The 57,671-nt window shown below is 46.0% G+C and carries 48 protein-coding genes and 3 tRNA genes (1 of these 51 running past the window's edge); 12 read left to right on the plus strand and 39 right to left on the minus strand.

Features of this window, described 5'->3' with window-relative positions; translation table 11 throughout:
• Nucleotides 1–447 precede the first annotated feature (447 nt).
• From B5F77_RS10610 to B5F77_RS10640, 7 genes are all read right to left on the minus strand, one after another.
• On the minus strand, nt 448–1,248 hold the full coding sequence (locus tag B5F77_RS10610) for an alpha/beta hydrolase family protein (protein WP_087330585.1): 801 nt from the start codon (nt 1,246–1,248) through the stop codon (nt 448–450).
• Nucleotides 1,245–1,940 carry a 16S rRNA (uracil(1498)-N(3))-methyltransferase gene (locus B5F77_RS10615; RefSeq protein WP_087330587.1) on the minus strand — a complete coding sequence of 232 codons (696 nt, stop codon included), beginning with the start codon at nt 1,938–1,940 and terminating at the stop codon, nt 1,245–1,247. Before B5F77_RS10615 ends, B5F77_RS10610 begins: the two co-directional genes overlap by 4 nt.
• 22 nt (nt 1,941–1,962) lie before the next feature.
• A complete protein-coding gene (locus B5F77_RS10620) occupies nt 1,963–3,276 on the minus strand; it encodes a nucleoside transporter C-terminal domain-containing protein (RefSeq protein ID WP_087330589.1) in 1,314 nt (437 codons plus the stop codon).
• A 2-nt stretch (nt 3,277–3,278) separates the two neighbouring features.
• Entirely contained in the window at nt 3,279–3,938 is a 660-nt protein-coding gene (locus B5F77_RS10625; protein ID WP_087330591.1) for a bifunctional nuclease family protein, read from the minus strand.
• A 65-nt stretch (nt 3,939–4,003) separates the two neighbouring features.
• Nucleotides 4,004–4,444: a DUF695 domain-containing protein gene (locus tag B5F77_RS10630; protein ID WP_087330593.1), complete on the minus strand. Its 441-nt coding sequence runs from the start codon at nt 4,442–4,444 to the stop codon at nt 4,004–4,006.
• Between the two features lie 188 nt (nt 4,445–4,632).
• Nucleotides 4,633–5,034: a hypothetical protein gene (locus tag B5F77_RS10635; RefSeq protein WP_087330595.1), complete on the minus strand. Its 402-nt coding sequence runs from the start codon at nt 5,032–5,034 to the stop codon at nt 4,633–4,635.
• An 85-nt stretch (nt 5,035–5,119) separates the two neighbouring features.
• Nucleotides 5,120–7,276, minus strand: a complete 2,157-nt coding sequence (locus B5F77_RS10640; RefSeq protein WP_087330597.1) for an elongation factor G — start codon at nt 7,274–7,276, stop codon at nt 5,120–5,122.
• Between the two features lie 457 nt (nt 7,277–7,733).
• Here B5F77_RS10640 and B5F77_RS10645 point away from each other — a divergent pair, with 457 nt between their 5' ends.
• A complete protein-coding gene (locus B5F77_RS10645) occupies nt 7,734–8,474 on the plus strand; it encodes a helix-hairpin-helix domain-containing protein (protein WP_162607984.1) in 741 nt (246 codons plus the stop codon).
• Here B5F77_RS10645 and B5F77_RS10650 read toward each other — a convergent pair.
• The 7 genes from B5F77_RS10650 to B5F77_RS10680 form a co-directional block, all read right to left on the minus strand.
• Nucleotides 8,450–11,713, minus strand: a complete 3,264-nt coding sequence (locus tag B5F77_RS10650; protein ID WP_087330672.1) for an efflux RND transporter permease subunit — start codon at nt 11,711–11,713, stop codon at nt 8,450–8,452. The two genes, B5F77_RS10645 and B5F77_RS10650, sit on opposite strands and share 25 nt — an antisense overlap.
• Nucleotides 11,703–13,175 carry a TolC family protein gene (locus tag B5F77_RS10655; protein WP_204244969.1) on the minus strand — a complete coding sequence of 491 codons (1,473 nt, stop codon included), beginning with the start codon at nt 13,173–13,175 and terminating at the stop codon, nt 11,703–11,705. Before B5F77_RS10655 ends, B5F77_RS10650 begins: the two co-directional genes overlap by 11 nt.
• A gap of 263 nt (nt 13,176–13,438) precedes the next feature.
• Nucleotides 13,439–16,540 carry an efflux RND transporter permease subunit gene (locus tag B5F77_RS10660; protein ID WP_087330674.1) on the minus strand — a complete coding sequence of 1,034 codons (3,102 nt, stop codon included), beginning with the start codon at nt 16,538–16,540 and terminating at the stop codon, nt 13,439–13,441.
• A 1-nt stretch (nt 16,541) separates the two neighbouring features.
• Nucleotides 16,542–17,606 carry an efflux RND transporter periplasmic adaptor subunit gene (locus B5F77_RS10665; protein WP_087330601.1) on the minus strand — a complete coding sequence of 355 codons (1,065 nt, stop codon included), beginning with the start codon at nt 17,604–17,606 and terminating at the stop codon, nt 16,542–16,544.
• A gap of 124 nt (nt 17,607–17,730) precedes the next feature.
• Nucleotides 17,731–18,381 carry a CatA-like O-acetyltransferase gene (locus B5F77_RS10670; RefSeq protein ID WP_087330603.1) on the minus strand — a complete coding sequence of 217 codons (651 nt, stop codon included), beginning with the start codon at nt 18,379–18,381 and terminating at the stop codon, nt 17,731–17,733.
• Between the two features lie 37 nt (nt 18,382–18,418).
• Nucleotides 18,419–18,883, minus strand: coding sequence for a GNAT family N-acetyltransferase (locus B5F77_RS10675; RefSeq protein WP_204244967.1), 465 nt, complete (start codon nt 18,881–18,883; stop codon nt 18,419–18,421).
• A 330-nt stretch (nt 18,884–19,213) separates the two neighbouring features.
• Nucleotides 19,214–19,286, minus strand: a tRNA-Glu gene (locus B5F77_RS10680).
• Between the two features lie 143 nt (nt 19,287–19,429).
• On the opposite strand from B5F77_RS10680, the gene mutA reads away from it, so the two are divergent.
• The 3 genes from mutA to B5F77_RS10695 all read left to right on the plus strand — a co-directional run bounded on the left by mutA (nt 19,430) and on the right by B5F77_RS10695 (nt 25,222).
• Nucleotides 19,430–21,298: a methylmalonyl-CoA mutase small subunit gene (gene mutA / locus B5F77_RS10685; RefSeq protein WP_087330605.1), complete on the plus strand. Its 1,869-nt coding sequence runs from the start codon at nt 19,430–19,432 to the stop codon at nt 21,296–21,298.
• A 15-nt stretch (nt 21,299–21,313) separates the two neighbouring features.
• Nucleotides 21,314–23,461, plus strand: a complete 2,148-nt coding sequence (gene scpA, locus B5F77_RS10690; protein ID WP_087330607.1) for a methylmalonyl-CoA mutase — start codon at nt 21,314–21,316, stop codon at nt 23,459–23,461.
• A gap of 285 nt (nt 23,462–23,746) precedes the next feature.
• The gene (locus B5F77_RS10695; protein WP_087330608.1) at nt 23,747–25,222 is read left to right on the plus strand and encodes a family 10 glycosylhydrolase; all 1,476 of its coding nucleotides are present in this window, start codon (nt 23,747–23,749) and stop codon (nt 25,220–25,222) included.
• Nucleotides 25,223–25,314: 92 nt separating this feature from the next.
• Here the strand turns inward: B5F77_RS10695 and B5F77_RS10700 are convergent, their stop codons facing one another.
• The 15 genes from B5F77_RS10700 to B5F77_RS10775 all read right to left on the minus strand — a co-directional run bounded on the left by B5F77_RS10700 (nt 25,315) and on the right by B5F77_RS10775 (nt 38,080).
• Complete coding sequence (locus B5F77_RS10700) at nt 25,315–25,629, minus strand: DUF4491 family protein (protein ID WP_087330610.1); 315 nt, start codon at nt 25,627–25,629, stop codon at nt 25,315–25,317.
• An 83-nt stretch (nt 25,630–25,712) separates the two neighbouring features.
• Entirely contained in the window at nt 25,713–26,099 is a 387-nt protein-coding gene (gene secG, locus B5F77_RS10705; RefSeq protein WP_087330612.1) for a preprotein translocase subunit SecG, read from the minus strand.
• 9 nt (nt 26,100–26,108) lie between these two features.
• Nucleotides 26,109–26,879, minus strand: coding sequence for a hypothetical protein (locus B5F77_RS10710; RefSeq protein WP_087330613.1), 771 nt, complete (start codon nt 26,877–26,879; stop codon nt 26,109–26,111).
• A 27-nt stretch (nt 26,880–26,906) separates the two neighbouring features.
• On the minus strand, nt 26,907–27,419 hold the full coding sequence (locus tag B5F77_RS10715) for an LptE family protein (RefSeq protein ID WP_087330615.1): 513 nt from the start codon (nt 27,417–27,419) through the stop codon (nt 26,907–26,909).
• 3 nt (nt 27,420–27,422) lie between these two features.
• Nucleotides 27,423–28,607 (minus strand): sigma-54 dependent transcriptional regulator, encoded by a 1,185-nt coding sequence (locus tag B5F77_RS10720; protein WP_087330617.1) that lies wholly within the window; start codon nt 28,605–28,607, stop codon nt 27,423–27,425.
• Nucleotides 28,608–28,660: 53 nt separating this feature from the next.
• A complete protein-coding gene (locus B5F77_RS10725; protein ID WP_087330620.1) occupies nt 28,661–29,497 on the minus strand; it encodes a lysophospholipid acyltransferase family protein in 837 nt (278 codons plus the stop codon).
• 381 nt (nt 29,498–29,878) lie between these two features.
• The gene (locus tag B5F77_RS10735) at nt 29,879–30,769 is read right to left on the minus strand and encodes a CDP-alcohol phosphatidyltransferase family protein (protein ID WP_087330624.1); all 891 of its coding nucleotides are present in this window, start codon (nt 30,767–30,769) and stop codon (nt 29,879–29,881) included.
• 8 nt (nt 30,770–30,777) lie between these two features.
• Entirely contained in the window at nt 30,778–31,509 is a 732-nt protein-coding gene (locus B5F77_RS10740) for an SDR family oxidoreductase (protein ID WP_087330627.1), read from the minus strand.
• Between the two features lie 5 nt (nt 31,510–31,514).
• On the minus strand, nt 31,515–31,985 hold the full coding sequence (locus B5F77_RS10745; protein ID WP_087330630.1) for an adenylyltransferase/cytidyltransferase family protein: 471 nt from the start codon (nt 31,983–31,985) through the stop codon (nt 31,515–31,517).
• 134 nt (nt 31,986–32,119) lie between these two features.
• Nucleotides 32,120–32,707, minus strand: coding sequence for an RNA polymerase sigma-70 factor (locus B5F77_RS10750; protein ID WP_087330632.1), 588 nt, complete (start codon nt 32,705–32,707; stop codon nt 32,120–32,122).
• A 145-nt stretch (nt 32,708–32,852) separates the two neighbouring features.
• Nucleotides 32,853–33,803, minus strand: a complete 951-nt coding sequence (locus B5F77_RS10755; protein ID WP_087330634.1) for an alkaline phosphatase — start codon at nt 33,801–33,803, stop codon at nt 32,853–32,855.
• A gap of 25 nt (nt 33,804–33,828) precedes the next feature.
• Nucleotides 33,829–34,761, minus strand: coding sequence for a metallophosphoesterase (locus B5F77_RS10760; protein WP_162607986.1), 933 nt, complete (start codon nt 34,759–34,761; stop codon nt 33,829–33,831).
• An 81-nt stretch (nt 34,762–34,842) separates the two neighbouring features.
• Entirely contained in the window at nt 34,843–35,805 is a 963-nt protein-coding gene (locus B5F77_RS10765; RefSeq protein WP_239446294.1) for an endonuclease/exonuclease/phosphatase family protein, read from the minus strand.
• Between the two features lie 221 nt (nt 35,806–36,026).
• Complete coding sequence (locus B5F77_RS10770; protein ID WP_087330641.1) at nt 36,027–36,983, minus strand: metallophosphoesterase; 957 nt, start codon at nt 36,981–36,983, stop codon at nt 36,027–36,029.
• A gap of 2 nt (nt 36,984–36,985) precedes the next feature.
• Nucleotides 36,986–38,080, minus strand: coding sequence for an SGNH/GDSL hydrolase family protein (locus tag B5F77_RS10775; RefSeq protein WP_162607987.1), 1,095 nt, complete (start codon nt 38,078–38,080; stop codon nt 36,986–36,988).
• Nucleotides 38,081–38,644: 564 nt separating this feature from the next.
• Between B5F77_RS10775 and B5F77_RS10780 the strand changes: the two genes are divergently transcribed.
• Both B5F77_RS10780 and B5F77_RS10785 read left to right on the plus strand, forming a co-directional pair.
• On the plus strand, nt 38,645–39,646 hold the full coding sequence (locus B5F77_RS10780; protein WP_087330678.1) for an alpha/beta hydrolase: 1,002 nt from the start codon (nt 38,645–38,647) through the stop codon (nt 39,644–39,646).
• Nucleotides 39,647–39,683: 37 nt separating this feature from the next.
• Nucleotides 39,684–41,171 (plus strand): capsule assembly Wzi family protein, encoded by a 1,488-nt coding sequence (locus B5F77_RS10785; RefSeq protein WP_087330645.1) that lies wholly within the window; start codon nt 39,684–39,686, stop codon nt 41,169–41,171.
• A 285-nt stretch (nt 41,172–41,456) separates the two neighbouring features.
• On the opposite strand, the gene B5F77_RS10790 is transcribed toward B5F77_RS10785, so the two are convergent.
• Nucleotides 41,457–42,197, minus strand: a complete 741-nt coding sequence (locus B5F77_RS10790; RefSeq protein ID WP_087330647.1) for a lysophospholipid acyltransferase family protein — start codon at nt 42,195–42,197, stop codon at nt 41,457–41,459.
• A gap of 142 nt (nt 42,198–42,339) precedes the next feature.
• Between B5F77_RS10790 and B5F77_RS15860 the strand changes: the two genes are divergently transcribed.
• Entirely contained in the window at nt 42,340–42,513 is a 174-nt protein-coding gene (locus B5F77_RS15860; RefSeq protein ID WP_204244968.1) for a hypothetical protein, read from the plus strand.
• A gap of 66 nt (nt 42,514–42,579) precedes the next feature.
• Here the strand turns inward: B5F77_RS15860 and B5F77_RS10795 are convergent, their stop codons facing one another.
• Genes B5F77_RS10795 through B5F77_RS10805 form a run of 3 tightly spaced genes read right to left on the minus strand, consistent with a single transcriptional unit; the run spans nt 42,580 to nt 47,413 of the window.
• Entirely contained in the window at nt 42,580–43,617 is a 1,038-nt protein-coding gene (locus tag B5F77_RS10795; protein ID WP_087330648.1) for an aminotransferase class I/II-fold pyridoxal phosphate-dependent enzyme, read from the minus strand.
• Nucleotides 43,618–43,645: 28 nt separating this feature from the next.
• Nucleotides 43,646–46,537: a glycoside hydrolase family 3 N-terminal domain-containing protein gene (locus B5F77_RS10800; RefSeq protein ID WP_087330650.1), complete on the minus strand. Its 2,892-nt coding sequence runs from the start codon at nt 46,535–46,537 to the stop codon at nt 43,646–43,648.
• Nucleotides 46,538–46,552: 15 nt separating this feature from the next.
• On the minus strand, nt 46,553–47,413 hold the full coding sequence (locus B5F77_RS10805; protein WP_087330652.1) for a DUF6261 family protein: 861 nt from the start codon (nt 47,411–47,413) through the stop codon (nt 46,553–46,555).
• 572 nt (nt 47,414–47,985) lie between these two features.
• Between B5F77_RS10805 and B5F77_RS10810 the strand changes: the two genes are divergently transcribed.
• Nucleotides 47,986–50,799 (plus strand): TonB-dependent receptor, encoded by a 2,814-nt coding sequence (locus B5F77_RS10810; RefSeq protein WP_087330680.1) that lies wholly within the window; start codon nt 47,986–47,988, stop codon nt 50,797–50,799.
• Between the two features lie 101 nt (nt 50,800–50,900).
• On the opposite strand, the gene map is transcribed toward B5F77_RS10810, so the two are convergent.
• The 3 genes from map to B5F77_RS10825 form a co-directional block, all read right to left on the minus strand.
• Complete coding sequence (map, locus tag B5F77_RS10815) at nt 50,901–51,761, minus strand: type I methionyl aminopeptidase (RefSeq protein WP_087330654.1); 861 nt, start codon at nt 51,759–51,761, stop codon at nt 50,901–50,903.
• 61 nt (nt 51,762–51,822) lie between these two features.
• Nucleotides 51,823–51,893 (minus strand) — tRNA-Gln (locus B5F77_RS10820).
• A gap of 30 nt (nt 51,894–51,923) precedes the next feature.
• A tRNA-Gln gene (locus B5F77_RS10825) sits at nt 51,924–51,994 on the minus strand.
• Nucleotides 51,995–52,497: 503 nt separating this feature from the next.
• On the opposite strand from B5F77_RS10825, the gene rsfS reads away from it, so the two are divergent.
• Genes rsfS through B5F77_RS10840 form a run of 3 tightly spaced genes read left to right on the plus strand, consistent with a single transcriptional unit; the run spans nt 52,498 to nt 55,738 of the window.
• Nucleotides 52,498–52,857: a ribosome silencing factor gene (gene rsfS / locus B5F77_RS10830; RefSeq protein WP_087330656.1), complete on the plus strand. Its 360-nt coding sequence runs from the start codon at nt 52,498–52,500 to the stop codon at nt 52,855–52,857.
• Nucleotides 52,858–52,890: 33 nt separating this feature from the next.
• Nucleotides 52,891–54,909: an ATP-dependent zinc metalloprotease FtsH gene (gene ftsH / locus B5F77_RS10835; RefSeq protein WP_087330658.1), complete on the plus strand. Its 2,019-nt coding sequence runs from the start codon at nt 52,891–52,893 to the stop codon at nt 54,907–54,909.
• Nucleotides 54,902–55,738, plus strand: coding sequence for a phosphatidate cytidylyltransferase (locus tag B5F77_RS10840; RefSeq protein ID WP_087330681.1), 837 nt, complete (start codon nt 54,902–54,904; stop codon nt 55,736–55,738). The genes ftsH and B5F77_RS10840 overlap by 8 nt, the downstream gene beginning before the upstream one ends.
• 118 nt (nt 55,739–55,856) lie before the next feature.
• Here the strand turns inward: B5F77_RS10840 and B5F77_RS10845 are convergent, their stop codons facing one another.
• Nucleotides 55,857–56,561, minus strand: coding sequence for a porin family protein (locus B5F77_RS10845; protein WP_087330660.1), 705 nt, complete (start codon nt 56,559–56,561; stop codon nt 55,857–55,859).
• A gap of 152 nt (nt 56,562–56,713) precedes the next feature.
• Between B5F77_RS10845 and B5F77_RS10850 the strand changes: the two genes are divergently transcribed.
• Complete coding sequence (locus B5F77_RS10850; protein ID WP_087330662.1) at nt 56,714–56,884, plus strand: 4Fe-4S binding protein; 171 nt, start codon at nt 56,714–56,716, stop codon at nt 56,882–56,884.
• A 97-nt stretch (nt 56,885–56,981) separates the two neighbouring features.
• On the opposite strand, the gene B5F77_RS10855 is transcribed toward B5F77_RS10850, so the two are convergent.
• Nucleotides 56,982–57,356, minus strand: coding sequence for a DUF3276 family protein (locus B5F77_RS10855; RefSeq protein ID WP_087330664.1), 375 nt, complete (start codon nt 57,354–57,356; stop codon nt 56,982–56,984).
• 127 nt (nt 57,357–57,483) lie between these two features.
• Nucleotides 57,484–57,671, minus strand: partial view of a cation:proton antiporter gene (locus B5F77_RS10860; protein ID WP_087330666.1) — the 3' portion only. 2,104 nt of this gene lie beyond the right edge of the window; the window shows 188 of its 2,292 coding nt (coding positions 2,105–2,292); the start codon falls outside the window, past its right edge — the gene reads right to left on this strand; its stop codon occupies nt 57,484–57,486.

Here is a 57,671-nt window from a genome sequence, read left to right on the forward strand (position 1 = left end):
TGTTCGACCCCGCTGGGGTCGGGATTGTGGGTATCGTTCTTACCGAAGGTGACGCTTCGCATCACCCTCGGTTAAGCATGGTTGAACCTCTTCGAGGTTCGACCGCAACCTCCTGAGATGCTTTGGTTTTGTTCAGCATGACGCAAAAAAGTGCGTCAGCCCACAATAAAAATCTGCGGTTGTCTACGCTTCAGTCCGCGTCCTCTGCGTGCCCTTATATTATAATATAGGTATAAATCGGCGGCGTGGATGGCGGAAACGGCGGCGTGGATAGCGGGATTTATAATTGGATTCGGCAGGGTTTAGAAGGGTAAAAACACGGAAACGCAGCACAATTAAAAGTGCTGTGTCTCTGCGCCTCCGTGTTCAAAAATATATTATTACAGCAACTGCTTTATTCGTTCAAATTCCGCATCACGCGGCAAGATTAGTTAATTTTTTAGTCTTTCATTTCCTAAAATATTTCTGGAAGAAGAGCAGGTGGTAGTCGATGGAATTGTTCCAATAAGTATTATTGTGCGCGCCGGGGCGGACAATAAAGTCGTGCGGAATGCCCTTTTCCAACAACGCGGCGTGGAACTGGCGATTCACCTCGAGGAAGAAATCCTCTGTGCCGCAATCGAAGATGAGCGCCAGGCGACCCGGCTCCAGCTGCGGGACGAGGTTCGCCACCGTGTGGGCGTCCCAGACTTCCGGATGCGCGTCGCGCTCGCCCAGTTGCTTGTACATATTCCAACTCTTGGGGAAAGGACGGATATCGACTCCGCCGCTCATGCTGCCCGCCGCCCCAAAAACGTCAGGATGGCGGATGGCGTTCCAAAGCGCGCCATGCCCGCCCATGCTGAGACCCGAAATGGCACGCCGTTCGCGCCGGGCGTCGGTCGGGTAATGCGCGTCGATGTACTGCACCAATTCGGAGGAAATGAAGGTCTCGTATTGCACATCGGCGTGCAGCGGGCTGTCCCAATACCAGCTCTCCTCGCCATCGGGGCAGACAAAGATAAACCCTTTCTCGTCTGCCAGCTCCGGCAAATTTGGTTTGATAATGAGCCACGTTTTGTAATAACCGCCATGGCCATGCAAGAGATACACAACGGGGCAACGCTTCGTCTGCGCCACGTCTGGGACAATCGTAACGACTTTAATCTCCTTTTGCATCTTCGTACTTCGAACAAGAATCGTATCCACCGTGGAAGCCTTTGCGAAGCTGCTCAGCCAAAGAATCAGGAGGAAAAATAACTGTTTCATTGCAATACGTGTAAAGTCAAACAGGAGGCAAGTGCTGCCGTTTCAGTACGCAGCCGGCTCTTCCCTAACGAGATGGGTTGGAAACCCTGTTCTTCCGCCCAGCGAATCTCTTCCGGACTGAAATCCCCTTCCGGACCAATCAGCACCAAGGCATTCGAGCCCGGCCGATAAACGTCTTTCAACAAAGGTTTTTCGCCTTCTTCGCAATGCGCAATGAATTTCTGTCCGTCGAACGGACGCTTCACGAAGTCGCGGAAATCCGTCATGTCGTTGAGTTTCGGCAGCACAGCCTTCTGGGATTGCTTCATGGCGCTCACCAGGATTTTCTCCAACCGAGCCGTCTTGATTTCTTTCCGTTCCGAGAAGCGGCAGCGGAGGCAAGTAATCTCATCGATACCGATTTCTGTCGCCTTTTCGGCAAACCATTCCATACGGTCCATGTTCTTCGTAGGCGCCACAGCGATATGGATATAGGCATTCCAAGGTTTCGCTGGATTCCACGTCTCTAAGATATTCACGGCGCAGTGCTTGGGATGAGCCGCAGTAATGACCACCCGATAAAAAGCACCCTTCCCATCCGTCAATTCGATTTCCGCACCTTCCGTCAAACGGAGCACCCGTGTACAATGTCCTGATTCCTCTTCGGGAAGAATCGGATTCGAAGCGATATCAGGTGCATAAAACAATTGCATAACTTATTCTCTCTATAATTATTTATCCTAAAATCATTCCAATAATAGTGGCCGAAAGAACCGAGACCAGCGCGCCGCCAATCATCGACTTCACACCCGTCCGGGCAATTAACTCTTTCTTTCCAGGCGCCAAGACGCCCAGTCCACCCAAAAGTATCCCGATTGAAGAGATATTGGCAAAACCGCACAATAAATAGGTAGACATAATAACCGACTTCTGCGAAAGGAAGATGCCCGCATCTTTCCATTGTTGCAACTGGAAATAGGCCACAAACTCATTCAAAATAGTCTTTTGCCCTAACAAAGAACCGACCGCAATCATATCGCCACCCGGCACGCCAATCAACCACATAAAGGGCGACATCACCATGCCGAGCATGAACTGGAACGTCAAGCCTTCCGCCCGGCCATCAGATACTTTCACAATCCAATCGTTCAATCCCGTATAATGCCCTATCAAATCGCAAGTGATGAAATTCACCATCGCCACCAGCGAGATAAAGACAAGCAACATTGCAGCGATATTGGTCATGAGCTTCACGCCCGTCACCGTCCCGGAAGAGATGGCGCCCAACACATTCGTATGTCCCTCTTCACCCCATTCCGGCACCGCTTTATCTACTACAGGCTCGGTCTGCGGACAGATAATCTTCGCAATCACAATCGAACCCGGCACGGCCATCACTGACGCCGACAGCAGATGTGTGGCAAAAAGCTGTTGTGCCGCAGGGTCCGTTCCGCCTAACATACCGACATAACTTCCCATAACGGAACCGGCAATGGTTCCCATGCCCGAGACCATAACCAAGAACAACTCCGAACGATTCATGACAGGAAGATAGTTCTTGATTAACACAGGCGACTCTGTCATGCCAAGGAAAATATTCCCGCACGCCACAAGTCCCTCTGTCCCGGAGATATTCATCACCTTGCGGAGCAACCACGACAATGCCCCGACGACACGCTGGATAATGCCCCAATAATAAAACAAGGAAACCAAAGCAGAAAAGAAAATCACGATAGGCAAAGAATGAAGCAGGAAGCTGAATCCTGCCGCCTTCGACGCGTACGGCCCCAACAAGAAATTCAAACCCGCACCGGTAAAATCCATCAGCTTCACAAACACCTTGCCTAACGCCTCAAACAATGCCCCCACCGGAGGAATATATAAAATGGAAAGCGCCAGCCCCACCTGAATGAGCAAACCGCCTCCCACTAATTTCCAATCAATCCGTTTCCGATCATAACTTAACAAATAAGAAACCGCCAGTACGCTGGCGATACCGACCAGTCCTCTTACCAACGAAATGAACCCAAAACCTGCCGCAACCTCCATATTTATTCTGTATTAGTTCCTTCCCGCCGTTTTAATTCATCCTTATATATTTTGGCGAACTCGTACTGTTCGTCTTCGATGGCATCGGCCAGTTTCTCTTTCAAAAGAGTCTCCGAGAGGTTGGCAAGCCAATCATCCAACGACGCTTTGTCTTGAAAATCAGCTGGAGTCAAATCCGAATCGTAAGCGAAAGGCATGTCGGCCGATGCGATATCATCCTCCTCATCCTCTTCCTCCGTGGCATTGGGTTCTTCTAATATCAAACCACACTCACGCACAATTTCATCGGTCGTAAAAACGGGTGCTTTCAAGCGCAAGGCAACCGCAATGGCATCCGAAGTCCGCGAATCAATGCGTACTTGCCGTTCCCCATCAAATAAAACCATTTCTGAATAAAACACGCCATCCTCGAATTTATAAATAAAGACCTCTTGAAGCAATATCCCGAACGAATGCGTGAAACTCACAAACAAATCGTGCGTCAACGGACGAGGCGGCACTAAACGCTCCAACGCGATAGCAATAGACTGTGCTTCAGCTGTCCCTACAATAATAGGAATGCGATATGGCCCTTCTGCTTCAGCCAATATCAAGGCATACGCTCCTGATTGCACCTGACTGCTGGTCAGTCCTTGTACGATAAGTTTTACTTTCTTTGCCATATTTTCTAATGAACGAAGACAAAGGTAGTTTTTTTCTACAAAAATAACAACACCTCTGCACGCTTTTATTTATCAACCGCCCATTCACGCATTTCGTACATATCCAGATATTCTTCCCAACCGGCATCGGCCTCCACGTAAAGCGAAATAGGAAGCATTTCCAAATGCGCCAAAGCTTGATTCAGATATTCACCAAAGACACGCGCCGAACGGGTATAATAAACCCATGTCTTTTCGCCTCCGCCTGTATACACCGCCGTTTGAATAGCCAACTTATCCTTTTCCATTTCCCGGCGAAGCGCTTCTTCCATCTCTTCCATGCGCGCAGCCACTTCGTCTGAAGGCATCCCATGTGCGTCCGGTTCATACTTCCATGTGATTTCCACCCGCTCTTTGAATTTTCCGGATGTCCGAAAAGCATCCAAATCCTCTCGCCCATAAACCGTGATGATATCGCCTCGTTCATTCTCCGACAAAGCCGTAAACCAATTGTCGCTCAATTTCATATTCTTCCTTTCTTCTATAAATTAACATTCCGGTGCTTATCTTCTTTTCGTTTCATAACTATCATCCCATTTAATTCCAACGAGAATCCTTTTCGATTATAACGATAATCCCATCCGATGATAAGCATAAATTCAAGCATCATTCAGACAAAGGTACGAAAATTCCCCGCATAAAGAAAATCACTTCCTTAAAAGCCCCGCCAACGACTCGATAACTTATTCACAAAGAGAGGCGTCCATCCTGTAGTCAGCAAGACAAGTATCCACCAATTACCCGTTAAAGGATTGTAAGCAGCCCAAAGTTGTTCCCAACTACTTCCCGTCAATAATCCAAACGAAAATTCAAACAAGCAGGTTAAAACAACCCACAACATTCCGATTTTAAAGTAAGTCCTTGCTTCCAATCGCCCTAAACGAGGAAGCAAAAGCCATGCCAACAAAAAGATAAAAAGACTCAACGTAATGCTACTCAAGGGTAAAAGCCAAAAGGCTGCGTCCCATTTCATCGCAAGATACTCGCGCAAACCACCATTAAGGATAGCTATCGGTATAAAACAAATCCAAATAAGAATCGATTTAAACCATATCATCGCCTGAAATATATTCAAAGAGGGGACGCTCTTGCGAGACATTCCCCTCTTTCATACAACAATCATTTATTTAACTAAGCACTTATCAATCATCGGCTTGAGTAGCTTCATATTCTTTCAGCAATTTCTCTTGTACATCGGAAGGCACTAATTCATACGAAGCAAACTTCATAGTAAACGATGCACGCCCACCCGTAATGGAGCTAAGCGAAGTCGAATAATTAGACAACTCTTTCAAAGGAACTTTAGCTTGCAACTTCTCGAAGCCTTTCTCACTATTCATGCCCATAATCATAGCACGACGTCCTTGCAAATCGCTCATTACATCGCCTAAGAAATCGGCCGGGACAGAGACTTCTACATCATATACAGGTTCCAAAATCTTCGGTCCTGCCTCTTTAAATGCCATGCTAAACGCATTTCGACCTGCCAACATGAACGAGATTTCGTTGCTGTCTACCGGATGCATCTTTCCATCATATACACAAATACGGACATCGCGAGCGTATGACCCCGTCAACGGTCCTTGTTCCATACGAGACATGATTCCCTTTAGGATAGCCGGCAAGAAGCGCGCATCAATAGCGCCACCCACGATACAATTGACAAATACCAACTTGCCACCCCATTCCAAATCGATAGTCTGCGTATCCCGGACATTCATCTTATATTCTTGTCCGCCGAAACGATACGTATCAGGAGCAGGCATACCTTCGTAATAAGGTTCAATAATCAAATGTACTTCACCGAACTGGCCTGCACCTCCGGATTGCTTCTTATGCCGATAATCCGCACGTGCCGCTTTTGTGATAGTCTCACGATACGGAATCTTCGGTTCTAAGAACTCAATCGGCAATTTATCATTGTTTTCAATTCGCCATTTTAACGTACGAAGATGGAATTCGCCTTGTCCTGAGACGATAGTCTGTTTTAATTCCTTCGACTGCTCTATTACCCAAGTAGGGTCTTCCTCGCGCATCCGGGTCAATATTTCCATCATCTTTTCGGCATCCGCTTCGTTCACAGGTTTAATAGCTCGACGATACTTCGGATCCGGATATTTAATAAAGTCGAAACGATAATCACATCCTTTGCCATTCAACGTATTTCCTCGGCGCACATCTTTCAATTTCACCGTAGCGCCTATATCACCCGCTACCATTTCAGGTACTTCCGTACGTGTTTGCCCGTCAGTCACAAATAATTGTGCAATACGTTCCTTCGAACCACGGTCGGCATTCACCAAGTCATCGCCCGACTTTACTTTACCTGAAATAACTTTAAAATAAGAAACCTGCCCGATATGCGGTTCAACGGTTGTCTTGAAGAAGAAGAGGCTGGTCGGACCCTCCGAATCAGGTGTTACTTCCACGCCTTCCGTCGTAACCAAACGCGGCATCTTGTCTGTACATGGAACTACATTTCCTAAGAATTCCAAGGTACGACGTACACACATATCGCGGCCTGCACATACACAGAATACCGGGAACATATCACGCGTAACCAAGCCTGCACGGATACCGGCACGCATATCATCTTCACTCAGCGTTCCTTCCTCGAAGAAACGTTCCATCAATACATCATCATGTTCGGCCGCTGCTTCTACCAATGCTTTATGTAATTCCATGGCTTTTTCCATCTCTTCAGCCGGAATTTCAAGCACGTCAGGCACACCTCCTTCGGGTTTCCAACGGTACATTTTCATTTTCAACACATCGACTACGGCATTGAATGAAGGTCCGCAAACTACAGGATATTGTATTTGTACCACTTTGCTACCCCAACGGTCTTTCAACTGGGCAACTGTTCCTTCGAAATCAGCCTTATCGTTATCCAATTGGTTCACTACGAAGATAACCGGTTTATGGAATTGCTCCGTATAGCGGAATTGATTGATTGTCCCGACTTCCACACCATATTGCGCGTTCAAGACCATCAAAGCCGTATCCGTCACATTCAACGCAGAAACAGCTCCACCAATAAAATCATCCGAACCCGGACAATCGATGAAATTCAGCTTCCGGTCTTGCCATTCCACGCTAAAAACCGTTGAGAATACCGAATAACCATATTCCTTTTCCACAGGGAAATAGTCGCAAACCGTATTTTTGTTCTCTACACTACCACGACGTTTTATAACACCACCCTCGTAAAGCATCGCTTCCGCGAGAGTGGTTTTCCCTGCACCTGAACTACCTAAAATAGATATGTTCTTAATCTCATTTGTTTGATATACTTTCATTTGATATCAGGCATTAATAAGTTTAACAATAAAGATGGGTTCTAAATCCTTTTTAGAACGAGCGCAAATTAGAAAGACTTTGCGAGATAGACAACTTTTTACGCCCTGTTTGAGAATTATGTTGTACAACACAATGGCGTTATTCTCTATTTATCAAGGCATAAACATTACTTAAAGGATAAAAAATTTTTTACTTCCGAAAAACATTTCCTGCCTGGAACAAAACAGATGGATGCCTGTCTTAAAAGTAAAAACATACGAGACATTCTCTATCTTTAGCCTGAAGATATATATCTTTAGGTTGAAGATATGTATCTTTAAGCTGCAGATAGGCATCTTTAGCCTAAAGATAGAGAATATCCCGTATACTTTCAAGTTTTTCGTCCCGGGCAAAGGATTATTTGGCAAATATTTCGTACCTTTGAATCCGGTAAAACAACATAAAAACAAAACAGCTATGAATAATTTACGTGATTGGTTCTATTTCTCGGCGGGCGAACGACGGGCGCTCACGGTTCTTTCTTTATTAATAATAGGTATATGGGTGGCCTTATGGTGGACAGAACCGGAGCCGATCCCCGAACCGATGGACGAAAACATCCCTGGAGATACCATTCGGACGGTGCTCCAGACGGAGACAGACGATAGCCTCGCGCACCCGGTTCCCAAGCCTCAGCCTCCGAAAAAACAGGAAAAGAGGACAAAAACTTATCGGGAAGCACGCCAATTCCAGCCCTCCCATGCCGCCCGAAAGCAATCCAAACGTTATGTATCGAATAAGTTTCCGCGCGGAACGGTGGTCGAACTGAATAGCGCCGATAGCCTTACGCTCCGGAAAGTACCGGGTATTGGCGAAGCCTTTTCGCACCGAATCGTAAAATACCGCGATTTGTTGGGAGGTTTCTATTCCGTAACGCAATTGGCCGAAGTGTATGGCATCGACGAAGAACGGTATGCCGCGCTGGCTCCTTGGTTTTGTGTGGATACGACGCTTATTCGCCCTATTCTTGTCAATCAAGCTGATTTCCGAACCCTTATCCGCCATCCGTATATAGACAAACCGCAGACGATTGCCTTGCTTTCCGTCATTCGCCGGAAAGGACAGATTACAGGATGGGACGACCTTCGGTTGCTCGAAGAATTCACACCCGAAGACCGGCGCCGACTCCGTCCTTACCTCTCGTTTGGGACGGATTGAACCTTTCCTTTCCGAGACTTAGGTACCGTAAAGATAGGTAAATAGAGGAAAATCCCCACGATGGACATAACCAATCCTCCGATGGTACCCGCAGCCATAGGAAACCAAAAAGCCTCTTTCTCTTCGCCTATCATAAAAGGAACAAAACCCAAGATAGTCGAAATAACCGTCAGGGAAATCGGGATGATTTTTGCATTCCAGGCTTTCAAGTAGGCTCGGAGCGGAGGCATAAGGGGAAAACGTTCTTTGATTTGATTGTACTCATTGAGAATATAAATACTGGCATTCACGGTGATGCCACAAAGCAGGACGAATGCCGCAAAGCCTCCTTGGTCGAAGTTGAGCTTAAACCCATAAAATGTCAAGAAAACGCCGATATAAGAAATCGGAATGACAAAAATAACGGCCAACGGCTGCCTCAACGAATTGAACAGGATGCTGGTCATAAAGAAGATAATGACGATGATAAGCGCAAGAAGCAGGTATTGCGCGTCATCATCCTCGCCCCATCCATAGTAATAATTGTTGTCTACCTTGGCAGTATATCCCATAGGCAACAGACGTTGAAAATCTTTGACCAGTTGTTTTTGTATTTTCGCCCCTTGGTTTGTCGAACCAATGTATTCATACTGGAGACAAAGTTTGTATTGTTGGTCGACTTTAGCGATTTCTTGCGGCATCTGTCCCTTCTCGACCGAAGTCAAATCAGAGAGCTTATAATACTTCTCGCCTATCCGGGCCGGGAAATATTGCATATTCCATATATCATAAGTTTTTGATTGGAGGGAAGAGAGTTTCAATTTCTCCATTTCATTATCGACAAGGATATTTCCGGCGTAGATATCTTGCCCGAAAATAGGACTGACCGAGGCAAAAAGTTCCATCGGCTGAATGCCTGCTTGCGCCATGCGCGCTTTGTCAAGATTAAAATAAAACTCTTGATAGTCATCTTTCCACCACGAGAATTGGGAATTGATGAACACCTCTTTAATACGCCGGTATGTAAGCAGCTTTGCCTTTAGTTTTTCCGCCCATTTATAAAGCTCATCGTAATTATAACCATACATTTCGATGCGATAAGAGCCAGCACCCTCCCGCACATCGTTACTAAATCCTTGATCCATCAATCCCCAGACGCCCCAACTTCCGCCTCCCAATTCGAGCGCTTTACTGATGACCTGGCTTTTGAGCGTATACGGAAAGCCGCTTCGTTCGGCCTCCCGTGTGAAATACACATCAATGCCTGCTTGCCGGGCATTATAAATATGGGTTTGGAATTGACGTATCTCTTTATACGTACTGAGGAAAGCCTCCATCCGATTGATAAGTGTATTCATTTGCGCAAGCGTAGTCCCATTGGGCATCGAGGCTGTAATGTTCAGTACAGTTTCATCATTACGCGTAAAATAACTTCCCTCATATACTTTCTCTACAAACAAACGCAAAGTACCACCCAAGGCTTTATCCACAATCGGTTTGATATCCTCTTTCCATACCTCGTTCTTCATGCCCTTATTATACATATCTATGCATAAAGAGTCGGTAGACGAATAGTGTTTTTTATCGTCATATTCAATTTTTTCAGGCAAAAGAAAGATAGGCAAACCGAAAGCCAAGACCAACACAATGCAAGCTATCTTCTTCCATTGGCAAAGAAAACGAATCTGAGCTCGATAATAACGCATAAAATAAATCTTGGCTCGGAAGCATAAGGTTCGCAGATTTTTACTCCATTTCGTAAGGACTCCGTGCCTCCACACCTCCGTATTCCCCCTTTTCTTCTTCTCCCCTAACTTTAACTTCTCTATCAAAGCCGGCACAAGAAAAAGGGCGATAAAGAGTGAAACGGCCAAGTTAATTATCACTACCGCAGCAAAATCCTGCAAATTAAGGCGAATACGTTCATCGAGAAAGAAAATGATTACCAAAGCTCCAATAGTCGTAAGCGTAGCCGCCAGAATCGACAGGAATGCTTTTAAGTCGTGACGCCTACGAATGTGGTCAGTCATAACGATGGTATTATCGATGACTAAGCTCAACGATATAGTGATACCTGCCAACGAATATAATTGTATTTCCAAGCCAAATAAGTAATAAAAGATAACGGCTATGCATAAGTTTATACTTAGACTAATAACGATTAGAAGCATATACCGCACGTTCCACGTAATCAGAAGGATGAAGAGCAGGAGGATGAGGATGGTCAGCCCCGTACGGACATATATTTTATCCAGTTCTTCTTGGATATACTCAGTTGCATCGTAACTGGTATGTATCTCGTATCCGGCAGGAAGGATCGTTTGGATATGTGCCATTTCTTCTTTTACTTCTTGAGCCAACTTCAATTGGTTGGCGGTCTCGTCGGCCCATATAGATAGATAGATGGAATTCAATCCATTGATTCGATAATAACTTTGCGGTTCCTCTTCCTGGCGAGTCACTTTCAATAGTTGGTCAAGACGTATCAATTGCCCGTTAGCCGCCCGTACACTTATCCGGTTTGCTTCGAATCCATGTGATTCTCTTTCCGGTAAAAGAGCGAGGCGCATCCATTTGCGTACGTCTGTTTGATGGGAAATATCTGCTATCCCCAAAAATTCCTTTTGGTAATAATGAATAATGGCGGTCTGAATATCCGATACAGTAATACCCAATTCAGTAAGTTGCTCGCTATCATACTCTAAATGCCATTCCATAGGTGTGGCACCACTCACTTGAATCTGGTAGATACCTTGTATCGTACTAAGTCGAGGCTTGATTTGATTTTCGGCAAAACGTTGGATAAAAATAGGTGTTGCCGCAGCATTCAGCGTATAACTCAAGAAAGGACGCGAGGCTCGATCATCAGGACGGCTCATTTCCAAGACAGGATAAGTTACGCCATCAGGCAGGTCGGGCCATGTTTGGCGTACAATCGTAGAAGCCTCAAAACGGGCTGCATCTATATTGGTATGTTTATCCAATTCGAGGGTGATGCGTCCCCAACCATTGCCAGATGTCGATGTAATTTCCTTAACGCCTTTGATGCGAGAAAGCATAGACTCCAACCTTGAAGTAACTTCCATCTCGATGACACGAGAAGAGTTTCCTGCCATATTATAGCTAATGCTCAATTGTGGCAAAGTCCGTGAGGGCGAAAGTTTCACGGGAAGCAAAGGAATAAGCGCCAACCCCGCCAGCGCCGCACAGAGAAAAGCTACAATCCAAGTAAATGCTGATATATTCCGTTTAAAGCCCATGCTCATAGTCAAATTCATTCGAAAGCGAAATGCCTACCTCAAAATCATGCAATGTCAACTTCCGTATCTTATAGTAACTTAGCCAATAGTTTTGTAAAGCATTGATATAATTTCGCTGGGCTTCTTGCTGACGATTGAGCGAAAGCGTCATGCTATTCAGGTCTGCCTTGCCAATCAGAAAACGTTGCTTGGTTTTCTGGTAAGCCATCAAAGCGATATCCAAAGCTTCCTCCGCGCTCTGGATAAGGTGCTGCTGGATATGAAAGTCTCCTACCGTCATGATAACCTCCTCTTCAACACTAATAGCCGTCTGCTCTGCCGTTGTCTGGGCAATACGGAGGTTACTTTTCGCTATGTTATGTTTTCCTTTACGTACACCCCAATCAATCAAAGGTATTGATACAGAAACAGACACCACGTCTTGCTGCAAAGGATCCCTATAGGCTTCTTTAAAGGAAGAGGCTACTTGATTGAAGCCAATGCTCGCATTCACTGAGGCATTGAAAAGCGACTCTTTCTTGGTTCTATCTACTTCCTGCTCGGCTTCTAAGATGCTTTGCTTTGAGGCCAAGAGTTCCGGATTATTTTCACGTGCCATGCGTAGCGCTTCGCTGACAGGTATTTCCAATTTTCGCGGGCGAGAAGGCAATCGCAGGCGTATCGTACGATTCTTGTCGAAGTTTAAATAAGATGCCAAACTAAACATCGCGCGTTGAAGCGATATTTCAGCGTTCTGCAAGGTGTTTCGCGCATTAATGGCATCCAATTTAAGTGTTAATAAATCTTCTTGGCTAATAGCTGCTATCTTATGTCGTTCCTGACCCGTACGATAGAGTGTATCCGTATTGGCTACATTCTCCTTAGCCATATCGTATTCTACTTGCGCCATCGCCAAAGCAAAAAAATAGGTAGTTGCCTGCTCGCTGATAGATTCCATATTATAGAGGAATTCCTTTTTCACCTTCTCATATTTCAAAGGTTCAATCTTCCGTGCCCACCGAAATGCATTGTATCCAATCAAATCCTGGCTATACCCAATGCGTATCGGAACCGTCGTGAACTGATTGTAATCGTTTTCGCCAAACGAACGCATGTAGCCCAAATCGGTATCGAGGTAGAAACTGCCGCCCAGGAGGTCGAAATTCTGCGTCACGTTCAGATTTCCGCTCGCGTAGAAGGACTGTTGCTTACGGTAGACATCCAAATCGGCTTCAGAGTCGTACCTTCGGGTAATATCGCGGTAGTATTGCGCCGGGGTGAGGTTCAACGTGAGGCTGGGTAACCGCTCCGCCTTATAATTACGGTATTCCCAATAGCCGGACAAATACAAATTCTTGCTTCGGAAAGCCTCCAGCGAACTATCCGCCGCCAACTGAATCGTTTTCTCGAGCGAAAGTTCAATCGTCTGTCCCGCTACGAAGGGAGCGAAGCAAAGAAGTATCGCTATCAACTGCATTTTCATTATTTCTTTTCTATTCATATTTTATTCTTCATTCATTATCCTTATGAAACACAACTTCTTGTCTTGCTACAACCTGAGCGACGCAAGAAGTGTTACATCTAGCCCTGCTACGACCGAAGCGACACAAGAAGTGTTACATCTAGCCCTGCTATGACCGGAGCGACGCAAGAAGTGTTACATCTAGCCCTGCTACGACCGGAGCGACGCAAGAAGTGTTACATCTAGCCCTGCTACGACCGAAGCGACGCAAGAAAAAGCCTTTCTTATGTAGCAGTCCTTGTTGCATCCTTCTTTTTATAAATAGTCCAATACACAAGCGGCACGACAAACAAACTAACGGCCGTTCCAATAAGCATTGCAGATATCATCGCTATCGAAAGCGGCTTTTGCAACTCGCTCCCCAAATCGAACGAAAAAAGCAATGGAACCATGCCGAATATCGTGGTGAGCGAGGTCATCATAATCGGACGAAGTCGCCTACGCCCTGCCTCGTGTATAGCTTCGAGGAGCGGATACCCTTCCCGTCGCAGTTCATTGATAGCATCCAGCTTCAAAATCGAGTCATTAATAATAATACCGCACGTAACTACAATCCCAATCGCACTCATCAGATTCAGCGTGTGCCCGAAAATCCAAAGCGTCAAAAGTGCGGCAGCGATATCGATGGGTATTTCTGTCAACACAATAAGCGGTTGGAGAAAACTCTCGAATTGAGCTGCTAAAATAAAATACATCAACAAAATAGAGATAAAAAGAATCACGACCAACTCATTCAACATCTCTTGGTTTGAAAAGAAACTACCTCTAAAATCCACATCCCAGGTATCCCGATAATGGTCGTCTGTACGAATAACGGTTCGGATTTCCTCCACAAGTGCCTTGGCATCCCTTACATGATGAAAACTGAAAGGGATAAACTCGCCATTCTTTCCTGCCGTCAGAGTCTTCAAATCCTGCCCAGGCGAAACTTTCACCAACGCACGGAGCGGAACGAAACGGACTTCTTCCTTTCCGTCTGTTTCGGAAACCGATACCACACGAAGAAGTGTTTGTTGTAAAATATCTTGAATTGTCTGTTCTTTGCCGGCTAATGTAATGGGTAAATATTGTTGGTAAGAACGGAGTGTAGCGATCTCATTTTCTTTAAAGGCTGTCCGAAGTGTGCGGTAGACCTCTTCGTAGGAAATGCCATAAAGCAGAAGTTTCTGGTAATCTATTGAAAGGTTCAATTGGTTGTCGAATGCAACACCCACAGGCCTTTCCCCGGAAACTTCTTCGATGTCTTGCTCTATATGTTGGATTTCAACCGCATCCGGTGTTACCTCTTTATTTCGAGCATAGAGTTCGGCCACGATATCCGCCTCGCCCGTATCAAACAGTTTCTCGAAAACAGTTTCAGGTGGAGCAAAGGAAACAACGGCCGAAGGATAATGTGCCCGAATCCAGGTTACAATCGTTTGCTGAAGCGGAGCAATCTGGCTTGCCTCGGCTGTTTTAAAATAAAGTTCCGCTTCCGATATGGAAAGTTCACGATCTCGATTCAACAAAAATTGTTGTTGGCCGATATAGGCCGTATGCTGCGCCCCTTGCTTATCTGCTTCTTGCATCAAAAGAGCTATGCGGGTCCGATTTTCATCCAGATGTATATTTTCGTTCCATTCCAAATGAACTATTAATTCATTCTGGTCTATTTCTGGCATCCGCGATTTCGGTACAGCCAAAAACAAATAGACGCAAAAGGGTATCGTGAGGCCAGAAAGAATCCAAGTCGTCCGTTTGTGACGAAATACAAAGTCCACACCACGGTCATAAAAATGATCTAATGTATGTTCTTTAATCAAATTGTTCACATTCACTTGCAACCAACGAAAGCGAGATTTCGGGATACTATATACTAACTTATATAACACAGGCAACAACATAATACCTGTAAAATACGAAACCAATAACCCGACCGTCACCGCAAAAGCTTGGTCAAAAAAAATCGCTCCTGCAATTCCACTCATGAACACCAAAGGGAAAAAGACAGCAATCGTAGTAAGCGTAGAGCTGAGCATCGGCGTAATGACTTCAGCTGTTCCTTTCGTACATGCCTCTTCCAACGAATCGCCCCGAGCACGATATTGGGTAATGTTTTCTGTCACGATAATAGAGCTATCAATCATCATACCCAAAGCGAGAATCAAACCGGAAAGCGAAATGATATTCAGCGACATGTGAAACATGTAAAAAAACAAGAAACTGGTGATAAGGCTCACCACCATACTCAACCCAATGACCAACGGACTCTTCACATCACCCAAAAACAAGACCGCTACAATGCAAATAAAGAAGAAACCTAACGATAGGTTCTGCTTCAGGTTCGAAATGGTATAATCCAGCAACTCCGTTTGGTTTCGAGTAATCGTAAATTCGATATCTGGATAAATCGAAGCGAAATAATCTGTCACTTCTCCCAACGATTCTTTCATACGATCCATACTCTCGTCGGATTGCTTGATAATCGCCAATGTCACGGCACGCTTTCCTCCCGACATGGATATTCCCGTCTCTTTCTCAGGCACAATCGATATATGCGCCAAATCTTTCAATTGGAACAGACGCCCTTCTTTACGGATATAAATCTGTTTTACATCGTCGACGGTACGGAGGAGCGTAGAAAATTTGATATTGTATTCATAATAACCATCGCGAACGGTCATGCTCCCCGGTTCCACATTATTATTAGCTAATGCCGTTTCGATGTCTTCCAAGGTAATGCCGGAAGTTTCCATCCGGTTTCGGTCCGGAATGATTTGCAATTGTCTCCCGACCAACCCCGTTACATCCACCATTGCCACCTCCGGCAATTGCTCGATACGACGTTTGATGACTGTCTCTGCAAATTGGCACAAATCAAGGAACGCCTCTTCCTCATCTACCTTTCCTGCCTCTTTCAGCGTAAGATTCAAGCAAAAAACCGGAATATCCGTTGCGCTCGCCTTAACTACACGCGGACGTTCTATTTCACGAGATAAATGGCTCATGGCAGCATCTATTTTCTCGTTCACTTCTATAAAGGCCAAGTCGGTATTGGTCCCAAATTCGAAACTTAAACGGACCACTCCATTTCCGTCACGCGTTTCGCTTTGGATATCCTTCAAACCCGCTACTTGCATTAATTGCTGGCGGATAGGTTTGACAATCGTATTCTCCAGTTCGCGAGCCGACGTGTTCTGACCTGTAATTTGAACCGTAATTTCCGGAATGGCAATATCGGGCAATAAAGACACCGGAATGGAAAAATAGGTCACCATTCCTATAATAAAGCAGGCCGTAAAAGCCATCAAGACGGCAATAGGCCGTTGTATCAGGAAACGAATCATCTTATTTTTCAATTAGTCGGACCGGTGCTTCATGTGCCAAATTAATATTTCCACTCGTAATAACGACATCACCCGCCTTCAAACCTTCGGTAATCGTATAGCTCGTCGCATTCTCCAATCCTGTATGTACATAAACCCAATTCGCCTTATTATCCACTAACGTGAATACCACTTGTTTACCCGACCGCAACACCACGGCCTCTTTGGGTACTACTAATTGTTTTCCTAACGAACGATGCACGCTCACCTGTACATTCATACCATCGAAGAGACGGTTCGTCCCTTCGATAGCAGCTTTTACTTGTATCATGCCGTTCTCGTCCACCCTTGGATTAATTTCCGTAATGTGTCCGTTTACCTTCTCTTCGGATGCCGCGAAAGGATAAACGACAACACGGTCTCCCTCCCGAATAAGGGGCAATTCATTCTCCAAAATAGTAAAACGCGCCTCCATGCTTTGCGGGTCGATAAGAGTGCAAAAAGCCTCCGACGTAGAAGCTACGTTATATTCTTTCTGCGTAAGATTGGCGATGATACCTTCGAAAGGTGCCGTCAATGTCGCCCGCCTCCATTCATAATCGGCCAATTCATAAGTTGTTCGCGCTTGTTCATATCCACTCTGTATCTGAGCTAATCTAAGGACATCCGCCGGGACGCGTGCCGAATCTTTCAACATATAACCTTGCCCAATAAGTACATCCTGCAACTCCAGCTTTGCTTTTTCGAGCGCATCCAAAGCACTTGCCCGTTGATTCTCGAGCCGAAACGAAGCCAACGAAGCAATCCGTTCGCCTTTTCGAACCCGTTCGCCATTCTTTACATAAATATGTGCGATGGGTTCTGCTGTCTCAAACCGCATATCGGCCTGCCGACGCGCTTCCAACTTTCCATTGCTAATCAATTCATGATGGAAATCTGTTTCTTCCAACTTCATAACCGTTACCTCGTTTGTCTCAGCAGGCAACACTGCATTCACCGTCTCTTCTTTCATGGCTTTTTCCTCCTTGCCGCAAGCTACACAAACGAACAAAAGCGCAATCATCTCCACCAAACAATACTTTCTCATGGTTGATTTCATTTTTTACCGTAACTATACATTTATTATTCTTGTCAGCAAAAATACATATTTAAGCAAGTTAGGCAAAAAGAAAAAGGATGACATTTTCACTTCCTCATCCCATAACAAGGTATCAAAAAACGCATTCCGCAATCTCTTGCATATCATTCATCAGTTTGCACGTATGATACCCATCAGCTACAGCATGGCTCACGAAAACAGAGACGGGAATCTGTATCCGTCCGTTTGTCTTAAAATATTTCCCGAACTTGATAAGCGGAAAAAGGAGACTGTTCTCCGAATAGGTATCTTGGGCAAAAGAGGTGAAACTAAGCCAAGGAAGGCAAGAAACAGGACAATAATTGGCAGGCTGTCCGGGTCGTGCCTTAATGACGCCAGTTACATCTCGGTATTGAGCCATATCGGAAACTACCGTCTGGTAGAACGTCTCGAAATCCGCGCTATATTCGCTCCAGATATCGGTAAAAGTCTTATTCTCTGGATGGAAAAGCGTATAGCAAGGCACAACCTCTTCCCAATATCCCAATTGTCCCTCTTCATTAAAACTCATTCGAAACTCCTTATGCTGGTTTACGGCTTTCAGGATGACATAGAGCATGATGGGAAAGAAACGCAACCCGCATGCCTTTTGAGCCTCTACTAAATGCGTAATATCCAGATTCGCATTCAAATTGTACTTACACTTGATTTGTGTGTAATAATAATCGAAGTAAATGCTCCGTTCCCAAGTTGATTTGTCGATGATATGGAATTGTGTGTTCATATCCTTAGTTATTTAGTATTTGCCAATAAAAGAAGAATCATCTGCCTAAACGATTCTCATAATTCCCTTTCACGCTAAAATCAAGCGAAAATTTATAATGGAAATTATGCATTCCTTGCTTTTCATAAAAATGATGCGTCCTTTGCCGTAACTGATTACAACATACTTCAATCTGAAGGCAACCTGCAGACTGGGCAATATGACAAGCCTCGAAGAAAAGCCTCTGCCCTATTTTCTGATTTTGATACTCCTTACCGACAGACAACTCCATGATTTCACATATCTTTCCGGCATGATGTAATTGGTTTTCCATCCGCAGATTGATGCAACCTATTACCTTGTCTTGCCGCTCATAAACCAAGCAAGCATACATCTCGTTTTCTATCTGTGCGTTATATATCTTTTGAAAGTCAGCAAAAGAAAGCCTCCTTTCCTCCATTTCGCAAATCAACGAATACACGACCGGGCAATCAGCCCATTCCGCCATTCTAATCCTTTCCATACCTTTGTCCTTATATTCAATCGTACAAAGGTAAACATAAAAGCAAAACAAGCGTAACAAAATATTGAAAGTAGGCATCCATTCTCTATCTTTAGGCTAAAGACATATATCTGCAGCCTGAAGATATGTATCTTTAACTTGAAGATATGTATCTTTAGCCTAAAGATAGAGAATTATTCGTATTTTTACTAAGAAGAAATAAGGAGAAAGGGAAGTTTCTCCGGCTATATAATAAAGTAGGGAAAAGGGAGGAATGCAGAAAAAAGGGTATAAAAAAAGGAAAATGAAAAGAAGAAATACCCGATTTCAACTTTCCATTTTCCTGTTTCGTAGCGCATCCGGGAATCGAACCCGGGTTTCAGCCGTGAGAGGGCCGCGTCCTAGGCCACTAGACGAATGCGCCGTTGTGCCTTATCTTCTTGTTTGACGCTGCAAAGGTAAATAATAATTTTAATCCGCCAAATACTTTTGCTAAAAAAATTATTTCATTTACCTTTGTAGGCGATATACAAACTAGTAAGAAAAACATTACTAACAACTAATATTATGGCAGAAACGAAAGAAAAACTTTTCTCCGAATTCGCTCCTATCTCTACAGAAGAATGGATGGCGAAAATCACGGCCGACCTGAAAGGGGTGCCGTTCGAGAAAAAGCTTGTTTGGAAAACAGGCGAAGGATTTAATGCGAATCCTTTTTATCGATTGGAAGATTTGGAAGGTCTGAAAACAACGGATTCGCTTCCCGGTGAGTTTCCCTTTGTGCGGGGTACGAAAAAAGACAACGATTGGCTGGTACGCCAAAACATCGAAGTCTCGTGCCCGAAAGAGGCAAACGCGAAAGCGCTCGACGTGCTGAACAAGGGCGTCACCGCGCTGGGCTTCATTATCAAAGGAGATGATGTAACTCCTGAAAACATCGCTACATTACTAGACGGCATCTGCCCGGCATGTGTCGAATTGAACTTCAACACCTGCTTATGCAAGGCGGAGAAGCTGATTACCATCTTGGGCGAATATTTCGCTTCGAAAGGTGTCGACTTGGCCAAGTGCCAAGGTTCGGTCAATTATGACCCGTTCAAGAAACCACTCATCAAAGGACACAAGAATGAGAATTGGGTGGAAATGGCAACGGCTGTATTAAACGCAGGAAAAGTGTTACCTCATTACCGTGTTTTGGCGGTCAATGCGTTCGAATTGAACAATGCCGGAGCTTATATCGCGCAGGAATTGGGATATGCGTTGGCTTGGGGTAATGAATTGTTGGCTAAACTGACCGACGCCAGTTTCTCGGTAGATGAAGTGGCTAAGAAGATTAAGTTCAATTTCGGAATTAGTTCAAACTACTTCATGGAGATTGCTAAGTTCCGTGCAGCTCGTTGGTTGTGGGCTGAAATCGTGAAGGCTTATAATCCGGCTTGTGATTGCGCTTGCAAGATGGCGGTTCATGCGCAAACGTCTCAATGGAATACGACGATATTCGACGCACATGTTAATTTGCTCCGTACACAGACGGAAGCGATGTCGGCTGCTATTGCCGGGGTGGATTCAATTACGGTTCGCCCGTTCAACGAAGCTTACGAAACACCGGACGACTTCTCTGAACGCATTGCTCGTAACCAGCAGCTTTTGTTGAAGGAAGAATCACACTTCGACAAGGTTGTGGATCCGGGAGCAGGTTCATACACCATCGAAGTCTTCACGAACTCCATCGCTGATGTAGCTTGGAAGCTCTTCCTCGAAACAGAAGAAAAAGGCGGATTCGGTGCTTTGGCAAATGCCGGCGAAATCCAGGCTGCTGTAAACGCATCCAACGAAGCTCGCCACAAAGCCGTAGCTACTCGAAAGGAAACATTGCTCGGTACGAACCAATTCCCGAACTTTACCGAAGTGGCAGGTGACAAGGTCAAGAAGACTGAAGGTGCTTGCTGCTGCAAAGGCCAGGCTCACAACCATTGCGAAAACGAAGGAGTGACGAAGCTCAACTTCGCCCGCGGTGCATCTGAATTTGAAGCCCTGAGAATGGCTACTGAAAAGAGTGGCAAGACTCCGAAAGCCTTCATGCTGACGATTGGCAACCTGGCTATGCGTCTGGCACGCTCTCAATTCTCATGCAACTTCTTTGCTTGTGCAGGTTACAAGACGATAGACAACCTCGGCTTTGATACCGTAGAAGAAGGTGTAGAGGCAGCCGTTAAGGCAGGGGCTGATGTAGTGGTTCTCTGCTCAAGCGACGATGAATACGCTGATTACGCACCGGCAGCTTACAAGGCATTGGCTGGTCGCGCACAATTCGTAGTTGCAGGAGCTCCGGCTTGTATGGAAGACCTCAAAGCTCAAGGAATAGACCAGTTCATCCACGTTAAGAGCAACGTTCTGGAAACATTGCAAGCATTCAATGCGAAGTTAGGAATCTAAAATCGAAGAAAAACAATGAGACCAAATTTTAAAGACATAGATATAAAGAATGCCGGTTTCGCTGCCACGAATGCAGCCGAATGGGCAAAATCCAATGGCATCGAGGCTGATTGGAAAACTCCGGAACATATTAATGTGAAACCGGTATATACGAAAGAGGATTTGGAAGGCATGGAGCATCTGAACTTCGTGTCTGGTATTCCTCCTTACTTGCGCGGGCCGTATAGCGCGATGTATCCGATGCGTCCGTGGACAATTCGTCAGTATGCAGGATTCTCTACTGCCGAAGAGTCTAACGCTTTTTATCGTCGTAACTTGGCATCCGGACAAAAGGGTCTGTCTGTTGCTTTTGACCTCCCGACACACCGCGGTTACGATGCCGACAACGAACGTGTCGTAGGCGACGTTGGTAAAGCCGGTGTTTCTATCTGTTCATTGGAAAACATGAAGGTTTTGTTCGAAGGTATTCCTTTGAATAAGATGTCTGTCTCCATGACGATGAACGGCGCCGTCCTTCCCGTCATGGCGTTCTATATCAACGCCGGTCTGGAGCAGGGTGCTAAGTTGGAAGAGATGGCCGGTACCATTCAGAATGATATCTTGAAGGAATTCATGGTGCGTAACACTTATATCTACCCGCCTGAATTCTCTATGCGTATCATCGCCGACATCTTCGAATACACTTCTCAGAAGATGCCGAAGTTCAACTCCATCTCTATCTCCGGATACCATATGCAGGAAGCAGGTGCTACCGCCGACATCGAAATGGCCTACACGCTCTGCGACGGTTTGGAATATCTCCGTGCCGGCGTAAACGCAGGTATCGATATCGACGCCTTTGCTCCGCGTCTGTCCTTCTTCTGGGCTATTGGCATGAACCATTTCATGGAAATTGCCAAGATGCGTGCAGCTCGTATGTTGTGGGCAAAGATCGTGAAGAGCTTCGGCGCGAAGAATCCGAAGTCTCTGGCTTTGCGTACACACTGCCAGACTTCAGGTTGGTCGCTCACCGAGCAGGATCCGTTCAACAACGTGGGTCGTACTTGTATCGAAGCGATGGCGGCTGCCCTTGGCCACACGCAGTCTTTGCATACCAATGCGCTGGATGAGGCTATCGCCCTGCCGACGGACTTCTCTGCCCGCATCGCCCGTAACACCCAGATATATATTCAGGAAGAAACGAAAGTCTGCAAGCAGATTGACCCGTGGGGCGGTTCTTACTACGTAGAATCCTTAACGAACGAGCTCGTTCACAAGGGCTGGGCTTTAATCCAGGAAATCGAAAGCATGGGTGGTATGGCGAAGGCTATCGAAACCGGTCTGCCGAAGATGCGTATCGAAGAGGCTGCTGCCCGTACGCAGGCTCGCATCGACTCTGGCGTCCAGACGATTGTCGGTGTGAACAAGTATCGCTTGCCGAAGGAAGCTCCGATTGATATCCTTGAAATTGATAACACGGCTGTCCGCAACGAACAAATCGAGCTGTTGAAGCAACTCCGCGCAAACCGCGACGAAGCTGCCGTTCAAAAAGCGCTGGACGACATCACCGAATGCGTCCGCACGAAGAAGGGCAACCTCCTCGAATTAGCAGTCAAGGCTGCTGCCGTTCGTGCATCGTTGGGCGAAATCTCCGATGCTTGCGAGAAAGTTGTTGGTCGTTATAAAGCAATTATTAGAACTATTTCAGGCGTGTACTCATCAGAAACTAAAAAAGATGCGGACTTCCAGCGGGCTTGCGAGCTTACGGCTGAGTTCGCGAAGAAAGAGGGTCGTCAGCCACGTATCATGATTGCCAAAATGGGTCAGGACGGGCACGACCGTGGTGCGAAAGTGGTGGCAACCGGTTATGCCGACTGCGGCTTCGACGTGGACATGGGCCCGTTGTTCCAGACTCCGGCAGAGGCTGCGCGTCAGGCTGTCGAGAACGACGTTCACGTGATGGGCGTTTCATCCTTGGCTGCCGGTCACAAAACGTTGATACCTCAGGTTATCGACGAGTTGAAGAAGCTGGGTCGTCCGGACATCATCGTGATTGCCGGTGGTGTTATCCCGGCTCAGGACTACGACTTCCTCTACAAGGCAGGCGTAGCTGCCATCTTCGGTCCGGGTACTAACGTATCGAAGGCGGCGTGTCAGATTATGGAAATTCTTTTAGAAGAATAAATTAGCACAGTGTAAACAATGAATCCGGGTAGCTTGCTACTCGGATTTTTTATGGGGTAACGGTTTGTCTTAAGAGGACCGGACGACAACTCCTTAGAGTCATCGGTTATAACTCTTAAGAGTTACTGGCTACAACTCTTAAGAGTTTCCGGATACAACTCTTAAGAGTCACCGGTTATAACTCTTAAGAGTTTCCAGCTGCAACTCTTAAGAGTTATAGACACCCCTTCCTGGAAGTCGTTCTCTTCTTAGTTATATACCTATATTATAAATGAATACATACAGATGAAACTATATGCTCTGATACTGCTGGCTTGCTCTTGCCTGTCCCTCTTCGCCGTCCAGCCACCCAAGCGGGAGGTGCGGGCGGTATGGCTTACGACGATATACGGATTGGATTGGCCTCATCGTCCGGCCTCTTCTCCAGCAGCACAAAAAGCACAACGGGAAGCATTGTGCGAACGCCTCGACCGGTTGCAAGAGGCAAACTTTAATACCGTCTTCTTCCAAGTCCGATTGCGAGGAGACGTAGCATATCGTTCGCAAATAGAACCGATATCGTCTGTATTTACAGGTGTTTGCGGGAAGATGCCAGACTATGATCCTTTGGCGTTTGCCATCGAAGCGTGCCACCAACGAGGGATGGAATGCCATGCTTGGTTCGTGACGTTCCCACTCGGAACAGATAAGCAGGTACGAGAATTGGGGAAACGCTCGGTAGTGAAGCGACAACCTAAACTGGTCAAACGACATCAGGGCGAATGGTTTCTGGACCCCGGACAACCCGGTACGACAGCGTATATCCTCTCGCTCGTTCGGGAAATCGTAGAGGGGTACGACATCGACGGTATCCATTTCGACTACATTCGCTATCCGGAGAAAGCAAAGTCCTTCCCCGACCAAACCTCCTATCGACAATATGGCAAGAAAGAGAAACGGGAAACTTGGCGGCGCGAGAACATCAACCAGCTGGTAACGAGGATATACGACTACGTGAAATCCGTCAAACCCTGGGTACAAGTCAGCAGTGCGCCTCTGGGGAAATACAGTCGCATACCGCGCGTTCCTCAGGCAGGCTGGACCGCTTTCGAGAGCGTATACCAAGACCCAGCTGAATGGTTTCGCCGCGGGAAGCAGGATATGATTGTGCCTATGATGTACTACAAGCACCAAAACTTCTTTCCCTTTGTGGATAATTGGGTGGAAAACAGCCAAGGGAGACTCATCGTCCCCGGATTGGGTGCTTATCGACTCCGGCCGGAAGAGGGGGATTGGACACTGAACGACTTGACAGACCAAATCGACTACAGCCGCTATTTTGGCGGTGCGGGCACGGCTTTCTTCCGGTGTGAGAATATCTTGGAGAATGAAAAAGGCATTTACAACGAACTGAAAGAACGTTACTATCCTTACCCTGCCCAGCTTCCTCCGCTAACGTGGTTAAACGATTCCATCCCGCAAGCCCCTCAAGAGATACGGGTAGAATACCGCGATGGCGAGATGAAACTCTCGTGGGATAAACCTACGGGTGAAGCGCAAGACCTTACCTACACCGTCTATTATTCAACTACCGACACCATTGATACCAACAACCCGCGCCATATCCTCGCGACGCTCGTGCACGGTACCGAACTCTACCTGCCCATCACCTGCGACCGCGAGCGCGGATTCCTCTTTTCCGTTACCGCCTCCACGCGCTACCATATCGAGAGCCGTCCCTCGCGCGAGACCTATTATTACCTCAGTCAATATCCCAAATAAAAATCTTGCGTTTCGCAATATGATATATTGATACGCTCAAAATGATATATCGACGTTGTCAATATATCATTTTGAGCGTATCAAAGTAGCACTTACACCGAATTTCCTTTCCCTTTTTCCGGATACGTACGCTTCGGATTCTTAGGGAACCAACCCTTCAAGACACGCTCCTCTTGCTCAAAAACCTCCTTAATCGACCAAAAAGAAGAGAAAGCAAATACACCACAAATCGTAGAGAGTAAGATATTCTCTATCAGGAGCGAAAGGCCAGCCGCTACGATTCCTGCCAAGAGGAAAAGCCACCAACTGCGCGTACCCCAATAATATTCCGCTTTAACCACCAAGGGATGAAACAACCCAATGACGAGAAAAGTCACCACGCCAATCAATAATCCATGTCCATTCATAATTCATTTTTTCATTTTTAAACAACAAAGGCCATCCCAACCGTGTTGAAATGGCCTTCGTCATACATTCATTTAAACTCTTCTTATGGCTGTTCTGTAGCCGGAGCTGGAGTTTCCGCAGCAGGTTCTTCCACCGGAGCTTCTGCTTGTTGCGCCGTACCAAAATCCGGAGATACTAAGTTCGGATCAATCGTAACCGCCTCGTTCACTTGCTCTTTAATCTCAGATTGATTCGTAGAATGATCTCCACGCGGGATAAACGCCGTGATAATGATACTCAATACGACCACCGTCCCAGCCAACGTCCACGTAGCTTTTTCCAAGAAGCTGGTCGTCTTGCGCACGCCCATAATCTGGTTCGAAGAAGAGAATCCTGCAGCTAATCCTCCACCTTTCGAATTCTGAATCAATACAATCAGAATAAGCAATATGGCAGCCAACAGGATTAATACTGAAATAAATACGTACATTTTACAAACTTATTTTTTAGTGTTAATAATCAACTTTTCCAAGAATCTAATTTGGTCTGCAAAGTAAATATTTTTTTCTGGATATTTCAAATTTAAGTTCCGAATTATTTGCAAAGCTTTGTCATAACGCTTTTGTTTGATGTAAATACGGGCTAGTGTTTCCGTAAAATAGGTATCGTCGAGTGCCTGAATCGAAACTTTTTCTTCTGCTTCTGGTTCTTTCTCCGGCGAATCCGTTGTCTTTTCCGACGTTTCTAACGGGAAACTCGGTCGATGTTCACCCTCTTGTTTGATAAACGAATCAATCAAATCTTGATGCTTTAGCTTCACCTCTTCGCGCGAGGTACTTTCCGGAGAAGATTCTTGAGATTGCGTTTCCGACCAATGCAGGTAATCAGAGGCCGCCAAGGGTTCGGGCAGGAGCTTCTCGTCTGCCCCTTTTCCTTCAGATTTATCCGATGCCAAGAAAGCATCAATCAAATCGAACGCATGCTCCGTGTTGGAAGCCGGAGCCTGTTTCTTCTTCTCTTGCGATTCGTCTACCCATTCCTTTCCTTTCAAGAGGTAATAAAGCACACGCCTATCTACCACGCCAATAGCCAAACGTTCCAACTCCTGCGCGAAGTCAGGATGTTTCAGTAAATAAAGATTCTTCAGATACAACATCTTCAACGTCTGGAAATAAGGATAAGCTGCCAATACCTGCCTGATTTCTTCCAACGAAGAGGCCGTGAGGGCATCGGGCTGTTGGATGTATTGATGTAGCTCCGTCGCGTTCATGCTTGCTTATACATTATATATTATATACTACCAATTGGCAACGGTTGCGTTGTAAATCTGGTCGGCCAACTCTTCGATAATCTCCGTGCAAAGTTCATCTTGCACATCTTGCAGCATCCGGCTACTGTCAAATTCGCGATAGGCCGAAAATGATTGCTCGAAGTCCTCTTCCGAATTGGTGCGGTTCGTATAACGTACTTTGACTGTGATGGTCAGCTTTGTGCGCGATGACAACGCATCCTCTTGTACCGCCAAAGCCGCCAAGTCGTATCCCGTAATCTCGCCTTCTATTTCCAAATCGCCATTATCGCGTACCATCGAGAGGCGTGTCTGTCGTACATAAATATCCTTCAAACCTTCCGTGAATTGCTGCGCGAGCGGAGGATATACCATCGGAGCCTGATTGGGGAAATCCTTAATGGTTATCGTCTTCACCTTCGTATAATCAATCGAAGCGCCGTTAAACGTATAGGAAATGGAACACGCTGCGAGACACATCAGCCCCACCAACAACATATACGTCCGTATTCTTGCTTTCATCTTTTATTCTAAATTATATTCTTTAATCTTCCGGTAAAGGGTGCGTTCAGATATCTTCAAATCGGCCGCCGCCTTCTTACGCTTGCCATTATGGCGTTCGAGGGCCTTGCGAATCATATCCTTTTCAACCTCTTCGAGCGACATCGATTCCTCTTCGACCGTTTCGGCCTTTTGCACCACAGGCATTTGAATCGTTTGGACGGGATGAATCGTAGGCGCATAGGTTTCGTTCTTTTGCATTTCAACGGGGATATTTCCGCCCATGATATCATGTACCAACTTTTTTAAATCATTTACATCCTTCCGCATGTCGAAGAGGATGTGGTACAAGATTTCACGCTCGTTGGCAAATGATTTCTGTTCTTCTTCTTTCTTGACCAACACGGGATATTTCTCTACGCTTACGTTTGGCAAATAAATCCGGAGAATATCGGCGGTAATTTCGCGGCTCTCTTCAATGACGGAGATGCGTTCGGTGACGTTCTTCAACTCTCGGATATTACCCGGCCAACGATAGGAAAGAAGCAACTGGCGCGCGTCGTCGTCCAGACGGACAGCCGGCATCCGATATTTCTCCGCACAATCGGCTGCAAACTTCCGGAAGAGAAGGAGGATGTCCTCCGCCCGGTCGCGCAAGGGCGGTATCTGAATAGGTACCGTGTTCAGGCGATAATACAAATCCTCGCGAAATTTCCCGTCGGCCACCGCTTGCACGAGGTTCACGTTCGTAGCCGCCACGATGCGCACGTTCGTCTTCTGTACCTTCGAAGAGCCAACCTTGATAAATTCACCTGTCTCCAAGACACGCAAAAGGCGGGCCTGCGTAGGGAGCGGCAACTCGCCCGCTTCGTCGAGAAAGATTGTCCCGCCATCGGCCACTTCGAAATAGCCTTTGCGGTCGGCCAACGCGCCGGTAAACGATCCCTTCTCGTGCCCGAAAAGTTCCGAATCGATGGTTCCTTCAGGGATGGCACCACAGTTTACGGCAATGTATTGCCCATGTTTCCGTGCGCTATTTTGGTGGATAATCTGCGGGAAAACCTCTTTACCCACGCCGCTTTCTCCCGTAATGAGCACCGACAAATCGGTTGGTGCCACTTGGAGGGCGACGTCAATGGCGCGGTTCAGCCCCACATGATTCCCAATAATTCCAAAACGCTGTTTTATCTGTTGAATATCTGCTTTCATTTTTTCTGTTCTCTCTGTTCACCTCGTCTGTCGTGGGGTCAAAGATACGAAATTTATCCGTTGCTTTTACAAGCATAAGTCTGTTCGTACAAATATTTTCCCAAGGCATCGTCGCTGTCGAAGGAGGCAATTTCCGCAGCTGAAATGGGATGGCCCACGTAAACATCTACCGTCCGTCCTCGTTTGTTGAAGATTTCGTGGACAACGCGCAACGTCCGGAGCTGCCAGCTCACATTTCCCAGCCAATAGAAAAAGGGCGTATTCAGGAAATCAAAATAGATGGGATATACCGGCACGCCCGCCCGATGGATGAGCCGCACGACGCTCCGCGTCCACGGCAAGTCGCGCACCGCTTTCGCCTCTTTATTATAAAAAGACATCGCCCCGGCGGGGAAAAAGCCCATCGGATGCCCCGCCTGCAGATGTTGCAAGCAGAGACGCACGCCGCCCATATTGGCCCGGTTGCCGCGCCCTTCGTGCTTCGTATCGGGCTGCACGGAGATGAAATTGTCTGTCATTGCGCCGATTTTCGACAGGATACCGTTCACCATCACCTTGAAGTCCGGACGGCGCGACGCCACGATGTCAATCAGCATAATCCCGTCGAGCGAGCCGATGGGATGGTTCGAAACGGTGATGAACGCCCCTTCGGGCAACGAGTCGAGCCGCTCGGCATGGTGGAGGTTGTATTTCAAATCGATGAGCGGGTCGGCAAGGAGCGCGCGGGTAAACGCCGCTCCGCGCTGGTGGCAACTGTTCGCGTGCGCCCGGTTCACTTTGTCTATCTCCAAGAAATGCAATAACGCCTTTCCCACGGCGCGGCCCGCCGCCGTCCCGAAGAAAGGAGCCATGGCTTTCAAATCGTTTAGGTCTACTACCGTTTCTTTCATGTTTTCTTTCTATTTTCCTATTTATAAACGACGTTTTAGAAGTTTCTCGCCGCGAGAAAACGCCTAATCTTTGTTTTGTCGGATTCCCGCTCCGAGAAAGCACCCAATCCTTGTTTTGCCGGATTCCCGCTCCGAGAAAGCATCCAATCTTTGTTTTTCCGGATTCTCGCCGCGAGAAAGCACCCAATCTTTGTTTTTCCGGATTCTCGCTCCGAGAAAGTGCCTAATCTTCGCGTCTTCTGTTTCTCGCTCCGAGAAAGCTCCAAATCTTCCTTTTGTATAGCTCTCGCAGCGAGAAACGTCATAATGCTTTATTTGGTGATTTCTCGCTAAATTTTGACATCAAAACACCGCTTTTGCTTACACTTTGCTTTTTTAGCTTTATCGATTCAAGAACGAACGGCAAATCTGCTCATGCTTCTTCATGCAGTAAGCGAGGACGATGTTCAGTACGATGATTTCATACAAATAATACGCCCAGACGTGTCCGGAGAGCATGATGACGAACATGACGAGCGTGCGGCCGTTGAAGGTCATGAGGTCGATGTAACGCATCAAATGCTTACTCTGGCGGCGGAAATCGGTGCGAACCTCCTGCGGGAAGTCGTCGCCATAACGCCCGTGCAGGTTATGTAGCATTTGTTGGAGAACAGGCGTCGCCTTCACCTGAATGAGCGTGTACCAGCGGTACAGCAGGTAGAAGAACTTCGTGATGCCATATTTCGTCTGCTTATGCTGCGCCACAACCTGCTCGAGGCTCTGGAACTCCGCCCCCTTCTCTTTCGAGATGAAATAGAGGTGGAGTGTTTTGTAATAATCGGTGATGTTGGCCTGCAGGAGATGGGACATCGCCGAAAGCACCGCGAGGGCGAAAAACCAGTGCGAACCGGTCTCGTGCGCCAAACGGGCGGCGAGGCAGAGGTAAATCGTCGCAAACCAGATATCGCCGGCAAAGCCATCCAAAATGCGGCCTATCTTCGACTTAATCCCCGTGAGGCGCGCCAATTGCCCGTCTACGCAATCCAAGATATTGGCCAACACGAGGCACAGGATGCCATACACCGTATATTTCAAATCCGAATGATAAAAGAAAAAGCCCGTAGCCGCCCCCACGAAAATCGAGAGGATGGTAATCATGTTTGGCGTGACGCCCGTGTGCCGCAAAAGACGCGCGATTTGGAAACCAATCGGACGATAAAACACCCGGTCGATGAGGTTTTCCGTCTCAATAGACTTCAACGACGCTTCATATTCCTTGTTCAAATTACTCATTTTATTCCTTATTTATACGAATAACCGCCATCCACGACGACGATTTCCCCATTAAAGTATCTATTTTCTATCAACATTTTATACACTTCCGCCACCTCTTCTGGCTCGCAAAAACGACCGAGGGAGACCTTCCGCTCGATATTCCGACGGATTTCGGCCGGCTTCGTCTTCTGCCATTCTGTATCGACAAAGCCCGGCGCGACGCCATTGACGCGCACCTCGTAAGGGACAAGGAATTTCACTAAATTGCGCACCAGACTATGTACCGCGCTTTTCGTCACACCATACGCCAACGAGACGGAATGCGGCTCGATTCCCATCAACGAACCAGTAAAGACCACACTCCCGCCTTTCCGAATCCGCCCGACGATGCGCTGCAACAAAAAGACCGGGAAATGAACGTTCGCCTTGAACACCCGTTCCCAGTCTTCCCATCGTATCTCCTCGAACGCCTCGCGGCACGTCTGTCCGGCATTCAGGATAATAGCATCCAAATATAACTGATTTTCTTCCAAAAAACGGTTGATTTTCTCGACGCTATTCGTTATATCTACATTATCCGCCTGTAACGTATAGACCTCTACGCCATAACGCGAAGTCAACTCCTCGCGCGTCCGTGCTGCCGCCTCCGCATCAGAAGCAAACGTCAATACCACATGATAACCGGACTTTGCCAAGCATTCGGCTACCGCCCGGCCGATACCTTTCGTACCTCCGGTTATAAATACCACCTTCTCCATCTTATTTATTCTTTTTCTGAGAAGCCCTTGACCGAATCCGGCTTGGCTTGCCGTTGCGAACGAAGGTTCGCCTCATACGAATCGTGGATGGTTTTCTTTAAATTGGAAGAAGAAACGCCTGTCCCATAAGGGAAATAAAATACCTGGACACCTAAGTCCTTCAAGTAATCATATTTGCCATACCAATCATCGCCTACGACAAACGCGTCGATGTTGAGCTTCTTGACGATTTCCGTATGGTCCAACGAATGCTGCGGAATGACAATGTCTGGCGTCTTGAGCGCTTCGATGATTTGCAAACGCTCGTGAAACGGAATAATCGGCTTCGGCTTATAGGATTCGACCAATTCATCCGTACTAACTCCCACGATTAAGATATCAGCCAAACTCCTCGCGTAGTTAATCATACGCAGGTGGTTGTAATGGAACATATCAAACGTTCCTGACGTATATACAATTGTTTTATCTTTAAACATAGTAAACCTCTTTCAAAATTCAAATCGCAAACTTACACAATCTTTCCCTATCTAAAAAAGATTTCTAAAAAAAAGTGTTACTTATTCCACGAAAGAGGACAAGGAAGACACCAAACAGATGACCTAATTTTCAATCAAAAGAAAAGAAGGATGAGATGAAGGCGTTTCTCCGAACGGCTGTATTCGTGATTTACATATTGAGCTATACGTCTGTAAGCATTCGACACATGCGCCTCGACGGTCTTCTCGGAAATACCCAAAAGCGAAGCGATTTCCCGATGCTTCAAATCGCCTTGCTGGACAAGGCGAAACACCTCACGACACTTTTCAGGCAGGGAATAGATGGCCTGCTGGATAAGATTGAGATATTCTTGCTGAAGCAATTGTTTTTCGGGATCGTCGGACACTGGGATTGCTTCAATCTGATAAAGTTCGAGGTACTCGTTATCTAATGTTTTGTCACGGCGAATGTACTGCAAAGCCTGGTTCTTGACGGAAGTATAAAGATATTTTTCCACATCCTCAATCTCACGGATCACCTCCCGCCGTTTCCACAAAATGAAAAAGACATCCGAAACACATTCCTCCGCAAATTCTTTCGACCGCAAAAAATAAAACGCCAAATGAAAAAGCCGCTGATAATAAAGATCAAACAACGACCGGAACGCTCGCTCATTGTTCTGCGAAATCTGATTCAACAATATGTCTATCTCTGCATTCATCCTTTTTTGATCAGGGGCAAAGGTAGAGAATTTACCTTAATATCTCTTTACAAAGAAATGAAATTTTAGCCATTTACCAGACTAAAATTTCATCTCAAAGAAGATCTTTCAATTCTTTTGTCAAATCAAAAGAATTACCGCCCAATTACTCAAAAATAGATTTAATCGGGCGTGCCAACCAAACTTGCGGTTGTTCGATGCCGAACATATAGCCGATTGTTCCGGCGATATCATACACCATCGTGCTTTCAGGAATGACGAATCCCTTCTTGATACCTTTCCCGTAGAAGACGATAGCTGTTTCCATTTCGTCCATCGTAATGCCACCGTGCGAAGTGCCTTTGCCGCCATGGTCTGCCGAGACGATGATAACGGTTTCATCCATGATGCCGGCCTCTTCCACAGCCTTCACGATTTCGCCAATGGCCTTATCCAAATGAGTCAACTTCGCGATGTATTCCGGCGTACACCAACCGATGCTATGGCCTACACCATCCGGTTCGCCGAACGCTACAGCGCAGAAATCCGGCTTCTTTTCTTTAATGTAATTTACGACCGGTGCAATGGCTTCCGTCGTATTCTCACCTGAAAGTGCAGCTGGTTGAACGTAGTTTATCGACAACGTATCTGCCAGATAACGCATTCCTTCCCACTCGTAGATATAACCGATTTCCGCTTCCGGATGCGTCTTGCGCACCATCGCGAAGATATCCGGGAAGATTTCATGCTCCGTCAAGATACGCGAAGGCAGATCGGGAACGCGGCTTCCCCACGTGGTGTATCCGTGAAGCTCAGGACCCGCACCCATCCACATAGATGCCCAGTTCACTGCACTCGATGAAGGCAACACCGAACGGTTCTTCAGCGTATAAGAGCCGTTTGCCATCAGGTTCCGCAGGTTGGGCATGTGCTTCATGTCCGGAAGCGTCTTGCCATCGTTGATACTGGCCGCACTGAAGCCATCAAATCCCAACACGATGACGTGCTTCGGCGCATTGGCGGGTTGTTTACTCTCTCCTTCCGCAGAAGGGCTCACGCTGCACGCACTCACGAGCAGCAACACTGCCAAGAGGCAGAGATGTGATAATGTTCTCATGTTTGTTTATATATTAAGTCTGTAATTAAAATGTCATTGCATAATCTTTAATCCAAGGTACGAGCGGGAAAGGGAACAAATCGTCCGGAATGTGCAAGTCCTGCGGCGTTGGCGGGATGAACGAGCTTTCGCGTCCTTCCATCTCCAAGCGTCCCTCACCCAACGTCACGAAAGCAAAAAGCGAATCCTTGTAAGGCACCGTATATTGCAACGAAGGACGTCGCCGGTTGATTTCCTCGCTGAACCGTTCCGGGCAGGCATATTTATCGCCCACCCATTGATTCGACGCGCTATTGATTTGGATGTAAGAGATTCCTCCGATTTCACGCACATAATTCGTATGGTCGTGCCCGCTAAAGGCCGCTATCACCTTCTTGAATCCGCAGCGGCGATTCTCCTCTTCCAATATTTGCTGTACTTTATCCCGGTTCTGCACCGTATTCTCAAAACACTCGTGCGAGAAAAGGATGCAATGTTTATCCGTTGCCTTCAAATCAGCCTCCAGCCACGCGAGTTGTTCCGGATCGACATGGTCCCGTTGCGTAATATCGACGTAGAAATTCCCATGCGCGTAGGGTGTGTATTTCCCGTCGACGCAAAGGTTGTTCGGGTCGAGCACAACGAAATGGAATCCGCCCTTGTCGAACGAGTAATAACGCTTCTCCAATCCAATGAACTGCATATATTCCTCCTTGGTGCAGACATCCATGTCATGATTTCCCAAGACATGGTACTTCTTGCCCGCATATTGGTCCCAAAGCGCAAGGAAGGAGCGATTCTCCTCTTTCGCAAAACAGAAATCGCCTAATTCGATAATAAAATCCACCTGGCGACGCTCTGCTTCCTTGAGAAATGCAGTCAGGCGTTCGGGCGCATCGTGGGCAATATCCTGATGGACATCCGAAATGACACCAAAAGTGACCGGTTTCTCCGTCAACAGTGGCAATTTACCGTTCATACCCTTTGCTTTTACCGCTGTAATGGCCAGCGAACAAAGTCCTATTTTAAAAAAATGACGACGATCCATTTTTATATCTCATTAATCAAGCGCAAAGGTAGTAAAAACAAAGCCATGGTCTGAAGCATAAAAGAACTTTTTGCCCTTAAAATCTAACGTGCCAGGCAGGTCGGCGTTATAAGATTCCGACTTTGTAGCACGCAGCTTCTTACCTATATAATAAATGTAATCAATGCGGTCCATACGATCCTTCACGTCGCCGTCCGACCAATACCACGTAACGCCTAATTCCTTCGTCGGGTCGGGGTGCATTTCGCGGAAACTATCCTCGAATCCGGCCTTCTCCATCTCCTTCGATACTGTCCAGTTCACCACCGCTCCGCCGTGATTATACATATCCTTCGTGGCCTCCGTCCAGTCTAAATGCGAATGGCTATTGAAATCGCCGCCCATAATCACCGGGATGCTGTCCGCCTCCGCCAAGAAAGGTTTCAGGACGGAAAGGATGCGGCGCACCTCCTCGTCGCGCGTACCTTCATCGTCCCACGCCAGAATCTCTTGTTCGCTCTTTTCCGTCGGAGTCAAACGTTCGTCTGGTAAATAATGCAACCAGGTATCGAACACGCGTACCCGCTTGCCATTCATATCCAATTCTACGCCGCCAAAGTTGAATGTCGAGATAGAATCCGGGAAAGTATAGGTTTTCACAATCGGATAGCGGCTGTATATCGAAAGATTATCCGAAATCAGCCGGTGGTAATACCCCAGATGGTCTGCCACTTGGTTGGAGCAGCCATACGTCTCAATCATCAGGATGACATCCGCGTCGCTCTGCTTCAAAATCCCTTTCGTGCCTTCGCACCCTTTCTCCGGATATGCCTTCGAATGCCCGGCATGCCAAACATTCCACGAAAGTACCTTCAATTCCTTCACCTCTTTTTCCGGCTGCTCCTCCTCCGGTTGAGGAGTACAAGCGCATAGTGCCCCAAGCATCCATGCTCCGGCAACACTTTTCTTAAAAAACTTTTTCCTTACTAATTTCATATTCTACATTATCCATTTCTATTTCTATCTTCTTTCGGCTTTTATAACCCTTTCGTACCTGGTACGAAACTGTCCCTGGTGCCAGCGGGACTTTCGTACCCGGTACGAAACCATCGCTGGTGCCAATTGGGACTTTCGTACCCGGTACGAAACTGTCCCTGGACCCAGCGGGACTTTCACACCTGGTTAGAAACTATCGCTGGACCCAGCGGGACTACGGCTTACATCTTCACTTGCCGGTCGCTCACGTAAGGATGCACCTTGTCGACATTCGGGAAATCGCCCGGCTGGGGCGCAGGCGGAAGGAACTCGCTCTTCACGCCCTCCACTTGGATGCTCCCGTTCGCCAAATCCACCGTCACAAAAGCATAAAGCGCATCCTTATATTCAATCATGTTCCCGCTTGAATAATGGTTGGCATAGTCGCACCAATAGTAAGCGGCACTGTTGATTTGGAAATAATGCACGCCCTCAATCTCAGAATAGGCATCCACATGGTGATGCCCGCAGAAACAGGCAATCACCTTCTGCCGATTGCGGTTCGCTTCGTGGATGACGGCCCGCACCTCCTCGCGGTTCGGGCAACTGTTTCCCGACCAAATATCGTCCAGCCCCTGATGAGAGAAGAGAACCGTCGGTTTGTCCGTAGCCGCCAAATCCGTCCGGAGCCAATCGACCTCCTCCGGTGTAATCAAATCCCGGTTTTCCCGGTCGACATAATAATTGCCGTGGTCGTAATCCAGCAATGCGCCCTCCTTGCGGACATGGTTCAAATCCAACACTACGCAATGAAGATCGCCGCAATCGAACGAATAATAATTACCCGGCATCTCTAACGCATTCGTGATAACGGACTTCGTGGCATGGTCCATATCGTGGTTCCCCAAGACGCTGTACCGCTTCCCAGGGAATTGCTCCCAGACAGGCACAATCGTATCCAGCCCTTCGCCGTGCGAGAGGTCGCCCAATTGGATGATAAAATCCGGATTCCATGCCTTCGCCGCATCGATAAACTGTTGCAAACGGCGGACGGCATCCGGCTGCAAATCCTGATGTACATCCGTCACAATCCCGAAGCGGACCTTCCCCGCTCCCTCCTTTCCCTTGCAAGAAAGGTTGAACGCCAAGGCGCAAAGCCCGACGGACATCTTCGTAATAAAAGCTCTTCGTGTTATCATTCTTATTTCGTTTTAATAGGTCCTAAAATCGTGCGTGCCTTGCTGATAACCGCTTCCGCCTGCTGCCTCATACCCCAATCGGAAGGATGGACGTAATCCACCCACGAATCGGGATGATAGTTCAATTCATCGTGCGAAAGGTAGAACAGGTTCGGCACCTTCTCCTCCTTCAACGTGCGATACGCCCGGCGCAACGCCAAATTCGTATGATGATAGCGATGGAACTGCGTCGTGTCGCTCTCCGCTTGGCAGTATCCGGCATGTTCCACCAAGAGAATCGGCGTATCATGTTTCGCCCGCAACTGACGGACTGCCGCGAGGGCACGCTCATAAATCACCTCGTCCGGTTCGTCCGGCAGATTCGCCATGCAGTCGATAACATACAATCGCGCAGGGATTTCCCCGATGAAATCCAGCACGCCCTCCTCCAACCTGCCGTTCCCGGAGAAACCTAAATTCACCACCGGACACTGAAGAGTGCGCTGCACGATGTTCGTCCACGCCATACCGGGACGCGAAGCACACGCTCCCTGCGCGATGGAGGTCCCATACACCACAATCGGCTCCTCCGTCGAAGCAGGCACATACTCGAAACGGCTCCCCTCCGGCACGCCCACTTGCAACCACTTCACGCCATTATACAACGGCAGGTACAAATAATAAGAAACCATTCCCTCCGTCTCATTCTTAATCTGATAAGAATAAGCGATCGTATCCCCGAAGCTATAATTCGAAAAGCAAATCGTCCAACGTCCCTGCCCGTCTGTCTGATACAAATCCACGCCCGACACACCGGTCGAAGGCATGTGCGGCATCGCATATCCGCCCTTCACCTGATAACGCACCTTCAGCTCCCGCGCATCCGTCCGGAAACAAAGCGCCAGTCCCGCCGTCTCTTGCGACAAATTCCAAACCGCCTCGCGCACCTCCGGCTTCGCCCTGTCCGGCAACCGCTGAAACTCCTTCCCAATCTCCTCCGAAAACCCCTGATTCTGAAAAACAGGAAACGCGCACGCACACGGATCGTTCCACGTCCATTGCGCCCAAGCGGGCAAAGAGATTGCCGCGCCTAATATACACATAACAAGATGTCTCATTTTATCCATTTAAACTAAAGAATGAACACACTTTTCTGCAAACGCCGCGACGCCGTCGCGGAGAAATCAGAGCACTCTGCAAATGCCACGACGCCGTCGCGAAGAAATCGGAGCACTCTGCAAACGCCGCGACGCCGTCGCGAAGAAATCAGAGCACTCTGCAAACGTCGCGACGCCGTCGCGAAGAAATCGGAGCACTCTGCAAGCCTAACGGCCCGGATTTCCAGTCGCAAAATTAGGTAATAATTTAAACTACGTAAACTTCTCGTGCGACTTTTTCTACACCTGCTACATTTTCGTATTTTATCAAAACAAACGAAAAAATTCTATCCGGTTTATCGGTAACTGTTAGGATAATGTTTCGCACTTTAGCTCTGTCTCCTGCAAAAGGAGACGGACATATTGCAAAAAGATCCGCCGGTATCTGAAGTATAAGTCGCTGGAATTACCCAATAACCAGCATTAGACATTATACTACCATTATTTACTGAAAAAAGAAAAGTGTACATCGCTTTGACAGATTACCGGATACTTTTGCTACCTTTGCTCCAAATGAAAACAGGTATGAGACGATTCTATTGGTTAAGCCTTTTGGCATGGTTTTGCTTATTCACGGCACAAGCACAATACGTGCACGACATTTTGGGAGGCAAATACCAAAAACGAACCATCGAGATGGGAAACGACAACGAAGGACGCGTAATTTGCACGCTCGTCCGCCAGCTTCCCCAACCAGGATGTCGGCAAGCCATTCTCTATCTCCATGGTTATAACGACTATTTCTTCCAGTCGCAATTGGGAGACAGCGCGCAGGCCCATGGATACAACTTCTATGCCCTCGACCTCCGGAAGTACGGACGTTCGTTGCTTCCTCATCAAGATGCCTTTTATTGCCGAAGTCTACAAGCCTATTTTGCCGACATGGATACCGCGCTACATATCATCCAGGAAGAGGGCCATCGGGATATCTATTTAATAGGCCACTCTACAGGCGGATTGATTATTTCCTATTACATGAAGCATCACCCCGAAGCACCGGTACGCGGCGTAGCCTTGAATAGTCCTTTCCTGGATTGGAACTTCGGCTGGGCGATGGAAAATATCTTGATCCCAACGGTTGCCTGGCTGGGAAACTATTTCCCCGAATGGGTCGTTCAACGCGGAGGAAATGCCTCATACTCACATAGTTTGCTGAAAAAGTTCCACGGAGAATGGGAATTTGACACGGACTGGAAGAGGCCGCTTGGACATCCGAAACGAGCCGGATGGATTCATGCCATCGAAGAGGCACAACAGGACGTCCAAAAAGGATGTGCCATCGCATGCCCGGTATTAGTACTGTCTTCTACCCGCTCCTATCCAGAATCGGCCGAGTGGCACGACGAATACCTTTCGTCGGATATTGTCCTTTCGGTAGACGATATCCAACAGTATGGGGAAAGATTAGGACCAAACGTCGAGCGGCACCGCATCGAAGGAGGCATCCACGACCTTATCCTTTCGCCCCGCCCGGCCCGAGACGAAGCATACCGCCTCCTCTTCGAATGGTTAGCTCATATAAAATGATTATCTTTGCCCCTCCATTATATAATAGGTAAAAGAAATGAAACATACATTCTATAAATACTTTCCCTTGGCGGCGCTCTGGCTTGCTTTTCCGCTCCACGCCCAAGAGGCTGTCGAAACGGACGCCACAAGCTATCGAGCCGAAATCATGGGAAGTGCAGCAACGGGCGATAATACGCCTTTTTGGATGACAAGCAACCGCTATGGCATCGTCCCGCTCGAAGCCAACAACGCCTATCTGCGCGCCGGCGTGTTTCACCAACAACATTTCGGGAAAGGATTCCGCTGGGGTGCGGGCATCGACTTTGTAGCCGTCGTCCCACGATACAAGAATGCCTATCTGCACCAGCTTTATGCCGAATTGGGTTACAAATGTATCGAAGTAAGCATTGGGAGCAAAGAGCGATACCAATCGTTGGTCGACGCCTCGCTCAGTAGCGGCGATATGATTTATTCTAATAACGCCCGGCCCATTCCAGAGATGAACATTAGCATTCCGCGCTTTACTACCATCCCGCTCACCAAAGGCTGGCTGCAATTCAAAGGGAACTTCAGCGTGGGCCGTTCGTTTGATACGGGTTATCTGGAGGAATGGCACGGCGACGAATATACGTGGGTAAAAAATGTATTATGGCACCACAAATCGCTCTTCCTCCAAGTAAAAGATACGCGCGGCGATTTCCCATTCTCGGCCACTATCGGCATCCAGCACATTGCCCAATGGGGCGGCACGTCGACTAATCCCAATATCGGCGAACAACCGCATTCCTTCAAAGACTTCCTCCGCATCATTACAGGGCGCGAAGGAGGTGGAGACGCGACGCTTTCAGACCAAATCAACGTCTTGGGTTCGCACCATATCTCCTACGACTTCGGACTGAAATATGAAGCAAACGATTGGTCCGTGCGCGGTTATTATCAGCATCTCTCCTACGACAAGTCCGGCATGGAATTTTACAACGGAACGGACGGCCTTTGGGGAATTGAACTAAATCTGCCCCGGTTCTCGTGGCTCGACCGCTTCGTCTTCGAATACATCACGACCCGGAATCAATCCGGTCCCTTCCATTATATTTGGTTCGACCACGAAACACATCCGGGCCGAGGCGGCGGAGATGATAACTATTATAACAACGATGAATACATCACGGGCAATTCCTACTTCAACCGAGGTATCGGTTCGCCCCTCATCACCTCGCCCGAATACAACACCAACCATGCACCAGGCTTTCAGAACAACCGTATCCGCGATTTCCATTTCGGCCTGCAAGGCGCGCTTTCGTCGCACGTTCGCTATCGTTTCCTCCTGACGGTCATGAACGCTTGGGGTACTTTCCGCCGCCCGTTCCTCCAGAAGAAAGAGGGTGTTTCGCTTTTGGCTGACATCACCTACACACATCCACGCCTTCCAGGTTGGGACTTCTGCGGCTCCGTCAGTGCCGACACGGGCGACGTTTTCGGCGATTCCACCACCGGATTCAGCCTCCGCATTCGCAAACGCGGCCTGTTGAAGCGGTGGGAATAAACACATCCCGCTGGATTGAACACGGAGGCGCGGAGACACGGAGCATTTAATTCGTCGTTAATTATTAATCGTCAATCGCTCCGTGTCTTTGTGCCTCTGTGTTTTTTACCGTTCTGAACCCTACCAAATACAATTATAAATTCCTCCATTCACGCTGTCGTTCCCGCCATTCACGCCGTGGATTTATGCCTATACGATGAGGATGTTGTAAAAGGAATAAAAACACAGAGGTACGGAACCTTTAATTATTCATTGCTCCGTACCTCTGTGTTTAAAATAACCTTCCTACCCTCGGAACTCCGGCCAAAGGTCTTGAGCAATGATTTGCTGCGTACGATCGGCCACTTCCTGCAATCCCTGAGGTGTCGTATCTAAACCCTCGACGGAAATCTCCTCGTGGATGACCATTTCCAAGCGATGGCTGTGCAAGTTGAGCGAACCACTCGAGAGGACATGGAACGGACCGTTCAGCGTAATCGGGATGATAGGCAGATGTTGGTCCGCCGCCATCTGGAACGCACCTCGCTTAAAGCGACGCATCTTACCCGTCTTCGTCCGCGAACCCTCAGGGAAAATAGCCACCGAAGCGCCGCCTCGCAGGCTCTTCTCCGCCTGGCGCACCGAACGCGCTGCCGCCTTCGCCGAAGAATTATCAACAAAGATAAAACCGGCTGCCCGACAAGCTGCCCCCACAAACGGAATCTTCTCGAGGCTGGCTTTCATAATCCACTTGATGGGCGCGCCCAGGAAACCGTATATCAAAAAGATATCGAATGCGCCTTGGTGATTCGCGGCAAAGATATACGACTGCCCTTTCCGGATATGTTCCCGACCTCGCACCTTCACCGGACATAACGCCAGATAACACGCCAACCGAGACCAAATCATTCCCGGATAATAAGAGAAAATCCGTTCGCCTCCCAACATACACCCTACAATCGTAGTGAGCGCGGTCAGGAGCGTCAACACTAAAAACAATGGGACAAAAATTATCCACGTGTACAAGACATAAAATAGACGTTTCATAGCTGAATTTGTATTTCGCGGGACAAAGATAGGAGCTAATTTCACACCTTTCATCATTTTTCTCCTAAAATATTTTCACAATCGGGTTATTATTGCTTTATTTGCAGGAGAAATTCGAATAATTAGTAAAGCGTCTATAACCATGAGCGAATTGATGAAAAACTTAGGAGTCATCGTACTCCTTATCGGCGTAGTGATATTGGCAGTTCCAGCAATGACTGGAGGTATGACCAATGCAGTCTTAATGACAGGTTTAATTGTTATTGTAGTAGGCTATTTGAGCCACATCTTCATTAACAAGAAAGCCGAAAGTTAAGAAGAGACAAACGAGAAACGACGGATTATGGATTGGCCCTCGGGCGGTTCATGATCCGTTTTTCTTTTATAAAAGGTCATTCTCGGCAAAATAATTTCGCAAAGCACCCACCAAAAGATGATTTTCGACAGGACGTTGTGTGGAAAGACGAAAATAACGCGCATCCAACGTCCGAAAGTTCGAAGCATCGCGAATCAATATCCCATTTTTTTCCAATAAATAAGATTTTAGAGAAGAAGCACGCATTCCTTCGGGCAAACGACAAAGGAAAAAGGGCAATGCCGACGGCACAATATCGATTCCCATCTGCTGAATCCTTTGTTGCAAATCTTGTGCGTCCGAAAGCCACTGCGCTAAGGGTAATTGGAATTGTTCTGGATGGGAAAGCACATACTTTCCAGCCTCAATCGCGAGCGCGTTGACCGACCACGGTATCAAATAGGATTCCAGTCTTTTGATATGTCTTTCGCATGCTGCGATATATCCAATACGGATTCCCGGTATCTTATGTAATTTGGAAATGGATTGAACCAGCATCAGGTTGGGGTAGCGTACTATGTCGTAGGGTGTCAATAAATGTTCGGTATAGAAATCGCCATAGACTTGGTCTATTATAAATAATGTATTCGGATATCGATTAATGAGGTCGAGTAAAGAATCCCGGGCGATTACAAATCCATCTGGATTATTGGGATTACAAATCCAGCACAACTCTATTCCCGATAAGTTTAAATCGGAGAGCGGTTTTCGTATAGGGAAAAACTGCATCTGATGATGATATAATCGGCAAGCATCTTCATATTCGGCAAACGAAGGGACGAATATCATCGAATGAGAGTGGGCGTAGGCTTGCGCAATTAAGTAAAATGCCGTGATGGAGCCATTGGTAACGAGCACATTTTCTCGGCGGAGATTATTTTTATCGGCGAGCATCTCGCGAAGTGAGCCAGCGTCTGGCTCGGGGTATCGCTCCAGGAGTTGCATGGCGTGATATAAATGTGTTTGCAGCGAAGTAGTATCAGCTCCATACCATACATTTGAACTATAATTGCTCCGTACCTTTTTAGGAGTATGGTAATAATCATCTCCATGTCCAAATAACATTGCCTCTCGTTTTTCTTTTTATAAGTGATTATAATAGGGATTTATAAATTACATCTTGGATTCTTGTCCGAATATCCAGGGCGGAGAGTTTATTATTTCGGCGCGATGGATAAATGCGGTTGCAAAGGAATATGTAAATAAGATGATTATCCGGGTCGACCCAGAAGCAGGTTCCAGTAAAGCCGGTGTGTCCATAAACCGAAGCGGGAGCCATCTTGCCGCAGGGCGATGCTTTCGAGCCCATAGCCGGTTTATCAAATCCTAAGCCGCGTCGACTGGTTGGACTCTTCGTTTGGGTAAAGAGGCGGACAGTTTCAGCCGACAGCAGTTGCTTTCCACCGTAATTTCCTTCGTTTAAATACATTTGCAAGATTTTGGCTAAGTCGTTGGCATTGGAAAATAGGCCGGCATTGCCAGATACTCCTCCCTGAAAGGCAGCTGCCTCATCGTGTACATAGCCGCGTATTAATTGATGCCTTACTTGATTATCCTCTTCAGTGGGGATGATTTGTGTAGCTGGATAACGTTGCAAGGGATTATACAATGTATGATAAGCGCCTATAGGATTGAAAAAATCAATGGCTAAGAGGGAATCCATCGGCTGCTTTAGCTGTCGTTCTGTCATTATCTTTAAAAGAATGAAATTGATACAGCTATAACGATATCGTTTGGCATTCAATCGGGATTCTTTTATCATCTCCAATATCGTATCGGGAAAAGAACGGTGCGCATAGAGATTGTCTGCTACTTGCAGGGGAAAATCGGCGCTTCGACGGGTAGCGACCAAAGTGCTGTCCCAATGTTCCCCTTTCTGGGCCTTTCGATAGAAGTTGATGGTCGAAGGAAGTCCCGATTGATGGAAAAGTAACTCTTTAATGGTAATATTTTTCTTATTCGACTTTTGAAGTTCTGGGATGTAGGTTGAAATTTTATCGTTCAACTTGAATTTCCCTTCGTCGTAAGCCTTCATGACGGCTAGCAAGGTGCCCGCAGCCTTCGAAGCAGATGCCAAATCGTAAATAGACTCGTCGGTTACAGGACGTGTATGTTTATAATCCTCATAACCCATAGCTTTTTGGTATACGATTAAACTATCCTTTGCGACTATGATTTGGCATCCGGGATAGGCTTTTGCGTCTATTCCTTCTTGTGCTATGCGGGTGATTTCTTGTAAGCGGGCGCCATTCAACCCTACTTCCTCTGGTTCATGATAGCCCAAACGGATGGGTTGGGTAAAAATCCCGGTACCGGCATAATACAAATCTGGAATAGTAACCGGCAGCTTTCCCTTAGCACCGATTCCGCCAAAAATGACTTGTGCCGCATATTGCTGTGCTAAAGGTGTGCCTTCGTAAGCTAATACAACTCCTGCTGCTTGTTCTATTGACTTTTTATAAGACTTGCAGAAATAGGGAATCGTAAAGAATGTGTAAATAAAATGCTTATGGGCTGCTAACTTTCGTAATGCTGCGCTTTCCGGAATCCTTACGGTATGGACAGCACATAGGATAATGTCATATTTTTCTAAGGCGTTATATACTTTTTGCTGTTGTGCGGCGCTGGTAGAGCGCGTGATGGTGTAGAAATCCGTAGCAGCATATTGGGATACTGTCCGATTAAAGTCGTTGGTCAATCCTTTGCCAATAGATAATACTGCTATCTTCGGCTGGGAAATATTTTTCAAAGGTAAAATGCTGTCTTGATTCTTTAATAAAGTAATGGCTTCCGAATTCAGTTTGGCAGCCAACCAGGCAGCATGTGCCGTATTTAATCTATCGGATAATCCCTTCAACGGGATAGGCTTGTAATTATTTAATCCGGTGATATATTTATAGGCTAATATTTTTTTGCAACGAGCCTCGATGTCTGCCTTTGAAAGGATTCCATCGTGAATGGCTTGCTTGACTGCTTTGAAGTCGGATAAAGGAGCGGCTGGAGAAAGTAAAATATCATTGCCTGCCAATAGAGCCTGCACGCAAATATTATCGCTTGCCTTGGTATTGGCTCCTTTCATCACCAAAGCATCGGTAATGCAAAGGCCCTCGAAGCCTAATTCTTGCTGAAGTAGGTCGGTGACAATGGGTTTTGATAAAGAAGAGGCGCGTCCTTTCTGGCGGTCTAATGCGGGTACCTGCAAATGTCCGCTCATGATGCCTGCGAATCCGGCGTCGATATATCGGCGGAAAGGCAACAGTTCTACCGAATCGAGGCGGGCTTTATCGTGGTAAATAACAGGTAATGTCTCGTGCGAATCGGTCGACGTATCCCCATGTCCGGGAAAATGCTTGGCCACGGATAGTATTCCGCCCTCTTCTAAGCCGCGGGAATAGGCTATTCCCTTTTCAGCTACGGCTTCAGGACTTTCCCCAAAGGAGCGAATACCTATGACGGGATTATCTACGTTGCTGTTCACATCTAAATCGGGTGCAAAATTGATATGAATACCCATTTCATGGCACTGGCGGGCTACTTCTTCGCCATATTTATAAATGAGTAGGTTATTTTCAATAGCGCCCAGCATCATATTCTTAGGGAACCGTGTCGTCCCGCTTAGCCGCATCGAAAGACCCCATTCGCCATCTAACGAAATAAATAGCGGCACTTTTGTTTCCTCTTGCATCCGGTTCGTCAGCCAAGCCTGGTCTTCTGGATTGCCTTTGTGGAATAAAATCCCTCCAATTTTGGCTTCCTTGATATATCGAGCCAGTTTTTGGACATTCTGGTTTGTCGTCTTTACATCTGCGACAATCATGAATAGTTGACCGATGCGTTCATCCTCATCCATGGATGCAAACAGGGAATCGACCCATGCATTCATAGCCTCCTTATCAGCCTGCTGATAAAGTGCGGGCTGCACATGGGCATTAACACCATATGCAGCCACTAAAAATAAAGAAATGATAAAAAGAATACGTTTCATTTATCCTACATTTTTTCAACTCATGGAAGTTTCCTCTTCTTCCGGAACAATCGGTTCAAATTGAGTACCGCCTTCACCTTCTTCTTCCAGAGGTGGCATTTCTGTACCCTCTTCTTCTTCGTCTTTGCCCTTACGCGCCTCACTTTGTTTATAAGACGTTTTGAAACGACCGACAATTACGTTTATCTCATTAATCGTCTGTAGCGGAAAGGCCCGTTCGTCGTCGTCTGCTGCCATCAGCGCGGAAGCATAGACCATCGTACAAATATCATCATACAAATCCTCAATATCTGCCCGTAAATTTTGGGTGGAAATATTGTTTTGAAGTTTGGCATTTGTCGCTTTTACGCGCTTTGTCTTGGCCGAATGGAATTTGGTATTCATATCTTCCAGCTCAGTCAATACATTTGTCAAACCTAAAGCCGTTACATAATCTGTATTTGCCTCCTTATTCAAATCCTCTAATAATCCTTCGACTAAGGTAGTTTTTGCATCGTCGGATACACTTTGGATTCCTTTATATGGACGCATTTCGATTTCTAAATGCTGCGCAGCGGTTTTTACCTCTGCTTTCGTCGAACGCAATCCATTTGAAATAAGAAAGAAAATGATAGAGAGCAAACGGTTTCGCTCCGCATCATATTCATTAACGGTAAATGTTTCCATAGTTGCCCGGCTTTCTCTATTCAAACTGGTAATGGAAGAGATAGCAGAACCATAATTATTTAACCAATCCAATGGGATATGCAGCTTATTTCGGTAGTCTTCTGCCAAACCCTCAAAGATATCTTTGTAAATGGTTCGATGAAATCCTACAAATAAAGCCAATGTGTAACGTGTGCTCAATGAGCCTTCGATTTTGGGAATGTTTTTCATAATCTTACTTTTTTAATGGTGAATAATAGGTGCAAATATAAGTATTTGCATTCTATTATCCAAACTTTAGTCTGTAAAAAATTGAGCGATGAAGAAAAAATTTCCCTTTCCTTCCTCTATATACTCTAAAATGATACGACAACTATGAATTGCAGGTGCAGATGACTATTAAAATAGGGAATTACTATCATTGTCATGTGCAGATACTCATTAAAATCTCCGACTAATGTCATTGTAACGTGCAGAAGCTATTAAAATCTAAAATTCTTATCAACTGCACGTGCGTATTTATATTTCTAAAGAGACAAAACGCCATTGTAACGTGCAAAAGCTATTGAAATTTGAAACTACTGTCATTGTCACGTGCAGAAGGTAATATGTTTATAAAGTTATTTAAATAAGCACGTGCAGATTGGAGTTCTGTTTAATTAGCGCATTCAACAGCTATAAACAGACTCTATTCAGACAATGTTCCTAAATAGAACACCTTTTAAGTCATATATAGTTCTTCTTTTTAATTATAAATCACTACCTTTGTCGCTAAAATCAGCAATAAATTAAATGGAATGGATATGAAAAAACTTCTTCTATTTATAATAGGTATATTATGGATGCCCTCGGCCATAGGACAAATGCTACGCGGAACTGTTTTGGATAAGGAAACACATGAACCTTTAGTAGGCGTGAACATTTCGTATCAGAAAATAAATGGAGAAACTGCAGGGACTATATCGGATGCTGAGGGGAAGTATGAACTATTGCTTCCGAACGGTGGAGCAGATGTGCTGTTTAGTTACATCGGATACGAGAATGAAGTAATCCCCGTCATCTTGGCTGATAAAGAGACAAAGAATTTACCAGTCTATATGCGCACATCTTCTACATTATTAAATGATGTGGTAGTCAGTGCGGGACGATTCGAGCAGCGGCTTTCGGATGTGACTGTTTCGCTCGACCTATTAAAAGCTGAAGATATTTCTCGACAAGCCCCTACCGATTTGAGTGCTACGCTCAATACAATGCCAGGCGTAGATATCAATGATAAACAACCTTCCATCCGAGGAGGAAATGGATGGATGTATGGTATTGGCTCGCGCAGCGCAGTACTGGTGGATGGGATGAATGTATTAAGTTCGGGAAGTGGAGTGATAAATTGGAATGTAATACCTATGGAAAATATACAGCAAGTAGAAGTGATGAAGGGAGCCTCTTCTGTTTTATACGGCTCTTCTGCTCTGAACGGGGTAATCAATATACGGACCAAACGGCCGAGCCTTACCCCTCAGACAACGGCAAGAGCTTACGTAGGCATTTATGGAAATCCTACGCAAGATAGCTACCAATGGAGCAGTAAATCCTTTTGGAAAGAAGGGAAATATGAAGTAGAGCCCTTCTTACGCAAAACGGTTTTCGCCGGTATAAGAAATCCTATTTATGAAGGAGCAGACTTTTCCTATGCCCGTCGGATTGGAAATTTCGATGTATCAGCAGGGATGAATCTATTTACAGATGAAGGTTATCGGGAACAAGGCTATAACAAACGCTTTCGAGCGGGAGGAAATCTAACATACCATCAGCCGATGAAGGAAGGAAAGATATTGAACTATGGTTTCAATGCGAATTACCTAAGCGACCAATATGCAGACTTCTTCATCTGGCGCTCACCGGAGGAAGTTTACCGTCCTTCAGCCTTTGCTAATATGGGACGGGAAGGAAATACATTTTATATAGATCCTTTCCTCAACTATACGAATCCGAATAATGAAACTTCACACAAACTCAAGGCTCGATTCTATTATCGCGGCGATAATATTATCCAAGGCAATTCACGGCAACAATCCATTTTGGATATATTAGGCAATATGGGAACCGATGCTGAAAAAATTTCGGGATTCATACAAAACATACAGGATGGAGACTTTAGTGCGCTCACGCCTATATTGACCCCTATACTCAATGGAGATTTGAGCGGAACCGTAGACAATGCGGTAAGTTTCCTGAATACTATTTTTCCCACCGCTACGACGGCCGACTATTGCGACCTATTAGCCTGGGTCATGCAAAATGGATTACCCTCGGGCATGGATGATATTATTCCGTGGCTTTCCAATACTGTCAATCCCAAAGAAGAACCTACGTCGATTGACAAGAATTATACCTATTACATAGACTATCAATTTAACAAGAAATGGGAAAACGGCACGCAGATTACGGCTGGTGCGACATACGAACACATGAAGAGTACATCCAAAACTACAGGAGCGCATGAGAGTGACAATGCAGCTCTGTACTTTCAATATGACCAGCGTTTTTTCGACCGTTTGAGCGTGTCGGCAGGTATGCGGGCAGAATATTATCGTGTAGACGATTATCTACGGGAAGCCAACACGAAAATTTTTAATAAATACATCCCCATACGACCGATATTTCGCGCCGGCTTAAACTACCAACTGGCCGATTATAGTTTCCTACGTGCCAGCATAGGGCAAGGCTATCGCTATCCATCGTTGACCGAAAAATATGCACGTAAAGACATCGGCGGCGTAGGAGTATATCCCAATCAAGACCTAAAAGCAGAGAAGGGAATGAACGCAGAGCTCGGCTTCAAACAAGGTTATCAGCTGGGGAATATAAAAGGATTTTTTGACATAGCCGGATTTTATACACAATATTCCGATATGATTGAATTTCGTTTCGGCTTCTTCAACAATAGTACTTTTGCGCCAGTAAATAGCGTGAATGATGTGATTGGGATGTTAATACGCGGAGAAATGCCGGGCATAGGTGCGCAATTCTATAATGTATCCAAAGCACGTATTTATGGAGCAGAAATTAGTACTACGGGCGTTTGTCAACTATCGCCGCATGCATCCATTAGTTATAATTTAGGCTATATTTACCTGGAGCCTGAAGACGTAGACTACAAAAAGAAGAACGAACAGGAAGCCACCTATACCGATCCGCTTCAAATGAAAGAAAAATCCAATACATCCCGTTACTTGAAGTATCGGCAGAAACATACTTTCAAAACGGTATTGGATTTTAACTGGAAACGCCTCAATCTGGGCACAAACATCATTTGGAAAAGCAAAACATTGGCAGTAGACTATATCATGGTAGATGAACGTACCAAGACAGAACCAGAGATTATGGATTATGTCCGTGACGTCCTATTTGGAAATATCCATGGAGAGACATTGCATTCGTATTGGCAAAAACATAATACAGACTATTGCGTAGTCGACTTGCGAGCAGGCATAAAAATCACGAACAAAGTCGCCCTCCAATTCATGATTAATAATTTGTTTAATAAAGAATACAGCACACGCCCCATGGCCGTAGCGGCTCCGCGCACTTACGTCATGCAATTGAATTTGACATTTTAAAATTCCACCCATAAACCATCACTAAAGCAAAAAGCATTTGGAATCGCAATGAATCCAAATGCTTTTATGCTAATTATATAGCGTATGGAAAAGAGAATCGATTAATAAGTCAAAATCTCAAGGCCGTTGTCCGTCATGACGAACGTATGTTCCCATTGGGCGGAAGGCAATCCATCATCCGTCAACACCGTCCAACCATCATCGGCATCGATATAAACTTGATAACGTCCCATATTTATCATTGGTTCAATTGTAAACACCATGCCCGGTACAAGCACCATGCCTGTTCCTTTCCGTCCAAAATGGCACACTTCAGGTTCTTCATGAAATTCCAATCCCACGCCATGCCCACACAAATCGCGTACGACCGAATATCCATTCTTTTCAGCATGTTTCTGAATAGCATAACCTATATCGCCCACATATCCAAATGGTTTGGCCGCCTCCATACCGATTTGGAGGCATTCTTTCGTTACCTCCACCAACCGACGCTTTTCAGGCGATACATTTCCTATCATAAACATGCGCGAAGCATCCGAATAATAGCCATCCAAAATGGTTGAAACATCCACATTGATAATATCGCCCTCGCGCAAGATTTCCTTTTCGCTCGGAATACCATGGCAAACCACCTCATTTATCGACGTACAAACACTTTTCGGAAAACCTTCGTAGTTTAACGGAGCCGGTATCGCCCCATGGTCTTTCGTATACTCATACACCAACTTATCGATAGCTGCCGTCGACATACCTTCTTTGATTTCTTGCGCAACCAAATCCAGCACGCCTGTATTCACCACGCCGCTCCGTCGGATACCCTCTATCTGTTCAGGCGTCTTTATCAATTCGCGGGTCGGGACTAAATGCCCATGTTCCTGCAAATAGAGCATCCTTTTGTCCAACTCCGTTAGGGGTTGCCCCTTCTGAATGCGCCAATTATGTATTTTTCTCCTTGACAACATATTACTTTTCCTTTCTTCTTTCAAAGAAAAAGAGCTACCTCACGTCGAGATAACTCTTCCGTTGTTCTACCAGGATTCGAACCTGGACAAACAGGACCAGAATCTGTTGTGCTACCATTACACCATAGAACAAAACATAAAAAATATTCGCTTATGAAGATGTTGTTCTACCAGGATTCGAACCTGGACAAACAGGACCAGAATCTGTTGTGCTACCATTACACCATAGAACAAAGTCATGCATCGTAAGAACAACTCTTCGTTTGCGGTTGCAAAGGTAGGTATTTTTGTAGAATCGGCAAACTTTTTCTCCCTTTTTTCATTAGAAAATTTTTCATTCCTAATCTTTCCAGATCAAATCCTTTCCGCTTTCATACCTTTCGAAAAGCTATTTTATAGGCATAACTCTTTCTAAAGATAACGATCCTTTCTTTACGTATCGACGATATTTGTACAAATATCGTCGGTATTTGTATATCTTTAATCTAAAGATACAAAAATATCGTCGATACGTAAAGAATAAACCATTGGTTCAGGAAGTTTTCTCCGTCATTTCCCCTTTTTTCGAAAGGCAGGTAAGCAAAAAATCTAAAAAGGTATAAACCTTTTGGCAGATAAGGCTGTTTTTGTCAAAGAAAACAAATCAGCAGAAAATAATCTGCCGAACAACATCTTTAAATAAATAAATACAAGTATATTTGCAACTTTGGAATTTAGAATATTAGTAAAAACAAGAATGGATCAAACACAAACGTTAGTCAAGGCCGTGGTAAAAGGTCTGCAAGAAAAGAAAGGAAAGAATATCGTAATCGTTAATTTGAGCCAAATAGAAGGAGCCATCTGCCGGTATATGATTGTAGGAGAAGGAAATTCTCCATCGCAAGTAGCCGCATTGTGCGATTCGGTTTGGGATTTTGCTCGAAAAGAAGCAGGAGAGAAGACATTGTCTATCGACGGAGAACAACGTGCGGAATGGATTGGAATGGACTACGGAGACGTAACTGTCCACATCTTCCTGCCCGAAAAGCGACATTTTTATAACTTGGAAACGCTTTGGGAAGATGCCAAAATCACGGAAGTGCCCAATTTGGACTAATCCCTTTTGAACGACTAATCACGTATATAATATATGGAAAGCAATACAAATATTCCTCAAAATGCCCCACGGAACAACAAACCAAAGATGTTCCAATTCAATTTTTATTGGATTTATGGGTTGATTATTATGATGCTGGTCGCATTGTATTTAGCCAATGATACGACCACCACGAAAGAAATCGGCTGGACAGAGTTCCAAAAATTGGCTAAAGAGAATGTATTCGACGAAATGCTGGTATATAACCGCAAGAACGTAGTCGAAGCTACGGTGAAAAGTAACGAAATATATCGTGTTTTCCCGGATGGCAGCACGCAAGGGAACTTGAATCCCAAGGTATATATCAAGATACCTTCGGCCGATAAGTTCTCGGATTTCTACGATAAAGCCGTAACCGATAATGGAATCGATACGCAAGTACGTTTTGAAGAGGGCGACGATACGCTTTGGAGCTTCCTCTTGTCGTTCGGGCCGTTTATCCTTCTGATATTGGTATGGATGTATTTAATGCGGAGAATGTCGGGCGGCATGGGGGCAGGTCCGGGTAATGTCTTTACCGTCGGGAAGGCGAAGGCACAACTCTTTGATAAAGATAATACAACCAAAGTAACGTTTAAAGACGTCGCCGGTTTGGCCAGTGCGAAACAGGAAGTAGAAGAAATCGTTTCTTTCTTGAAAGATCCGGCCAAATATACGGAATTGGGTGGAAAAATACCTAAAGGAGCTTTGCTGGTTGGGCCTCCGGGAACAGGGAAAACCCTATTGGCAAAGGCTGTAGCAGGAGAAGCGGATGTCCCATTCTTCTCGCTCTCAGGTTCTGACTTTGTGGAAATGTTTGTCGGAGTAGGAGCTTCTCGCGTACGCGACTTATTCCGCCAGGCCAAAGAAAAGGCGCCTTGTATCGTGTTCATCGACGAAATCGATGCCGTCGGGCGAGCACGTGGACGAAATGCCAACATGAATAGTAACGACGAACGGGAAAATACCCTGAACCAACTCCTGACAGAGATGGATGGATTCGGATCGAATAGTGGTGTAATTATCTTGGCCGCTACGAACCGGGCGGATATTCTGGACAAAGCCCTCTTACGCGCTGGACGTTTTGACCGGCAGATTTATGTCGATTTGCCCGACCTCAATGAGCGGAAAGATATTTTTGGCGTGCATTTACGCCCGATAAAGATAGACGATACCGTAGACCCGGAATATTTAGCGCGGCAAACTCCGGGATTCTCGGGTGCTGATATCGCAAATGTATGTAATGAAGCTGCACTCATCGCTGCCCGAAACAGCAAGAAGTTTGTCGGGAAAGAGGATTTCATGAATGCTATCGACCGTATCGTAGGTGGATTAGAGAAACATAGCAAAGTAATGACAGAAGCCGAACGTAAAAGCATCGCCATCCACGAAGCTGGACATGCGACACTTAGCTGGAAGTTGGAATTTGCCAATCCATTGGTAAAAGTAACCATCGTCCCACGTGGTAAAGCTTTGGGTGCCGCTTGGTATTTGCCCGAAGAAAGACAAATCACGACGCGCGAACAATTGCTCGACGAGATGTGTACCCTCTTGGGTGGACGCGCTGCTGAAGATTTATTCCTGGGAGAAATCTCGACCGGAGCGGCCAACGACCTCGAACGCGTCACCAAACAAGCATATGCCATGGTAGTCTATTTCGGTATGAGTGGCACATTACCCAACTTGAATTATTACGATTCGAGTGGACAAGACTGGGGATTCACGAAGCCTTATAGCGAAGAGACGGCACGGCTCATTGACCAAGAGGTTCAAAAGATTATTGCCGAGCAATATGCCCGTGCGAAAGCTATCTTATCAGAAAATGCAGCCGGACACAATCAATTAGCGAATGTCCTCCTTGAACGGGAAGTAATCTTTAGTGAAGATGTAGAACACATTTTCGGGAAACGCCCTTGGGCATCGCGCTCGGAAGAAATCTTGGGTAAGCAAGAGACGGCCAAAGAACCCGTGACTCATACAGACGATACGCCAGCCAAAAAAGAAGAGGAAACGCAAGATGGCCCATCTGAATAATTTCATCACACGGACACTGACGGGGATTATCTTCGTCGGTGTCCTTGTTGGAGGTATTCTGTGGAATGCCTTCTCTTTTGCTATTCTGTTTGCTTTGGTCACAGGACTTACCCTTTGGGAGTTCTATGGATTGATGAAGCATTACGAGGAAGCCCGTCTTCAGCGCCTCATTTCTACATTAGGAGGCGTTTACCTGTTCGTCGCCTGTTTCTTAAAAGCGAGCGGTTGGACCGACGAAACAATTTTTCTTCCTTACATATTATATATAATGTATACGTTCATCCGCGAATTGTATGCCAAAGCACCCAACCCTATCCACAATTGGGCTTTTACCCTGTTGGCACAGGTCTATTGCGCCGGTTCTTTTTCGCTGATGAATTTCATCGCGTTGCGCCCTAATGCCATAGGAGCAACACACGAACCGATTTATACCCCGCTCTTCTTGCTCGCTCTCTTCGCCTTCGTTTGGCTAAATGATACGGGAGCTTTTTTGGTCGGTTCGATGCTGGGACGCCATAAATTATTCGAACGCATTTCGCCTAAGAAATCGTGGGAAGGCTTTTGGGGCGGATTCGTGATTGTTTTGGCGGCTTCGCAAGTGTTCGCCTATTTCGATTCGGAGCTCGACCGCATCCATTGGTTGGGATTAGCCGCTGTTATTGTCTTGTTTGCCACATGGGGAGACCTGACAGAATCGCTCCTAAAGCGCACACTGGGCATTAAGGATTCCGGAAATATCCTGCCAGGGCACGGTGGCATGCTCGACCGTTTCGACAGCGTCCTCATGGCTGTGCCTGCCGCTTACATCTGCTTGGAATTGTTCAAATAAGAATTAAACATAATAAGTAACCAATTTCCCCTTTTGCATTGCCAATGCAAGGATGCCTTCAAGAGAAAAACGGCTTGCATTGCTAATGCAAAGACACCCTCCAAGAATAGCGTCCTATCTATTCAAAATTGAACGTTAGCGTCACCATGCGCGATTTGGCGCTCGAAAGAGCCTCCGTATACTTAATCGTCTCCTGCCCCTCTAAATCCGGACGGTTTTTCTCCAGCAAATCAATCAATCCGAAACTAAACTTTAACTCCGGGCAAAGACGAAAAAAAGGCAAATAAATATTACACCCGATACCGACCTCTACACCCGCATCGAACCCTTTCAAAAGCAAAGGATTCCCATCTCTTCGCCTTCCTAAATCGAGCGCACCATAGACGCCCGCAGTCAGGTAAGGCCGACAATTATTCAACCGCAAAGAGGAATATTTGATACTCAATGGAAATTGCAAGTAACTGGAACGGACTGAAGTACGAAACTCCTCTCCATCCTCTTGTCGACGAAATACAAATTTCTTATCGCCAAAATTAATCGTAGGAATAAAACGCAAATTAAAATAAGGATTCAAATACATATCGCCAATCACACCCACGCTGAAACCCGGCGAATAAGATGGAATCTCGGCATACCACGTCTCGCCGTTTGTCGCAACGCCCGTATGAGACAAAATCAAATCTTGCGAATGAAGTCCCACGTGGAACCCCAAATGAAACAACTTGTTATCTACATACGGCTGATTCTTTACCTTCTCTCTTTGTCCGAAGATATTCACACAAACACAACCGATTAAACATATTATGATATATAACCGTCTCAACTTTTCTACTTTTTTGTATATAACGTCCCATTTTCTTTTTTATTGCCAAAGCAGAAATATTTGAAAAATATATCCCGAAGATATTTTTTTAATTCAAAGAAAGCTGTACATTTGCACCACAATAGTGTTGAACAATTTTAAACGTTAAAAAAATGGCTTACGTAATTAGTGATGATTGTATTGCTTGTGGAACATGTATTGACGAATGTCCGGTAGGAGCAATTTCAGAAGGTGACAAATATAGCATCAACCCAGACATGTGCACAGAGTGTGGTACTTGTGCAGACGCATGTCCGACAGAAGCTATCCATCCGGGTGCTTAATTCCACCAGCAAAGAAGTAAACCCCGAGAATAGGATTTACTAAAAAATAGCAGGACATTCGAACGAATGCCCTGTTATTTTTTATTGGATCTCCTTTTTAAGATTCTGCATCGAAATCTATATCCAGCTTGATATTCCCATCGTCTGGGAAAAGCGTCTTTTCGACTTCCTTCTCAGGTGCACTTTCGCCCTGAAAAGAATAAACATAATTCATCACATCGGCCAAACCATCCACAAATTTCTCAAAATCTTCCTTATAAAGAAAAATCTTATGCTTCTCAAAAGAAAGAGGATCACCTCCATCTTTTGCTTGAATTCTTTTGCTTTCCGTTATGGCCAAAAACAAATCATTCCTCAAATTTTTCTTTACATCCAAATAATAAATCCGTTTACCGGCTTTTATGGCTCTAGAGTATAAAATCTCTTTATCGCCACCAGCTTCGGTGTTGTTCTTTTTCTTCGATTCTTCCATGGCTAACTTTTACCTTCCCATTTTTGCTTTTAGACTGTAAACATACAATATTTTTCTAAATCTTTCCACATTTCTAAAAAGAAAATTTCATAAATGCATCACTTTTCTTATCCGAACAACTCAATCATCATTTACTCAATATCAATGTGGATGGCATTTTCTGCAAGGCCGTTTTATATATCTCTGACGCCCAATTCCATGTTTGATAACTAACCAACATGAAATTATAAACAGACAACAAATTCTGCGTTAATCGTTTTTCTGACGAAAGCTGAGCTTTATGTTGCAATTCTACATACGTTGTTATCTTTTGCA

The sequence above is a fragment of the Parabacteroides sp. An277 genome (genome assembly GCF_002159645.1).
Classification (GTDB): domain Bacteria; phylum Bacteroidota; class Bacteroidia; order Bacteroidales; family Tannerellaceae; genus Parabacteroides.

Excerpts from the sequence above, each read along its gene's own strand:
- B5F77_RS10610 (WP_087330585.1), bottom strand. The coding sequence starts at position 1,248 with ATGAAACAGTTATTTTTCCTCCTGATTCTTTGGCTGAGCAGCTTCGCA.
- B5F77_RS10615 (WP_087330587.1), bottom strand. The coding sequence starts at position 1,940 with ATGCAATTGTTTTATGCACCTGATATCGCTTCGAATCCGATTCTTCCC.
- B5F77_RS10620 (WP_087330589.1), bottom strand. The coding sequence starts at position 3,276 with ATGGAGGTTGCGGCAGGTTTTGGGTTCATTTCGTTGGTAAGAGGACTG.
- B5F77_RS10625 (WP_087330591.1), bottom strand. The coding sequence starts at position 3,938 with ATGGCAAAGAAAGTAAAACTTATCGTACAAGGACTGACCAGCAGTCAG.
- B5F77_RS10630 (WP_087330593.1), bottom strand. The coding sequence starts at position 4,444 with ATGAAATTGAGCGACAATTGGTTTACGGCTTTGTCGGAGAATGAACGA.
- B5F77_RS10635 (WP_087330595.1), bottom strand. The coding sequence starts at position 5,034 with ATGATATGGTTTAAATCGATTCTTATTTGGATTTGTTTTATACCGATA.
- B5F77_RS10640 (WP_087330597.1), bottom strand. The coding sequence starts at position 7,276 with ATGAAAGTATATCAAACAAATGAGATTAAGAACATATCTATTTTAGGT.
- B5F77_RS10645 (WP_162607984.1), top strand. The coding sequence starts at position 7,734 with ATGAATAATTTACGTGATTGGTTCTATTTCTCGGCGGGCGAACGACGG.
- B5F77_RS10650 (WP_087330672.1), bottom strand. The coding sequence starts at position 11,713 with ATGGGCTTTAAACGGAATATATCAGCATTTACTTGGATTGTAGCTTTT.
- B5F77_RS10655 (WP_204244969.1), bottom strand. The coding sequence starts at position 13,175 with ATGAAAATGCAGTTGATAGCGATACTTCTTTGCTTCGCTCCCTTCGTA.
- B5F77_RS10660 (WP_087330674.1), bottom strand. The coding sequence starts at position 16,540 with ATGATTCGTTTCCTGATACAACGGCCTATTGCCGTCTTGATGGCTTTT.
- B5F77_RS10665 (WP_087330601.1), bottom strand. The coding sequence starts at position 17,606 with ATGAGAAAGTATTGTTTGGTGGAGATGATTGCGCTTTTGTTCGTTTGT.
- B5F77_RS10670 (WP_087330603.1), bottom strand. The coding sequence starts at position 18,381 with ATGAACACACAATTCCATATCATCGACAAATCAACTTGGGAACGGAGC.
- B5F77_RS10675 (WP_204244967.1), bottom strand. The coding sequence starts at position 18,883 with ATGGAAAGGATTAGAATGGCGGAATGGGCTGATTGCCCGGTCGTGTAT.
- mutA (WP_087330605.1), top strand. The coding sequence starts at position 19,430 with ATGGCAGAAACGAAAGAAAAACTTTTCTCCGAATTCGCTCCTATCTCT.
- scpA (WP_087330607.1), top strand. The coding sequence starts at position 21,314 with ATGAGACCAAATTTTAAAGACATAGATATAAAGAATGCCGGTTTCGCT.
- B5F77_RS10695 (WP_087330608.1), top strand. The coding sequence starts at position 23,747 with ATGAAACTATATGCTCTGATACTGCTGGCTTGCTCTTGCCTGTCCCTC.
- B5F77_RS10700 (WP_087330610.1), bottom strand. The coding sequence starts at position 25,629 with ATGAATGGACATGGATTATTGATTGGCGTGGTGACTTTTCTCGTCATT.
- secG (WP_087330612.1), bottom strand. The coding sequence starts at position 26,099 with ATGTACGTATTTATTTCAGTATTAATCCTGTTGGCTGCCATATTGCTT.
- B5F77_RS10710 (WP_087330613.1), bottom strand. The coding sequence starts at position 26,879 with ATGAACGCGACGGAGCTACATCAATACATCCAACAGCCCGATGCCCTC.
- B5F77_RS10715 (WP_087330615.1), bottom strand. The coding sequence starts at position 27,419 with ATGAAAGCAAGAATACGGACGTATATGTTGTTGGTGGGGCTGATGTGT.
- B5F77_RS10720 (WP_087330617.1), bottom strand. The coding sequence starts at position 28,607 with ATGAAAGCAGATATTCAACAGATAAAACAGCGTTTTGGAATTATTGGG.
- B5F77_RS10725 (WP_087330620.1), bottom strand. The coding sequence starts at position 29,497 with ATGAAAGAAACGGTAGTAGACCTAAACGATTTGAAAGCCATGGCTCCT.
- B5F77_RS10735 (WP_087330624.1), bottom strand. The coding sequence starts at position 30,769 with ATGAGTAATTTGAACAAGGAATATGAAGCGTCGTTGAAGTCTATTGAG.
- B5F77_RS10740 (WP_087330627.1), bottom strand. The coding sequence starts at position 31,509 with ATGGAGAAGGTGGTATTTATAACCGGAGGTACGAAAGGTATCGGCCGG.
- B5F77_RS10745 (WP_087330630.1), bottom strand. The coding sequence starts at position 31,985 with ATGTTTAAAGATAAAACAATTGTATATACGTCAGGAACGTTTGATATG.
- B5F77_RS10750 (WP_087330632.1), bottom strand. The coding sequence starts at position 32,707 with ATGAATGCAGAGATAGACATATTGTTGAATCAGATTTCGCAGAACAAT.
- B5F77_RS10755 (WP_087330634.1), bottom strand. The coding sequence starts at position 33,803 with ATGAGAACATTATCACATCTCTGCCTCTTGGCAGTGTTGCTGCTCGTG.
- B5F77_RS10760 (WP_162607986.1), bottom strand. The coding sequence starts at position 34,761 with ATGAACGGTAAATTGCCACTGTTGACGGAGAAACCGGTCACTTTTGGT.
- B5F77_RS10765 (WP_239446294.1), bottom strand. The coding sequence starts at position 35,805 with ATGAAATTAGTAAGGAAAAAGTTTTTTAAGAAAAGTGTTGCCGGAGCA.
- B5F77_RS10770 (WP_087330641.1), bottom strand. The coding sequence starts at position 36,983 with ATGATAACACGAAGAGCTTTTATTACGAAGATGTCCGTCGGGCTTTGC.
- B5F77_RS10775 (WP_162607987.1), bottom strand. The coding sequence starts at position 38,080 with ATGAGACATCTTGTTATGTGTATATTAGGCGCGGCAATCTCTTTGCCC.
- B5F77_RS10780 (WP_087330678.1), top strand. The coding sequence starts at position 38,645 with ATGAGACGATTCTATTGGTTAAGCCTTTTGGCATGGTTTTGCTTATTC.
- B5F77_RS10785 (WP_087330645.1), top strand. The coding sequence starts at position 39,684 with ATGAAACATACATTCTATAAATACTTTCCCTTGGCGGCGCTCTGGCTT.
- B5F77_RS10790 (WP_087330647.1), bottom strand. The coding sequence starts at position 42,197 with ATGAAACGTCTATTTTATGTCTTGTACACGTGGATAATTTTTGTCCCA.
- B5F77_RS15860 (WP_204244968.1), top strand. The coding sequence starts at position 42,340 with ATGAGCGAATTGATGAAAAACTTAGGAGTCATCGTACTCCTTATCGGC.
- B5F77_RS10795 (WP_087330648.1), bottom strand. The coding sequence starts at position 43,617 with ATGTTATTTGGACATGGAGATGATTATTACCATACTCCTAAAAAGGTA.
- B5F77_RS10800 (WP_087330650.1), bottom strand. The coding sequence starts at position 46,537 with ATGAAACGTATTCTTTTTATCATTTCTTTATTTTTAGTGGCTGCATAT.
- B5F77_RS10805 (WP_087330652.1), bottom strand. The coding sequence starts at position 47,413 with ATGAAAAACATTCCCAAAATCGAAGGCTCATTGAGCACACGTTACACA.
- B5F77_RS10810 (WP_087330680.1), top strand. The coding sequence starts at position 47,986 with ATGAAAAAACTTCTTCTATTTATAATAGGTATATTATGGATGCCCTCG.
- map (WP_087330654.1), bottom strand. The coding sequence starts at position 51,761 with ATGTTGTCAAGGAGAAAAATACATAATTGGCGCATTCAGAAGGGGCAA.
- rsfS (WP_087330656.1), top strand. The coding sequence starts at position 52,498 with ATGGATCAAACACAAACGTTAGTCAAGGCCGTGGTAAAAGGTCTGCAA.
- ftsH (WP_087330658.1), top strand. The coding sequence starts at position 52,891 with ATGGAAAGCAATACAAATATTCCTCAAAATGCCCCACGGAACAACAAA.
- B5F77_RS10850 (WP_087330662.1), top strand. The coding sequence starts at position 56,714 with ATGGCTTACGTAATTAGTGATGATTGTATTGCTTGTGGAACATGTATT.
- B5F77_RS10855 (WP_087330664.1), bottom strand. The coding sequence starts at position 57,356 with ATGGAAGAATCGAAGAAAAAGAACAACACCGAAGCTGGTGGCGATAAA.